Source organism: Streptomyces laurentii (assembly GCF_040635425.1).
GTDB classification, from domain to species: domain Bacteria; phylum Actinomycetota; class Actinomycetes; order Streptomycetales; family Streptomycetaceae; genus Streptomyces; species Streptomyces laurentii.
The window spans coordinates 1-56459 of sequence record NZ_JBEYHT010000004.1 but is presented as its reverse complement, the minus strand read 5'-3'; the positions used below and the strand labels follow the sequence as shown (position 1 = coordinate 56459).

The window sequence follows — 56459 nt, the reverse complement described above, 5'->3', positions numbered from 1 at the left end:
CGTCGGCGAGCAGAAGCTCGGCACCCGCCTCGCCCCGCTCGCCACCAAACCCGTCGAGGATCTGGAACCGCTCTCCGCGCACGCCCTGCGCAGTTTCATCCGCGCGTACGCGACCGTGCCCGGCCAGCCCATCGCCCTCTACCTGCGCGCCTGGTCGCGCATCCTCGTGCAAGGGGACGCGGACCGGGCCCGCGCTCTCACCCGTGCGATGCTCGCCCAACTCGCCGCGTTCCACGCCCCCGAGGAACTCGGCATCGCGCTCTGCGTGTCCGACGCCCGCCGTGCCGACTGGGAGTGGCTGAAGTGGCTGCCGCACGCCCAGCACGCCTACCAGCGGGACGGCGCCGGCCAGGCCCGTACCGTGGCGGCCGGCCTCGTCGAACTCGACGAACTGCTCGGCGCCGACTTCACCGAACGTCCGCCCTTCGACCCCGAGACCGCGCCCGGCCGCGACGAACCCTTCACCGTCATCGTCGTCGACGGCGGCACCGTCCCCGGTGGTCACCGCCTGGAGGGCGCCGGGTACCGCAACACCGTCGTCGTCGACCTGTCCGGTTCCTTCGCCTGGAAGCCCGGACGCGGCACCCTGCGGCTGCGGGTCGAGGACGACGGACTGCATCTGATCCGCACCGACCGCGAACGCAAGGAACAGTCCACCCTGCTCGGCGCACCCGACGCGCTCGGCCCGGTCGCCGCCCGCGCGCTGGCGTCCCGGCTCGCCCCGTACCGCCTCGGTGGGGGTGTGGCGGCCGCCGAACCCTTCGCCGCCGACACCGAACTCACCAGCCTGCTCGGCATATCCGACCTGCACCGCTACGAGGTCGCCCGGCTGTGGGACCGCCCGCTGGAGAGCCGTGAACGGCTGCGGGTGCCGATCGCCGTCGGGGAGGACGGCCGTCCCGTCGAGCTCGACATCAAGGAGTCGGCGCAGGGCGGCATGGGCCCGCACGGCATGCTCATCGGCGCCACCGGCTCCGGCAAGAGCGAACTCCTGCGCACCCTGGTCCTGGGCCTGGCCCTGACGCACTCGTCCGAGACCCTCAACTTCGTCCTCGTCGACTTCAAGGGCGGCGCGACCTTCCTCGGCATGGACTCCCTGCCGCACACCTCGGCCGTCATCACCAACCTCGCCGAGGAGCTCCCGCTCGTCGGCCGTATGCAGGACGCCGTGCACGGTGAGTTGATGCGGCGTCAGGAACTGCTGAGGAAGGCCGGAAACTACTCGTCCGTCCTCGAATACGAGAAGGCGCGCGCGGCCGGAACCCCGCTCGCCCCGCTGCCCTCGCTGTTCATCGTCGTCGACGAGTTCTCGGAACTGCTCGCGGCCCACCGGGACTTCATGGATCTGTTCGTGATGATCGGCCGCCTCGGCCGCTCCCTCGGCGTCCATCTCCTGCTGGCCTCCCAGCGGCTGGAGGAGGGGCGCATGCACCAGCTGGAGTCCCACCTCTCGTATCGCATCGGCCTGCGCACCTTCTCCGCGATCGAGAGCCGGGGCGTGCTCGGCGTTCCCGACGCCTACCATCTCCCGCCGACGCCCGGCAGCGGGTATCTCAAGAGCGGGGTCGAGGCGCTGACCCGGTTCCGCGCCGCGTACGTCTCGGGTTCGTACAAGCCCCGGCGCGGCAGTGTCCAGCAGGCGCAGATCGCCCGGCAGGTGGTGCCGTGGGGCACCGGCTGGGTGGTGCCGCGGACCCTGCCCGCCGCGCCCGAGCCCGACCCGGCGACGTACGAGCCCGACCCGGGCGAGACCCTGCTCGGACTCGCGCTCGCCCGGCTGCGGGACAGCGGGCCGCCCGCCCATCAGGTGTGGCTGCCGCCGCTCGACGTCCCGCCCACGCTCGACACGCTGCTGCCCCCGCTGGTCCCGGACCCCGACTTCGGTCTGACCACGGCGGGCTCCGCGGACCGGGGCAGGCTGCGCGTTCCCGTGGGCATCGTCGACAAGCCCTTCGACCAGGTACGCGACCTGCTCACGGTCGACTTCTCCGGCGCGGGCGGTCACTTCGCCGTCGCGGGAGGCCCCCAGAGCGGCAAGTCGACCGTGCTCCGCACCCTCATCACCGCCCTCGCCCTCACCCACACACCTCGCGAAGTCCAGTTCTACTGCCTGGACTTCGGCGGTGGTGCGCTGCTGGGTCTGGCCGGGCTCCCGCACGTCGGTTCGGTCGCCGGCCGCCTCGACCGCGAGCGCATCTCGCGCACCCTGGCGGAAGTGACGTCGCTGCTCAACCGCCGCGAAGCGTTCTTCCAGGAACAGGGCATCGACTCGATGGCCACCTACCGCAAGCGGCGCGCGGCCGGTCGGTACCCCGACGAGCCCCTGGGCGACGTCTTCCTCGTGGTCGACGGCTGGTCCACCGTCCGCAGCGACATGTTCGACGACATCGCCGTCTTCAACGGCCTGGCCACCCGGGGTCTCAACTACGGCGTCCACCTCATGGTCAGCACCTCCCGCTGGGTGGAGCTCTCCGCCGCCCTGCGCGACCAGATCGGCAACCGTCTCGAACTCCGCATGGGCGACCCGATGGACTCCGCCGTCGACATCCGCAAGGCGCAGACCGTGCCGGCGATCCCCGGACGCGGCCTGAGCCCCGACAAACTCCACTTCCTCATCGCGCTCCCGCGCATCGACGGCCGCGAGGGCACCGACGACCTCACCGAGGCGCTCACCGACCTCGTCGAAGCCGTCGCCGAGAACTGGGACGCCCCGCCCGCCCCGCCCGTCCGCATGCTCCCCACCGCCTTCGGCGTCGAGGAGCTCCCGCGGCCCGACCGGGCATCGCCGCTGCGGATCCCGCTCGGCCTGGACGAGGCCGAACTCGCCCCTGTCTGGCACGACTTCACCCAGAGTCCGCACCTGGTGCTGGTCGGCGACACCGAGAGCGGCAAGACCAGCGCCCTGCGCGTGATCGCCCAGCAGATCGTCGCCACGCACACCCCCCAGGAGGCCCGCATCCTGGTCGTGGACTACCGCCGCGAGCTGGTGGAGGCCGTGCCGGAGGCCTACCGCCTCGGCCACGCGGTCGCCGCCGACCCGCTGCGTGAACTCGTCGACGGGGTGGCGCGGGCGATGGTCGTCCGCGCCCCCGGCGAGGACATCTCCCCGGCGCGGATGCGCCGTGCGGACTGGTGGACGGGGCCGCGCCTGTTCATCCTGGTCGACGACTACGAGATGGTCGGCGGCGCCTTCAACGGCCCCTTCGAACCCCTGCTGCCGCACCTCCCGCTCGGCTTCGAGGTCGGGCTGCACCTGGTCGTCGCCCGGGCGGCGACGGGCGCGTCCCGTCCGGACCCCCTGATGCGCAAGCTCCAGGAGGTCAACTCCCCGGGTCTCCAGCTGTCGTGTCCGCCGTCGGAGGGATACGTCTTCGACAGCGTCAAGCCGAGGATCCTGCCGCCGGGACGGGCCCTGCGGGTGGCGCGGCGGAAGGCGGCGCTGGTGCAACTGGCACTGCCGCGAGAGGCGGAGCCGGCGGCGGAGTAGAGGGCGTGCCGACCGGGCGGGCGGCCGGCCTGGGGGAGGCCGGCCCGCGGCGGCCCGGTGCGCGGCCGGCCCGTGTTCCGCTCAGGCCGCCTTGCCGCCCGCCCGCTCGTCGTGCCCCTCCAGCCGCCCCGGTGCCCAGCGGCGTGCGCGGCCTCGCGGAAGGACGACGGCGAGGAGGGCCACCAGGGCCGCCGTGGCCGCCGCGCCCGCGGCGACCAGCAGGGCGGTGTTCCGGGAGGCCGACGTGTCCGGGGGCACGGGCAGGCGTACGGGGGCGGGGCGGGGCCCCGCGACGGTCGCGCCCGCCCGCGTCGCGGCGCCCGCCACCGCCCCGTACGGGTCCAGGGCCGGCAGGTCGGCCGGATAGGCGGTGCGGAGCAGGCGTGCGCGGACCTGCGCGGCGGTCAGTTCCGGGTGGTAGGAGCGGACGAGGGCCGCGGTGCCCGCCGTGACGGCGGCGGCGAGCGAGGCCCCCGATCCGGTCCACTTGCCGTCGCCCCGGGGACCCGGACCCACCAGCGACACGCCCGGGGCGGTGAGATCCGCGCGGGTGTACGGCGGGGCGGTGTCCGGGCGGGTGCCCTGCGGGCCCGTGTCGAGCACCGAGAGGACATCGGGCGGCGGGGCGGGCGCGGGTTTCGGGGCGCCGGCGCCGTCCGCTCCGGGCGGGGCGCTGTCGGCCGCCGCGGGGGCGACGACCAGGGCGTCCTCGCGGGAGGCGACCGCCAGGGCCGCCTTCACCGACGCGTCCGTGCCGCTGAGCGGGGCGGTAAGGGTGATGACCCCGGCGCCGGCCTTCGCCGCCTCCTCGATGCCCGCGGCCAGTCGGGCCGGGTCGTTCTCGCCGCGCACGCCCGTGCCCCGTACCGCCAGGATCCTCGCCTCGGGGGCCACCCCCGAGAAGCCCTGGCCAGGCGCCCGCGCCCCGGCGATCAGTCCCGCCTGGAACGTGCCGCGGCCCACGCAGTCCTCGTCCGCGTCGCCCAGCGCCCGCACCCGGCCCGCCAGCACGGCGGGAGCGTCGCTCACTCCTGTGCCGACGACCGCCACGGTCACGCCCCGGCCCTGGGACAGCGGCCACACCCGGTCCAGCCCGAGGGCGTGGCGGGTCCAGGGGGCTTCGGCGGTGGGGCGGCCGGTGAAGGTCGTGCACTTCTGCCGGGGGCTGAGGCGTTCGGGGATTCCCGGGAGGACCACCGTGCCGTCGCCCTTGCCGCCGCCGCTGCTGCCGCCGTCGCCGTCGACGGCATGGGCGAAGGAGCCGGGGAGAGCGGCTGCCAGGGCGCAGATCACCAGCAGGGTGGTCGTACGACGGTGCATGGGGGTTTCTCGTTCCTCGGGTCGTGAGGGGGAGCGGGAGCGCGGCGGCGAGCCCTCTCGCGTACGCCGCCGCAAGGGTTTCGTACGCCGCCGCAGGGCGTCTCGTACGCCGTCGGAGGGGCCGCTACGACGGCCGCACGCCCGGCAGGTCCTCCGGCAGCAGCAGCCGCAGATCGTCCAGGCTGGGCGCCGCCACCGTGCTCAGGCGCCCGGCCTGCCGCGTCATCATCTGCTCCAGCGTCTGCCGGGCCAGCCGCGCGTTGCCGAAGGTCCGGCCCCTCGGCACCCCGTCGAAATGGGTCCGCAGGGCGGTCGCCGCGCCCGGCGCGCACTCGTAGCCGTTGTCGGCCGCGTGCTGGCGCACGATCGTGACCAGTTCGTCGGAGGAGTAGTCCGGGAACTCGATGTGCCGGGTGAAGCGGGAGTCGAGGCCGGGGTTGGATCCGAGGAAGCGTTCCATCTCCTCGGTGTAGCCCGCGACGATCACCACGAGTTCGTCGCGGTGGTCCTCCATGAGCTTGAGCAGGGTGTCGACGGCTTCCTGGCCGAAGTCGGACGTGGCGCCGCCGCCCGCCGGAGTCAGGGCGTACGCCTCGTCGATGAACAGGACACCGCCGAGCGAGCGTTCGACGGCCTCCTTCGTGAGCTGCGCGGTATGGCCCACCCAGCGGCCCACCAGGTCCGCCCGCGAGACCTCCACCAACTGGCCGCGCGGCAGCACCCCGAGCGAGGCGAGCAGCTCGCCGTACAGACGGGCGACGGTGGTCTTGCCGGTGCCGGGCGGGCCCGCGAAGACCAGGTGGTTGCTGAGGCGCGGGGTCGGCAGACCGGCCTCGGCGCGGCGGCGGGCGGTGGCCAGCAGGTTGACCAGGTCGCCGACCTCGCGTTTGACGGCGGCCAGGCCCACGAGGGCGTCGAGACGCAGGAGGGGGTCGTCGTTCCCGGTGCCGGCGGAGGCGGCGGCCGTGACGCCGACGTCCTCGGCGGTCAGGACGGCCAGGTCGCGTTCGTTCGCGTCCAACAGGCCCGCCAGACGCGAGGCCTGGCGGTCCACCATGTCCTCGAAGACCTTGCGGGCGGTGCGCCCGTTGCCGAATCCGGCGTCGCGCGGGATCGCCTCGAAGTGGGTGTGCAGGGCGGTGCGGGCGGCCGGCTCCAGTTCGTAGTGGTGGCTCGTGCACATCCGCTCCACGATGGTGACCAGTTCGTCCGAGGTGTAGTCGGTGAACTCGACACTCCGGGTGAACCGGGAGGCCAGACCCGGGTTGGAGGCGAGGAAGTCCGTCATCTCCTTCGGGTAGCCGGCCGCCACGACCACGACGTCCTCGCGATGGTCCTCCATCAGCTTCACCAGCGTGTCGATGGCCTCACGGCCGAAGTCCGCGCCCGAACCGCCGCCGTCGGAGAGGAGGGTGTAGGCCTCGTCGACGAACAGCACACCCCCCAGCGCCTTGGTGAACGTCTCGGTCGTCTTGATGGCGGTGCCGCCCACGATCTGCGCCACCAGGTCCGCCCGCGACACCTCCACCAGATGTCCGGAGCGCAGCACCCCCAGCGAGGCCAGGATCGAACCGTACAGGCGGGCCACCGTCGTCTTGCCGGTGCCGGGCGGGCCCGCGAAGACCAGATGACGGCTCATCGGCGGGGCGGGCATGCCCAGGCTGGCGCGGCGCTGGGCCAGCCGGTTCAGGTTGATGAGGGTGAGGACCTGCTGCTTCACGTCGTCGAGGCCGATGAGGGATTCCAGCTCGGCGACCGGTCCGGTGCCCTGCCGGGGTTCGGCGGCGACCGGGACGGCGCCGCCGGGCAGCCGTCCGTCCCCGGCGGCCTCGGCGCCCGCGGCGGAACCCCACGCGTCGGGCACGCCGTTGTCGGCGCTGGTCAGGTTCTCGACGGCGAGGCGGTCGCCGGGCGCCGACTGGCGCAGGCCGCTGCCCCGGTTGTCCCGTACGGCGCAGCCGATCAGCGACACCGGGTCGGCGCCCTCGACCCGTACGCCGTCGCCGCCCGACCCGGTCACCTCGCACGTGTTGAGCGCGGCCCGCGCGCCCGGGGCCACCAGCACACCGTGGTCGCCCGCGCCGGTGACGCGGACCCGGGCGGCGGACAGTTCGCCCTCCGGCTCGACGTGGACACCGGCCCCGGCCGCCGCGTCGACGGTGGTGTCCCGCAGGGTGAGCGTGCCGAGCGCGCCGACCCGTACACCCGCCTCGGCGGTGGTGCGCAAGGTGCTGCCCCCGACGTACAGGTTGCCGTGCCCGGACACATGGACCGCCGAGCCGCCGGACTCCTCGACGGTGGCCTCCTCCAGGCGCCCCCGCCCGTCCTTGGCGACCTCCACCCCGTGCGCGGCGGACCGCACCACGGCGGCCCGGCGCAGCAGGGGATTGGCGCCGGCGCGGACGACGATGCCCGAGGCCCCGGAGTCGCGTACCTCCAGACGGTCGAACTCGGCCGCCGAGTCCTCGTCGAGCAGCACCCCGATCGCCTTCGCGTCGTGCACGACGGTGCCGGTCAGCACGGGCGAGGAGAACCCGGTCACCCGGACAGCGGAGTCCGAGGCCGCGCCGAACACACAGTCCGTGACCTTGCCCCGGCTCCGTTCGGTCACCAGCAGGCCGTGTCCGGCGGTCCGTTCGGTGCGGCAACGGGTGAGGGTGGCCGCGCTTCCGGAGCCGAGGACGAAGCCGTGCCCGGTGGTGTCGCAGGCCGTCACGTCCTCCAGGACGATCGGTCCGGTGGAGGCGACGTACACGCCGACGACCGCCTCGCGCACCGTGCCGCGCACCATGCGCACGGTGCTGTCCTCCTCGACGGCGACCCCCGGCTTGTCGGCGGCGGCGATCTCGCAGTCCTCCAGGAGGACGTGCGCCTGTCCGTTCGTCAGGACACCGTTGCCGCGGGTGTCCCGCAGCCTTCCCGTCCGTACGGTGATCCGTCCGCGTTCGCCCGCCACGACGGCGGATGTGCCGAGGTGTTCGACGACGCACTCCTCCAGGAAGCTCTCGGCGGCCGAGGTCGACACCACTCCGGCGCCCGCCGGATTGCTCACCCGGCACTGGCGCAGCGCCAGGGAGCCGCTGCCCCGGGCGAAGAGCGCGGCCCACGCCGAGCCGTGCACCTCGCACCGGTCCATCGCGAGCTGCCCGCGCGGCGCGTCGACCACCGGCAGGTCGTCGTCGTGGCCGCGCAGCACGAGGTCGCTGACCATGAGCGCGTCGCCGGTGAGGGTGAGGGCGGTGCCACGCCGGGGCGCCAGCTCGACGGAGCCGGGGCCGTCCGCGGCGGTCAGGGTGATCGCCGCGGACACGGTCAGGGCCTCCTCGTACCGCCCGGGGCCGATGCTGACGACGGCGCCGGTACGAGCCCGTGCGACGGCCTCGGCGACGGTACGGAAGTCCCCCGTACCGTCCGCTGCGACGGTGAGCATCTGGCGTGACACGTGACTGACCTCCTGGCGCCCGCCGGGCCACGCGGGCACGGCGGGGCACGCGGCATCTGGGCGTGGCTGAACTCCTGTGCTCATCATGCCTGTTACCGCAGGTGGATGGCCACGGTGGGCCGGTGCGGGTACGGAGCGGGTACGGAGCGCTTCGGGAACGGCGGCGTCGGGCCAGGGGCGGTGCGCGTCCGGAGGCGAGTCCGGGCGGGGTGGCGGGGCCCCTGTCCCGGTCGGGTCCGGTCGGGTCGGGGCGTCGGCGACCCAGGCGCCCGCCCCTGGGGACCCCGGCGCTCGCGGGCCACCCCGCCGGGGCCGCCGCGACGCGGAGCACCGCCGGCCGGCCCACCGCGGACCGCGGCCGGTCACGTACCCCACCGTTCCGAGGTGTGGCGTCAGAGCCACCCCGCGCGCTGTGCCTGGAGCGCCAGCTGGAAGCGGTTGGCCGCGCCGAGACGGGCCATCAGGACCTGGAGCCGGCGGAACAGGGTGCGCCGGCTGACGCCCAGCTCCCGCGCGATCACCTCGTCGCTCGCGCCGCCCGCGAGCAGCCGCAGCAGCCTTCGGTCGGCCGACGCGGGCCCACTCGTCCCGGCCGTCCCACCTGCCCCGTCCGTCCGCGCGGGCCGGCCGCCGGGCAGGGGCAGCGCGCTGTGCCACGACTGCTCGAAGAGGGCCACGAGCGCCGAGAACAGCCCGCACGGCTGCACCACCAGCATCGTGTGCACCGCGTCCGCCTCCCGGATCGACAGCGACACCAGGGCGTACGCGTCATCGATGATCAGGAGCTTCACCGGCACCGACGGCAGGACCCGCGCCTCCTCGCCCGCCGCGACGCACGGCTCGATCGAGTCCCTGAGGTGCCCTGGATGCTCCAGCGACTCCCGCGCGTACACGACCCGCTGGCGCACCCCGCGCGCCAGCGTGGCCAGCGCGTCCTCCGTCGCGCCGGTCAGCGGCGCGTACGGCGGCGACTCCAGCTGCCGGATCTGTTCCCGGGCGCTCGCCCAGAGCAGCCGCATCCGGGGTCCGATCGCCTCGCCCGCGACCACCTCCACCAACTGCTCGTCGTGCCCGGGCAGCCGGTTCCTGCGGTACGACTCGAACGCGCCGCCGACCGCGACACGCGACTCCTCCAGCTCCGCCGCCCGGTGCCGGGCCAGCACCTCCAGACCCGCCGCCGGGGGCACCGGCGCCACCGCGTCGGCGGTCTCGTCCGCGGCCCGTGCCAGCCCTGCGTCCACCAACTCCGTGTACGCGGAGTCGAGTTCCGCGTCCTTCAGGCCGGCCGCGGCGCCGACGGCCGCCAGCGGCGCGGGCGCCCGGTCGAGCAGGGCCAGATACACCTGGACCGCGTGGTCCCCGATCCCCAGGAGACCGAGGGCCCGGCCGAGCTTCGTACGTGTCATGGGCGCATTATCGCCATGCCCGCCGCACCCGCCGTGGCCGATCGGTGCCAGTGGCACTTTCTGGCCCCGCGGACCCGGTCCGGGGACTACCGTCGGGCTCACCGGCGCCAGGTTGTGGCGGCGGTGAGCCCACACTCACCCGGACGAAGGGGCACGACGTGGCGAAGGCCCGCAAGAACAGTCTGTACACCGAGCTCTCCGGCGAACTCTCCGCACTGATGCGTACCGGCTGGGCCGACACCGAGCGGCACGACCTCACCCCCGACCCGCAGGCGGAGCACGCGGCCCGCCGCCGGGCCGCGCTCTCCGCCCGTTTTCCCGGCGAGCGTCTGGTGATCCCCTCGGGCAACCTCAAGACCCGTTCCAACGACACCCCGTACCCCTTCCGGCCGTACTCGGGCTACGTCCACATGACCGGCGACACGGTCCGCGACGGCGCGCTCGTCCTCGAACCCCGCCCGGCCGGCGGCCACGACGCGTACTGCTACCAGCTCCCGCGCGACGAACGGAACTCCGACGAGTTCTGGATCGGCTACACCGCCGAACTGTGGATGGGCCGCCGCCGCTCGCTCGCCGAGTCCGAGCGCGTCCTCGGCCTGCCCTGCCGCGACGTCCGCACCGCCGCCGCGGACCTGGCCGCCGGCCCCGGCGTCCCCACCCGCGTCGTCCGCGGCATCGACCCGGCCCTGGAGGCCGCCGTCACCACCGACGAGGAGCGTGACGACGAACTCGAGGAGGCGCTCAGCGACCTCCGGCTCGTCAAGGACGACTGGGAGATCGGCGAGATGCGCCGGGCCGTCGACTCCACCGTCCGCGGCTTCACGGACGTCGTCGCCGAACTCTCCCGCGCCGTCGCCACCTCCGAACGCTGGATCGAGGGCACCTTCTTCCGCCGGGCCCGGCTGGAGGGCAACGACGTCGGCTACGGCTCCATCTGCGCCGCCGGCGAGCACGCCACGATCATGCACTGGACCGACAACGACGGCCCGGTCCGCCCCGGCGAGCTGCTCCTGCTCGACGCCGGCGTGGAGACCCGTACCCTCTACACCGCCGACGTCACCCGCACCCTCCCCGTCAGCGGCACCTTCACGCCCGTGCAGCGCCAGGTGTACGACGCGGTGTACGAGGCGCAGGAGGCCGGCATGGCGACCGTGAAGCCGGGCGCCGCGTACCGCGACTTCCACGAGGCCGCCCAGCGTCATCTGGCGGTCCGGCTCGTCGAGTGGGGCTTCATCGAGGGGCCCGCCGACCGGGCGTACGCGCTCGGTCTCCAGCGGCGCTTCACCATGGCGGGCACCGGCCACATGCTCGGCCTCGACGTCCACGACTGCGCGCAGGCGCGGCACGAGGAGTACGTGGACGGGGTCCTGGCCCCGGGCATGGTGCTCACCGTCGAGCCGGGCCTGTACTTCCAGCCCGACGACCTCACCGTCCCCGAGGAGTGGCGCGGCATCGGCGTCCGCATCGAGGACGACCTGCTCGTCACCGAGAGCGGTCACGAGAACCTGTCGGCGGCGCTGCCCCGGTCCGCCGACGAGGTCGAGGCGTGGCTGGCCCAGCACATGGGCTGAGCCGGGCCGCGCGCACGGGCCCGTGCGAACGGGCTCCACGCGCAGGCCTCGGGTACGGGTGGTGCGTACGGACCGCCGGGGCGGGTCCCCGGCGGCCCGTGTGCTCACGGGTTGTTGAACCTGACCTCCGGGTGGAGGGGGCTCGGCCCGTCGAGCAGCGGCTGCGCCTCGCCGCGCAGATGCCGGCCGAAGAACGCGGCGAGGTAGGCGCGGGTCACGGCCTGGGACCGGGCATCCGGTATGTCGCCCTCGTTCGGCAGGCCGAAGTGGCGCAGGATGGCCGGCGCGTCGGTGAACGAGAGGTGGTCGGTCCCGGCCACCGTCAGCCAGCGCTTCTCGCCGCCGAGTGCCTTCCAGGTGGTGTCCCAGGAGGTGTCGACGCCGCCCGGCCGGTGCATGGCGTCGGTGCCGAGGAAGAGGAACGGCCGTCCGCCGAGCCCGCCCGCCGGAAGGGTGTCCCAGAACGAGCCGTCCATGTTCACCCCGGCGTCGATCCGCCGGTCCGCGATCATGGCGGCGGCGGCGCTCGCCCCGCCGATCGAGTGCCCGGCCATGCCGATCCGGTTCCGGTCGATCATGCGCGCGTACGGCTGGACGGCGCGCGGTCCGGTCAGCCGGTCCAGCAGGAAGCGGACGTCCGCCGTCCGGACCGCCGTCACGTCGGCGCCCTCGATCCGGCCCGCCTCCAACTGATCGCAGGCCACACAGGGCGCGAGGACGCGCCCGCCCGGCACCGAGGTGCCCAGGGTCTCGTAGGCGTGGTCGACCGTGGCGACGACATAGCCGCGCGAGGCGAGGTCGACGGCGAGACCCGTGAGCGTGTACCGGGGCATGCCGAAGCCCGGTGACAGCACGACGAGGGGGTGGCGGCCCGGCGCGGGCCGTACGTCCTGCGCGCTGTACGTGTTCACGGAGGTGAGGTCGCGGACGCCGGCCGGGTCCGTCACGCCGGTGGCCTCCAGGAGGAGCCGGGCCTCCTCCTCGGTCGTGTACGGGGCGGGCGCGCCCTCGGTGCGGCGGGCCGCCGGGTAGCGCACCGTCACCATGAGTTCGCGGCCGTCCGCCGTGGGCACCCAGGGGTCGGGCCGGGACCGGTCGACGAGGTGGAGCTCGCCGGCTCCGACGGCGAACCGGCCGGTGGGGGCCGGGAGTTCGAGCGGAGTCGACGCGGTGGGAGAAGCGGCGGGCGAGGCGCCCGGAGCGAGAGCCGGCAGGGACCGCACCGCCACGGTGGAAGGCGCGGGCGGCGGGGCGGTCGTCGTGGCGGCGGCCGGGAGCGTGGCCGCGGGTAAGGCGAGCGCACAGGCCGTCAGGGCGATCGCGGTCACGCGAGTGAGTGTGTTCATGGGAAGGACGCTAGGGCGCCGCCCCTGCCGCGCGCGTCCGACCACGGGCGGAGCCGGCCCACCGTACGGGGGACCTCGGATGTAGGGGACGGGTGCGGCCTGGAGAGTGAAGATGACCCTCCGGTCGTGTCGGACCGGGCCCCGGACGGGCAGGGGATGTCCCGCCGCGCGCGCCGTGCGCGCGGCCTGGTGTTCCGATCGAGAGGCAGGTCCGATGGCGGGCAGAGCGTTGATCGTCGTGGATGTGCAGAACGACTTCTGCGAGGGCGGCAGTGTCGCGGTGAAGGGCGGTGCGGAACGGGCGCGCGCCATCGAGGAGCTGGTCCGGCGGCAGGCCGGCGGGGAGTACCGCGAGGTGGTGGCCACCCGGGACCATCACATCGACCCCGGCGACCACTTCTCGGACCACCCCGACTGGAACCACTCGTTCCCCGTGCACTGCCGGGTCGGGAGCGAAGGCGGCGAGTTCCACCCGGAGTTCGCGCCGGCCGTCGCCTCGGGCGCGGTCGGCGAGGTCTTCTTCAAGGGCGCCCACTCCGAGTCCAAGAGCGGCTTCGAAGGCGCGACCGGCGACGGGGTCGGGCTCGCCGAATGGCTGCGCGCCCGGGACGTGGACACGGTCGACGTGGTCGGCATCGCCACCGACCACTGTGTGAAGGCGACGGCCCTGGACGGGGTCCGGGCCGGCTTCGGGGTGCGGGTGCTGCTCGACTACACGGCGGGGGTCGCGCGCGAGACCACCGACCGGGCGATGGAGGAGCTGCGGGCGGCGGGCGTCGAGCTGACCGGAGATCCCGTCGTACGCGCCTGAGCCGGACGCAGCGGTCGGGGCCCGCGGGTGGACGCGAGGGTTACCGGCCGGTCACCTCCTCGGGTGATGCCGAAACGTCCGGCAGCGGGGCGGAGTTCCGCCTTCCGGGGTCGGCAGGGTCACATCAGGGCGCCCGGAAGTGACATGGATAGTTCAAGCGCCCCTTGGGCAGCATGCGGCACGTCCGCCTCCTCGACCTCAGAAGGAGAACCGCGTGCACCACAGAACCACCGGCAGGACACTCGCCGTCCCCCTGACCCTGGCCCTTCTGGCCCCGGTGTCCGCGCTGGCGCTCGGCCCGCCCGCCGCGGCCGTGACCCCGGCCGCCCCCGCGCCCCGCGCCGCCGCGGCGGCCGCGCCCGCCTCCCCGACCGCCCGCGAGGAGTCGTACGCCCGGCTCACCGCCGAGGCCCAGGGCCGCCGCATCGAGGTGGTCGGCGCCCGCACCGAGAGCACCACCCTGTGGGCCAACCCCGACGGCACCCTGTCCGTCGAGTCCCACGCCGGCCCCGTCCGCTACCGCGACCACGGCCGCTGGGTCGGCATCGACCTCACCCTCGTCCGGGACGCCGACGGCACCGTACGCCCCAAGGCCCACCCACGCGGCCTCCGCCTCGCCGGCCGCACCCCGGCCGCCGGCGGCGACCTCGTCACCCTCGGCCGGGGCGCCGACGAACTCGCCCTCGGCTGGCGCGGCGCCCTGCCGGAGCCCCGGCTCGACGGCACCAAGGCCACGTACGAGAACGTGCTGCCCGGCACCGACCTCGTCGTCCAGGCCACCCGTACCGGCTTCGAGCAGTACCTCGTCGTCGCCGACCGGCAGGCCGCCGAACGCGCCGCCACCCTCACCCTCCCGGTCCGCGCCAAGGGACTGACGTCACGTCAGGGTTCGGACCGGACCCTGGAGTTCACCGACGCCCGGACGGGCCGCGCGGTCGGCCGCGCCACCACCCCGTACATGTGGGACGCCTCCGGCGGCGGCGCCGACGTGCCCGGCGCCCGTACGGCCCGGGTCGGCCTCGGCGCCACCCCGCGCGCCGAGGGCTTCGACCTCACGGTCACCGCCGACCGCGGCTTCCTCGCCGACAAGGCCACCCGCTACCCGGTCACCATCGACCCGGCCGTCTACTTCGGCACCGACTTCGACACCTACGTCCGCAACGGCGACACCGCCGACGCGTCCGCCGGCGTCGACCTGCGCGTGGGCCGCGAATGGCAGAAGGGCGAGGCCCGCTCCTTCGTCAACTTCCCGCGCAACCCCGCCGTCACCGGCCAGGACATCCTCAACGCCGAACTCAACCTCTACGCCACCTGGTCCGACGTGTGCACCCCGCGCTCCTGGGAGATCTGGGACACCGGCACCGCGTCCGCCGCCACCCGCTGGGGCACCCAGCCCGCCTGGCGTACCAAGGTGACCACCTCCACCCAGACGCACGGCAACACCGACTGCGGCACCCGCTGGATATCCGAGGACATCACCCCGCTGGTCCAGCAGTGGTCGAAGACCGCCAACCCCGCCGGCAGTGTCGACACCATCGGCCTGCGCGCCACCGACGAGGCCGACACCACGGCGTTCAAGGTCTTCGCCTCCGCGCAGACCAGCACCGCGCCGTCGATCCTCGTCACGTACGAGACGCCCGCCGACCCCGTCAAGGACCACGTCGTCTACTGGAACGACGTCCTCCAGGAGACCTTCCGGCAGGCCGGCGGCGCTCCCGGCCCGCTCGCCCGGGCCGGCGCGATGATGCACGGCGCGATCTACGACGCCGCCAACTCCGCCCGCTGCGCCGAAGGCGCCACGAAGTGCCTCGGCGACCCCTACCTGGTGAAGGCCGGCGCCTCCAACGGGGCCCTGCCGGACGTCAACAGCGCCATCGACCACGCCGCGTTCGACGTCCTGCGCTCGCTCTACCCGGCGCTGAACTTCGACGACGAGATCGCCGCCGCCCGCGCCACCATCCCGGCCGCCGTCACCACCGCGCAGCGTGCCGCCGGCACCGAGGTCGGCCAGAAGGCCGCCGCCGCGATGACCGCCGCCCGGCAGAACGACGGCTCGGCACCCGGCGCCCCGTACACCGGTTCCACCCAGCCCGGCGCCTGGCGGCCCACCGGCACCGGCGACGGCGCCACCCCGCAGTGGGGCCTGGTCAAGCCGTTCGGCATGGCGAGCGGCAGCCAGTTCCGCACCCCCGGACCGGGCGGACAGAGCGTGATGAGCAGCCTGCTGGCCGGGCAGGCGTACGCCGACCAGGTCAACGAGGTGAAGACGGTCGGCTCGGCCGAGTCCACCGCGCGCACCGCCGACCAGACCACGGCGGCACTGTTCTGGGCCAACGACCTCGACGGCACCTACAAGCCGCCGGGCCAGCTCTTCGAGCAGACCCAGATCCTGTCGCGCCAGCAGGGGACCACGGTCGCCGGCAACGCCAAGCTGTTCGCCCTGACCGCCTTCGCGCTCGCCGACGCGGCGGTCGTCGCCTGGGACCAGAAGTACCAGACCGACATCGATCTGTGGCGGCCCGAGACCGCGATCCGGGTCGACGGCGACGGCAACGCGAACACCACCGCCGATCCGAACTGGCAGCCGCTCTCCCAGGACCGGACCGGCCGGCACTTCAGCCCGCCGTTCCCCGCCTACGTCTCCGGCCACGCCACCTTCGCGGGAGCCTGGGCGAAGGCCACCCAGGCGTGGTTCGGCACCGACCAGCTGACCTGGACCGCCACCACCGAGGACCCCAACGCCCCCGGCGCCACCCGGACGTTCACCTCGGTGTCGAGCGCGGCGACCGAGGACGCGCTCAGCCGGGTCTGGCTCGGCGTCCACTACCGCTGGGACGGCTCGGACGGACTCACCGCCGGAGCCGGCGCCGCCGCGTACGGCTCCGCCAACCGGCTGAAGCCGAACACGGCCGCCGACTGGACCGCGTACGAGACGCTGCACAACCTCGCCGGCTGCCAGGCGGCCGGAAAGCGTCTCGTCGCCGAGCACCGCTGGAGCGGCTACCGGTGCACCCAGGTGCAGGCGCCCGAACCCGACCACACGCTCTACGTGAAGTAGGCCGCCGATGAGGAGGAGAGACACCGACATGCGTGTGCCGACCCAGCCCCGCCGGGGCACCGGACAGCGCCCCGGGCAGGGCGGCGCGGAGCGACCGGGCGTCCGCCGCCGGGTGACGATCGCGCTCGTCGCGGCCTGCGCGCTCGGCGCCGTCGCCGTACCCATGGCCCTGGCCGGCCCGTCCACGGCCCCTGCCGCCGCGCCTGCCGCGCCCGCCGCTCCCGTCGCGGTGGCAGCGGCCGGTGACGGCCGGCTGCTGCCCACCCCCGAGGCGCCCCGGATCTCCGACGGCTCGTACGCCGGCTTCCAGCAGTGCGGCGACCCGTCCGGCGACCCGGTCGTCAGCGGCGAGACCCCGACGCTCGCCGCCACCCTGGAGTCGGTCGCCCCGCCCGGCAGCGCCGAGCCGGAGCACCCCGGCCCGCGCCGCAAGGTGGCCTTCGAGATCGACACCGCCGCCGGGAAGAACGTGCTGCGCCGTCAGCTCACCAGCGACACCAGCCATGACGCCGCCCTCCAGCTGCCCCGTGGCACGCTCGGCGACGGCGCCTACCGCTGGCGCGTGCGGGTACGGGACGCCTCCGCTTCCTCCGAGTGGACGGCTTGGTGCGCGTTCACCGTCGCGCGCGGCGGCGGCGCCACGCGCTGATTGACGCGGGACTCCCTGACCGGTGCCCCGGGCGTACGGAACGCCCGGGGTACCGGTGCGCGGTGAGAGACGGAGTCACTGGGCCGGCGTCGGGAGCGTCGTCGGCGCGCGCGGCTGCGGATGCGGCACAGGGGGGCGTCCGCGATCCTGTGAAGGACGGGGGAACCACTCAAGGAGGCTCTCCATGTCCATGCTGGACAAGCTCAAGCAGATGCTCAAGGGACACGAGGACCAAGCGGGGAAGGCCGTCGACAAGGGCGGCGACATGGCCGACAAGCGGACCCAGGGCAAGTACAGCGGCCAGGTCGACACCGCGCAGGAGCAGGCCAAGCGGCAGCTCGGCGCCGAGGGAAAGCCTCCGGAGCAGCCGCCTCGGCAGTGACGAGAGGCGGCAGCCCGCATACGAAGGGGGGCCGGGCGTCGGATTCCGGAGGGACCCTTCCGAGTGGACTGCCCTGAGCGGACCGTCCCGAGCGGACCGAGCGGACCGAGCCGGAGTTGACGCGATCCATGGCCCGAGAGTGCCGGATGCCGGCCGGACGGGTGATCCTGGAACCATGGACCACCAGGGGCAGCAGGACCACCAGGAACACACGAACCACGGACACGTACGGGTCGAGGTCCTCGTCGTACCCGACTGCCCCCACCAGGAACCGGCCGAGGAGCGGGTACGGGAGGCCCTCGCCGACGCGGGACTCGGCGGCCAGGCGTTCACCACCCGGGTGATCGCCGACGAGGCGGAAGCCGAGCGCACCGGATTCCTCGGTTCGCCGTCGATCCACGTCGACGGCCGCGACCCGTTCGCCCCGCCCGGCGGGGCGAAGCCCGCGCTGACCTGCCGTCTCTACCGCACCCCCGACGGCCTCGACGGCGTGCCCGACCGCGCCGCCCTGCGCCGCGCGATCGAGACGGCGGCGCGGAGCGGCGATTCGGCGGACTGAGGGCTGACCGGGGCCGACCGGGGCGGGGGGAGCGGTGAGGGCGGGGCCGTCAGCCCAGGAACTCGCCGTCCCGGGCGACCACCACGCCGCCGTGCACCACCAGGTCCCGCCGCGGCAGGTCCACGACGACCTGCGGCAGCCCCTCACCGCGTACGAGCACGAAGTCGGCGGGCGCGCCGGGCGTGAAGTCGGCGTGCGCGAGGCCCATGACATCGGCGCCGCCGTCGGCGGCGAGCCGGTGGCAGTCCGTCAGTTCCTCGTCGAGGCGGACGTCCGTCACCCAGCCCAGCAGATGGGCGCGGTGCAGCATGTCGGCGTTGCCGAACGGGCTCCACGAGTCACGCACCCCGTCCGAGCCGAGCCCGACCCGGACGCCGTGCTCGCGCAGCCGGGCCACCGGCAGCACCAGCGACTCGGACGGGGCCACCGTCGTCAGCGCGATGTCCTGATCGGCGAAATCGGCCGCGAGCGCGCCCAGTTCACGGTCGGACAGGGCCGGCAGACAGAACACGTGGCTGACGGTGACCCTGCCGGCCAGCGACAGCGCGCGGGTGCGCTCGACGATGCCGCGCAGCGCCTGGACGCCGTTGCCGCCGCGGTCGTGCAGATGCAGGTCGACCCCGATCCCGTACCGGTCCGCGAGGCCGAAGACCAGGTCCAGCTGCTCGTCGAGGGCGTGGTCGAAACCGATCGGGTCGATGCCGCCGATCATGTCGACCGCGCCGCCGCGTACGGCCTCCTCCAGGAGCCGCGCGGTGCCGGGCGCGCGGATCACGCCGTGCTGCGGGAAGGCCACGATCTGGACGTCGAGCGCGTGCCGCAGCCGCTCGCGCGCCTCCGCCACACCGTCCAGGCAGGCCGTCCCGTACGCCGGGGCGACGTCGGCGTGCGCCCGCATGGCCCGGGTGCCTCGGCTGACCGCGTGGGCCATCAGCCCGTACGCGCGCTCCCCGACCGGCCGGTCTTGCGCCTCGAACAGCTCCACGTCCTGGGCGACGTAGTCGGCGAGTCCGCCCGCCGGGCGGCGGGACACCCAGGAGCCGCCCCAGGAGGTCTTGTCCGGGTGGATGTGCGCGTCCACCAGGGACGGCAGGGCGACCCGGCCCCCGCCGTCGACGACCTCCGCGCTCCTGGGCGCGGGTCCCTCGGCGATCACGCCGTCCACGACCACGAGATCCACGGACTCCGCCGCGCCGAACGGGCGGACGTTCCGGAAGACCACGGCCCGATCCGGGGAGGCGGCGCCGACGCTCATGGGAGCTCCTAGGGGGAGAGGGATGACGACTCTGGGATAACGACCCCCTACTTTGTATACCAAGAGGTCGATCGCGAACAAGAATCCCGGCTGAAGAGGGTCTTCTCCGTGTGTTCTCTCGGCCCCTTTGCGTGCTTGGTATACAAGTCAGCTTTCGGTGCTGCCCGGGTGTCCGTCGCCGAACAGACTGCGCAGGGCCACCGTCCGGCTGTCGCGTACGTGCAGCAGCGTGCAGGCCGCGGCGGCCTCCGGGTCCCCGGCCGCGATGTGCCGGTACATCTCCGCGTGCTGGGACCGCATGTGCGCGGGCTCCGCGCGCAGCCCGAACAGCAGCCGCAGCTGCCAGCTCAGCTGCTCCAGGGTGCGGGCGAGCAGCGGGTTGCGCGCCATGGCCACGATCCGCTCGTGGAACGCGGTGTGCGCGGCCACCTCCCGGGCCCCCTCGCCGGCCGCCGCGGCCTCCTCCGCTCGGCGCAGCAGCCCCGCCAGCGCCGCCGGCCCCTCGGAGTCCCCGGCGGCCACCGCCCGGGCCGCGAGCCGGGACGCCTGGATCGCGAGCGGCTCCCACACCTCGTACAGATGCTCCACGTCGGCGTGCTCCAGCCGCCGGACGCGCACGCCGCTGTGCGGCAGCAGCTCCAGGAGCCCTTCGGCGACCAGCGCGCGCAGCGCCTCGCGTACGGGCACGCGGGACATGTGCAGTTCCTCGGCGACCTCGCGCTCCACGAGCCGGGCCCCCTGCGCGTACCGCCGGTCGACGATCCGGTGCAGCACCTCCTCGCGCGCCCGCGCGCTCAGCGGAACCGCCCCGGCCGCCGCCGGGGCCGCTTCCGGTGCCGTCGCCGCCGAGCCGGTCCTGTTCCGCTGCGCCACCTGGTCCCGACCTCTTCCCGTTCCTCGCCACGCGTGCCGCGCGGAGAAGCCGAGAATACGTCGCCCACCCCCGGCCTCCTCGTCGCCGGGCGCCGGGCGGGGCCGCCCGGAGGAGGGGGAAACTCCGGTGACGGGCCCGGCCCCGTCCACGATGATCGCCGGATGACCGACAGCCCTGGCACGGATCCACGACTCCGCCGACTGAACGCCTGGCGGGGCGCGACGAAGGTACTGTCCCGGCTCGCCGCCGAGCACCGGATCGGCGACCGGCTCGCCGGCCTCGTGGCCGACGCGGGCGGCGTGTACGACCTCGACGACTGGGTCGACATGTACGGCGACGGCGTCGTCGCGGAGTTGGAACGGCGCACCGCCCGCCTCCTGGGCAAGGAGGCCGCCGTCTTCTTCCCCACCGGCACCATGGCCCAGCAGATCGCGCTGCGCTGCTGGGCCGGGCGCACCGGGAACCGCACCGTGGCCCTGCATCCCCGGTCGCACCCCGAGACGGACGAGCGAGGCGCCTTCTCCGCGGTGAGCGGGCTGCGCACCGTACATCCGACGACCCGGCCCCGGCTGCCGACGGCCGGCGAAGCCCGGGCGCTGGACGAGCCCTTCGGCGCGCTGATGCTCGAACTGCCGCTGCGCGAGGCCGGTTTCGCCCTGCCGGCCTGGGGCGAGCTGACCGACGTGGTGGACGCCGCCCGGGAGCGGGGCGCGATCGTGCACGTCGACGGGGCGCGGATCCGGGAGTGCACCGCGCACTTCGGCCGCGGCGTGGAGGAGATCGCGGCACTCGCGGACAGCGTGTACGTGTCGTTCTACAAGTCGCTGGGCGGGATGTCGGGCGCGGCACTGGCGGGGCCGCGGTGGCTGGCCGACGAGGCGAGGGCCTGGCGGCATCGGTACGGGGGAGATCTGTTCCACCAGTACCCGGCGGTGCTGAGCGCGCTGCTGGGCCTGGAGAAGGAACTGCCCCGGCTGCCCGAGTACGTGGCGCACGCGAAGGTGGTCGCGGCGGCCCTGGCCCAGGGGTTCGAGGCGGCCGGGGTGCCGTGGTTCCGGGTGCATCCCGGGGTGCCGCACATCCACCGGTTCCAGGTCTGGCTGCCGTACGGACACGACGTGCTGACGGGGGCCGCGGTACGGCTGGCCGAGGAGACGGGCACGACGCGGTTCCACCGGTGGTTCCCGGCCCCGGGGGAACCACCGGGCCTCGCGTTCACCGAAGTGACGGTGGCGGCCGAGGGGTTGGAGTGGACGGCGGAGGACGTGAAGGCGGCGGTGACCGCGTTCACCGACCGGCTGCCCGGCCCGGCCTGACCGCGGTCGTCTCAATAAGACTCGACCGCCCCGAGTTCGAAGGTGCCCCCCGTGCCGTCCTGGGCAATGCCGAAGTGCGGGAATCCGTCGCGTCGGCCGTCCAGGAGCATCTGCTCATGTGGCTGACGGAGGACCCTCGGCTCGCGGCGGCCGCCGCCGACCGCATCACGGCGGACCCACGGCCGTCCGACGCCTGAGCCCCGCGGCGGCCCGGTTGATCTCGGTGGCGGAGATCCCGTGGGCGAGCCACGCGGCGCGGTCACGTCGGAGGTCCTGCCGGGGGAGACGAATGCCGTCGGCCTTCACCAAACTCCTGGCCCGGCGGCTCAGGCCGGCCGGTGCGAACGGGATCGGGGACATGGGAGTGCCGGAGCTCACCGCTGCCTGTCGCCGCCGGGGTGGAGCACGGCCGCCGCGATCTCCCGCACGCGGTCCACGCGACGGGGGCGGACACTGCCTCAGGAGCCGCCATGGCCCGGCGTTTCCGGGGCCCGACGCGACACGGCGTCTTCACTGCCGCGTCCGGCCCTGGGGCGCGTCGCGTGGCGGTGGCCTCGGGCGGGATTACGGTGGATCGATGCGAGCCGTTCCCCGCTGGGCGCTGATCTCGTCCGGGTCCGCCCCGTCCTGCTGATCGGCGGCTGGATCGGCGCGGGCGCACTGGAAGGCGCCGGTTACGACCCCGCCCGGGACACGATCAGCGCGCTCGCGGCCTCCGGCGCCGCCGGGTTCTGGGTGATGACGGGTGCGTTCCTGGGGCTCGGGGCCTGCCATCTGGTCACCGCCTGGGGGCTGCGCGCCGCGCGGCCCGCCGGGCGGCTCGCGCTGACCGGCGGCGTGGTGGCGCTGGTGGTGGCCCTGTTCCCGGTTCCGCTCAGCGGGGGATCGATGCGGCACGGCTCGGCGGCCGCCGCCGGGTTCGCCCTGCTCGCGGCGTGGCCCGTCCTCGCCGTCGTGCCCGACGGACCCGCGCCCTGGGCGCTGCGGCCCGTCCCGGCGGTCGCGGTGACCACCGCGATGACCCTCGGCGCCGGCTGGTTCCTCGTCGAGACGGAACGGCACGGCACCGCCGGGATCGCCGAACGCTCCGTCACCTTCCTGCAGGCCCTGTGGCCGCTGGTGGTCGTCGCCTCCTGTCTGCTGCACCGGCAACGCGCCGACGCCGCCGCGTGACGGGAAGACAGGAGGGCGGCTTCTCCTCCCGCGGCTTCCCGCCTCGTCGCCGCACGGGCCGGCCCGCTACCGCGCCGGCGGGGCGTCGACGAGCGGGGCGAGGCCGTCGAGGAGGCGCTGGAGGCCGAACTCGAAGAGGGCGTCGAGATCGAGGTCGTACCCCGCGCGGGCCACTCGCGCGAGGGCGGGGAAGCGGCCGTCGGCGAGGATGCCCAGGAGCGCGGGCTCCTGGGTGTCCATCCACTCCTCGCCGTCGAGGCCGCTGTCCGCCTCGGCCTCCCGCTCGGTCTCCAGGTTCATGGCGATGGCGCGCGCGTGGTTGAACAGCGTCAGCTGCGCGGTGAAGGCGGTGTCGAGGTCGAGGCCGTGTGCGTGCAGGGCGGTGAGGACCCATTCGCTGAACGGCAGGGCCGACACGATCAGCTGCGGCCGGGTCATCGACAGGGCGGGAGCGAGCCAGGGGTGGCGGCGGAAGTGCTCCCAGAGCAGCCGGGACGAGAGTTCGAGGGGCGCGCGCCAGCCCGGCGGCTGCTCGGCGGGCAGCGGACGCTCCGCGAAGGCCGCGTCCAGCATGTGCGTCAGCAGGTCGTCCTTGTCGGCCACATGACGGTAGAGCGACATCGTCGCCACCCCCAGATCGGCCGCCACGCGGCGCATCGACAGCGCCGCCAGTCCCTCCGTGTCGGCGACCGCTACGGCGGCGGTGACGATCCGTTCGAGGGTGAGCGCGGTGGGCTGCGGAGGAGTGCCGGTGGCACGCGGGGGGCGTACAGGGCGGGTCTGCGGCGGTTCGGGGCAGGACGCGGGCCGGGGCTCGACGACCGTACCGACGCCGGGCACGGCGCGGACCAGTCCCGCCCGGCGCAGTTCGGTGAGCACCTTGGTCGCGGTCGCCATCGCGACCCCCCACCGCCGGGTGATCTCGCGGGTCGACGGTACCCGGTCGCCCGGCGCCAGCTCGCCCGTCTCGATCCGCCGCCGCAGCTCGTCGACGATCCCTTCGGAGCGCGGTGCCGCCGGCCTGCCCGACTGCCCGCCGGCATGTCCCTCGGTTGCTCGCTCCATCGGTACGCCGCCACCCCTCCGCACTAGTGCACCTACTGCCGCGCATCCTAGCCGCCGGTGACGGCCGACAGCCCTGAACCGACGCGGATTCCTGCTCCCTGTACTAGTGCACTCGTCTCCAACTCGCCTTGGTGTACCGGACTTTCCCGCTTGTGTACTGCCGAGCGTACGGCGTACATTCGCGGCATGGCGAACAACGGGATTCTTATCAGCGGCGCCGGCATCGCAGGGCCGGCACTGGCGTACTGGCTACGCGAACAGGGCTTCGCGGTCACGATCGTCGAACGCGCCCCGGCCCCCCGCCCCGGCGGGCAGACCGTGGATCTGCGCGGCGCGGGCCGCACCGTGATCGAGCGCATGGGTCTGATGGAGCGGGCCCGGGCCGAGAGCGTCGACCAGCGCGGTCTCGCGCTCGTCGACGGGGCCGGCCGCACCACCGCCCGCATGCCCGCCGACAGCTTCGGCGGCGAGGGCATCGTGTCCGAGATCGAGATCCTCCGCGGCGACCTCGCGAGGCTGCTGTACGAGGCCACGCTCCCCGACACGGAGTACCTGTACGACGACACCATCACCCACCTCGACCAGGACGCCGACGGGGTCACCGTCACCTTCGAGAAGGCCGCGCCCCGCCGCTTCGGCCTCGTCGTCGGCGCCGACGGGCCGCACTCCGTGGTGCGCGCGCTGGCCTTCGGCCCGGAGTCGGAGTGCGTCCGGCCGCTCGGCCTCTACACCGCCTGGTTCACCGCCACCGGCCTCGATCTCGACCTCGACGGCTGGTACCTCATGCACAACGCTCCTGGCGGCCTCGTCGCCTCCGCCCGCCCCGGCCGCCTCCCTGGCGAGCTCAAGGCCGGCTTCAGCTTCCGTACGGCCGAGCCGCTCGTCTACGACCGCCGCGACACCGCCGCCCAACGGGCGCTGGTGGCCGAACGGTTCGCCCGCGTCGGCTGGGAGACCCCGCGCCTGCTGCGGGCGATGCACACCGCGACCGACTTCTTCTTCGACTCCATGGGGCAGGTCCGGCTCGACCGCTGGTCGCGCGGCCGGGTCGTCCTGCTCGGCGACGCCGGCTACTGCGCCACCCCGCTGACCGGCCTCGGCACCAGCCTGGCCCTGGTCGGCGCGTACGTCCTGGCCGGTGAACTCGGCGCCGCCGGCGGCGACCACCGCCGCGCCCTCGGCCGCTACGACACGGTGCTGCGCCCGTTCGTGGACCAGGCCCAGGAACTCCCCCCGGGCGGCGCCTCGGGGTACGCGCCCTCCGGCCGGCTCGGCATCCGGCTGCGGGACCTCTCGATGCGTTCGATGACCCGGTGGCCGCTGCGGAACCTGCTCGCCGCGCAGTTCGCGAAGGCCGGCGGCATCGCCCTGCCCGAGTACGCCCTCGCCGAGGGTGCGGCGACCGCGTCCGTACGGTGACGGGGCGGGCCGATCGCCGACCGACCGACCGACCGCACCCCGCCCCGCCCCGCACATGCCGCCGGGGCCGGTACGGGGGTGTTCTCCCGTACCGGCCCCGGTCGGAGACCCGCGTGGTGACGCGCGTCGTACCGCCGGATCAGCGGGCTCAGCAGGCGCCGAGGTCCTGCCAGACGCCCCACTCGCCGGTGGTGCCGGGCTCCTCGCCCGTCGTCCACCACTTGGCCTTCCAGTTGTGCCCCTTGTGCGAGACCTGCTGGCCGCCGGTGTAGACGGTGGCCGAGGCCCACGGCGCGGCCGTGCACGGGTTGCCGTTGCCGCCGGTGATCGTCAGCGTGTACGTCGCGGTGTGCGCGGCGGACGGGCCGCTGCCGGTGACGGTGATCTGGTACGTCCCCGACACCGCGTTCGCGGTCGTCGCCAGGGTGAGCTTCGAGGTCCCGCCGGCCGTGACCGAGACCGGGCTGAACGAGGCGGTGACACCGGTCGGTACGCCGCTCGCCGCCAGGCTCACCGACTGGGCCGCGCCCTGGGTGACCGCGGTGCCGATCGTGGTGGTCCCCGAGGCGCCCGCCGTGACGGAGCCCGAGGACGGGGTGGCCGTCAGCGAGAAGTCGTCACCCGGGACGGTCGGCCCGCCGTTCGTGAACGGGCTGAAGATGTGGCTGAAGTCCCAGGTGTTCTGCGCGATGCCCGAGCAGTCGTCGGCCGCCGGGCCGCCCGGACAGCCGCCGTTGTCCCGCTGGAGCGCCCAGAACGACAGGGTGTTGACGCCCTTGGAGACGGCCCAGTCGTACACGGTGCGGGCGTTGTCCAGGGTGAAGGTCTCGGCCGGGCCGAAGTCGTCGACGCCGGGCATCTCGATGATGCCGGTCATGCCCCACAGCTGCGCCGGGGTCTTGCTCGGGTAGAGCTTGGCGAGCTGGTTGTACAGCCCCTGGATCGCGGTCTGGGTATCCTTGGCCATGTCGTGCGCGGCGTTGTCGTAGTAGTCGAACGTCATCAGGTTGACGACGTCGACGCGCGCGCCGTTGGTCACGGCGTTCTTCAGGACGGCGAGCCCGCTGGGCGCCAGGCCGGCGGTCGTGGTGGGCAGCGTGTACGAGATCTCCAGGGTGCGCCCGGAGGCGGCGGCCCGGTCCTGGAGGATCTTGATGGCCTTGTTGCGGCGGTCGACGCCCGCGCTGTCGTCGAGCGAGTCGACCTCGATGTCCATGTCGAGGCGGCTCACCTCGTACGTCGTGAGGACCTTCTCGTACGCGTCGGCGATCTTGTTGACATCGGTACAGCTGTCGGCGATCTCGGTGCCGGTGGTGTCCGCGGTGTAGCCGCCGAAGGAGGGGATCACGTCCCCGCCGCGGGCCTGCATCGTCTTGATGTCGTTGCCGAAGACGGCCGAGGAGATCGGCATCCCGGTGTCGCCGTTCCAGTACGGCGTGCACGAGCCCTTCGTGGCGGTCTGGAGGAACGCCATGGTCAGGTGCTTGGTGCCGGAGGCGGCGGCCAGGGCGGCCGGGCTCTCGCCGGTCCACGACTCGAAGTACGGGGCGAAGACCCGCGACGGCAGCGGGGTCGCGGCCTGGGCGGTGCCGCCCGCGAGCGCGGTCAGGCCGGCCGCGGCGACGGTGGTGGTGACGGCCGCGAGCATCGCGCGCAGGGAACGCATGCGTCTCATGTCAGTCCCAGGGTGTGAGGGGGTGGTCGAGGGGCGGGCGCCCGCGGCGGTGCGGAGGGTACGGGGTGGTGCGGAGGTGCCGGATGGTGCGGGGTGGTACCGGGTGGTGCGGTCCGCGGGGGATGACGCGGAGTCGAACGGGTGCGGGCGCTGAGTAAGGGGATAGCCGCGGCCCCCGAACCGGGTCAATGGTCTGGACCAAAGTGCGACTAGACCGGACCGGGTCGCCCGTCGCCGTTTCCCCTGCCCATCGTGGCGATGATTGGCATAGACCAATTCCCTGGAGTTTTACTCCTCTTGACCCGCCGTCAGGTCGTGTCGTCTCGCCTCCGGCCGGCCCGTGCGCCGCCCCCGTTCCGGACGTCCGACGGAGAAGTGGAAAAATCCCCGGCGCTTTCCGTTATCCGGGGCCCGCCCCGTGATCTCCCAGATACAGGGCACCGGCAACAGGCAGGACGGACAGGATGAAGCAGGGCATGGCAGCGATGAACGGTACGGAGCTGGTCAGGGCCGCACAAAGCGGCGACCCGGACGCGCGCGACCGGCTCGTCGGCACGCATCTGCCACTCGTCTACAACATCGTGGGCCGGGCACTGAACGGACACCACGACGTCGACGACGTCGTCCAGGAGACGATGCTGCGGGCGCTCGACGGACTCGGATCCCTGCGCTCCCCGGACAGCTTCCGCTCCTGGCTCGTCGCCATCACCATGAACACCCTGCGCGCCCACTGGCACCGCCAGAAGGCCGGCCAGGCCACCGACGCCCTCGACGACGCCCGCGACCTCGCCCACCCCGGCGCCGACTTCGTGGAGCTGACCGTCGCCCGGCTGCACCTGTCCGGCCAGCGGCGCGAGACCGCCCAGGCGACCCGCTGGCTGGCGCCCGAGGATAGCGCGCTGCTCTCGCTCTGGTGGCTGGAATGCGCCGGCGAGGTCACCCGCCACGAGGTCGCGGCCGCCCTGGAACTGACGCCGGAGCACACCGCCGTACGCGTCCAGCGCATGAAGGAACAGCTGGAGACCGCCCGGATCGTCGTCCGCGCCCTGGGCACCCGGCCGCTCTGCCCGGACCTGCGGACCGGCCTCGCCGGCTGGGACGGCCACCCCTCCGCGCTCTGGCGCAAGCGCATCGCCCGGCACGCCCGTACCTGCCCGCACTGCGCCGGCCTCTGGAACGGCCTCGTGCCCGCCGAGGGCCTGCTCGCCGGACTGCTCCTCGTCCCCCCGGCCGCGGCGCTCCTCGCCGGCGTCCGCGAGCGCGCGGGCCTCGAACTCGTCGCCTCCGCCGGGACCGGGGCGGGGGCCGAGGCGGCCGGATACGAGACGACGGGATACGGCAGGGAGCAGGGGAACGAGATGACGCGGGGCCACGAGACGATATCCGGCGCGCGGGCGGGTGCCCGTGAGGAGGGCGGCGCCCGGCACGCCGCCGGGTCGGGGCCGCGCGGTTCCCGCCGCAAGGAGCGCGAGCGCAAGCGCGGCCGCCGCCGTGCCGTCGCCGCCGCGGGCATAGCCGTGGTCGCGGTCGCCGGTGGCTCCCTCTACCTCACCACCACCCCCGAGGACGGCGACGGCGACCCGGCCGACGCGACCCGCGCCGCGGCCCCCGACATCGCCACGGCCGCGACCGCCGGCCCGACCGCGACCCCGTCCCCGAGTGCGACCGCGACGGCGTCCCCGACCCCCTCCGCGTCGGCCAAGCCCAAGAAGACCGCCTCGCCCAAGCCCACCCCGAGCCGGACGACGCACAAGGCCACCCCGCCCCCGAGCAAGGCGCCCGCGTCGCGCCCCCAGGCCACGAAGCCCGCCGCCGGCCAGAGCGGCTCCTCGTCCGCCGCCCAGCAGGTCGTCTCCCTTGTCAATGCCGAACGCGCCCGGGCCGGCTGCGGACCGCTCACCGAGAACTCCCTGCTGACCCGTGCCGCGCAGGGGCAGTCCGACGACATGGCCGCCCGTGACTTCTTCGACCACACCAACCCGGACGGCGACGGCCCCGGCGAGCGCGTCACCGCCACCGGCTACCAGTGGTCCACGTACGGCGAGAACATCGCCAAGGGCCAGGCCACCGCGGCCGAGGTGATGGAGGGCTGGATGAACAGCCCCGGCCACCGCGCCAACATCCTCAACTGCGACTTCCGCGAGATCGGCATCGGGCTGCACACCTCCGGAGGCCCCTACTGGACGCAGGTCTTCGGCGCCCGCTGACCGGGCGACGGACGCCCGACGCGGCAATGGCCGGTCAGGACAGCGGCAGCCGCAGCAGCGCCAGATCGAGCCAGCGGCCGAACTTCGTGCCGACCTCCGGCACCGTGCCGACGTGCTCGAACCCGAAGCGCTGGTGCAGCCGGATCGACGAGGTGTTCTCCGCCTCGATGCCCGCGATCACCACATGATGGCCGGCCGCGCGGGCGGACTCGATGAGGGCGGCGAGGAGCGCGGAGCCGATGCCCAGGCCGTGCCGGCCCTCCCGTACGTACACCGAGTCCTCCACCGTGTGCCGGAAACCGTCCAGTTCGCGCCACGGGCCGTAGACCGCGAAACCCGCCACCTCGCCGTCCGCCTCGGCCACGAGCGCCGAACCGCGCCGCAGGTGGACGGCGAGCCAGGCGGCCCCCTCCGCGGGGGACTGCGGGGTCCGCGTCCACAGGGCCGTCGAGTGCTCGATCGCGTGGTTGCGGATCGCCCGGATCGCCTCCGCGTCCTCCAGGCGGGCCGGGCGCACGACCGGCGCGGCGGGCTGCGTCTCGTATATTGGATTCATGTCCAACATAGTAGATCCCCTGGTGGGGCGGATCGCTGCCCGCGTCCGCGTCGAACGGGAACGGCGCGGCTGGACCCTGGCCCGGCTCGCGGACGCCTCCGGTGTCTCCCAGGCCATGATCAGCAGGATCGAACGCGGCGAGAGCAGCCCCACGGCCGTGGTCCTCGGCAAGCTCTCGGCGGCGTTCGAACTCACCGTCGCGTCCCTGCTCGCCCTCGCCGAAGGTGCCGAAGGCGCCGAGGGGCACGACGGACCGGCCGGCGGGGGAGCCGTCGACGCGGGAGGGGGAGTACGCCGCCGGGACGACGCCGACGAGTGGTGCGACCCGGACACCGGCTACCGGCGCCGCCAGATCACCGGCCCGCGCTTCCCCGCCGAGGTCGCCGAGATCCGGCTGCCGGCCGGCGCCCGCGTGCCGTACCCGGCCGCCGCCTTCGCCTTCGTACGCCAGCTCGTCTGGGTCCTCGACGGCCGGCTGACCTTCCACGACGGCGACACGGTCCACGAACTCGGCCCCGGCGACACCGTCGAACTCGGCGCGCCCACCGCGCGCGTCTTCGCCAACACCACCGACACCCCCTGCCGCTACGCCGTCGTCCTCACCCGCGGCGTGCGCCCGTGACCCGGCCCCTGCCCCGGGGCGGGACGCTCCTCCTCGCGCTCATAGCCGGGACGGCGATCGCGAACAACTACGCCCTCCAGCCCGCGCTCACCGCCGTCGCCGCCGACCTGGACGTCCCGCTGTCGGTGATCGGCCTCGTCCCGACGGCCGCGCTCGCCGGCTCGATGACCGGCTTCGCCCTCCTGCTGCCCCTCACCGACCACCTCGCCCCCCACCGCCTGGTCGCCGCGCAGCTCACCGCCCTGGCCGCCGGCCTCGCCCTCGCCGCGACCGCGCACGGCCCGCTCCCGCTGCTGGCCGCGTACCTGCTCATCGGCGCCGCCGCGAGCGTCGCGGCCCAGGCCGGCAACATCGCCGGACGTCACGCCCCGCCCGGCCGCCGGGGGACCGGCGTCGCCACCGTCGCCGCCGGCATGTCGGCCGGCATCCTGCTCAGCCGGCTGGTCGGCGGCGCCCTCACCGACGCGTTCGGCTGGCGGCGGATGCTCCTCGTCTTCGCCGGTCTCGTCCTGCTCGGCGCGCTCGCGGCGGCGGTGCTGCTGCCCCGGCAGCGGCCGCCGGAGCGGCGCGGTTACGGGGCCACGCTGGCCGCCCTGCCGCCGCTGCTGCGCGACCGGCCCGGACTGCGCGGCGCCGTGATCACCGGGGGGCTGTGGTACTTCGCGTTCAACATCGTCTGGGTCACCCTCGCCCTCGCCCTCGCGCAGCCGCCGTACGCGCTGGAACCCACCGCCATCGGCCTGTACAGCCTGGCCGGCCTGCTCGGCTTCGCCGCCCTCCCGTTCACCGGCCGCCTCGCCGACCGGTACGCGCCGCGCACGGTGATCACCGGCTCGCTGCTCACCGCCGCGGCCGGCGCCGTCCTCCTGGCCACCGGCCTGCGCACCCCCGCGGTCACCGCGCTCGGCCTCGCGCTCCTCGACGCCGGCTGCTTCGCCGCGCAGGCCGCCAACCAGAGCCGGATCATCGCGCTCGACCCCGCCCGTTCCGGCAGTCTGAGCAGCGTCTATCTCGTCCTCTACTTCACGACCGGCGCGCTCGGCACCTCGGTGTCGGCTCCGCTGCTCGACGCCTTCGGCTGGCCGGGCACGGCCCTGACCGCTCTCGCCGCCCTGCTCCTGGCGGCGCTCCTCACCCGCGTCCTGGCGCCGGGTGAGACCGCTCACCGTACGGCCGGCTGAAGCCCGCCGCGGGGTCTGCCTCGCCAGGCCCGCGGCTACCGGATCCGCGATTTGCCGATTTTCGCAATTTACGGTTCCGCTCGTAGAATCGCGCGGTGAACGAGAATCTGCCCCCGTGCCCCGAATGCTCCAGCGCCTACACCTACGAGATGGGTGCGCTGCTGGTCTGCCCCGAGTGCGCCCATGAGTGGACCCCGTCCGCCGCTGCCGGTCAGAGTGCCGAGGACGACGGCGAGAAGGTGATCCGGGACTCCGTCGGCAACATCCTCGCCGACGGCGACACGGTGACCGTCGTCAAGACCCTCAAGGTCAAGGGCAGCCCGAGCGGCATCAAGGCCGGCACCAAGGTCCGCAACATCCGGCTCGTCGACGGCGTCGACGGCCACGACATCGACTGCAAGGTGGACGGCTTCGGCCCCATGCAGCTCAAGTCCAGCGTGGTCAAGAAGGCCTGACGGGCGGAGGGCCGTACGGTGCTCGTCACCGGCGGTTCGCCATCTGCGTGAATTGCAGAAATTGGCAATTCGCTACATGATGATGTGGTTGTGCCCGCAGGTAGCCGCGGGCACAACCCCAGTCGAGGCCCCGCCCGCGCGGGGCGTGAGGAGTGCCGAGGCCGTGCAGGTTCCGCTGTACCAGGCGAAGGCCGAGTTCTTCCGGATGCTGGGCCACCCGGTCCGTATCCGCGTGCTCGAACTGCTGCAGAACGGACCCATGGCCGTCCGTGACCTGCTCGCGAGGATCGAGGTGGAACCCTCGGCGCTGTCCCAGCAGCTGTCGGTGCTGCGCCGGTCCGGGATCGTGACCTCCACCCGGGAGGGATCCACCGTGGTCTACACGCTCGCCGGCGGCGACGTCGCCGAACTGATGCAGGCCGCCCGGCGCATCCTCACCGAGATGCTCGCCGGCCGCAGCGAGCTCCTGGAGGAGCTGCGCGAGACCGGGAGCGTGGCCCGATGAGCCCGCTGCTCCGCCGGCTGCGGGCCCTCCTGCCCGTCCGCGCCGACTTCATCGCCATGGCCCGCAACCCGCGCCGTGACCTGCTCGCCGGTCTGACCGTCGCCGTCGTCGCGCTGCCGCTCGCGCTCGGCTTCGGCGTCTCCTCGGGGCTCGGCGCCGAGGCCGGCCTCGCGACCGCCGTGGTGGCGGGCGCGCTCGCCGCGCTGTTCGGCGGCTCGAACCTCCAGGTGTCCGGACCGACCGGCGCGATGACCGTCGTCCTCGTCCCGATCGTGGCGCAGTACGGCCCCGGCGGCGTCCTCACCGTCGGCATGATCGCCGGCGTCATAGTGATCGGCCTCGCCGTGCTCCGCGCCGGCCGGTACATGGCCTACATCCCCGCCTCCGTCGTGGAGGGCTTCACCCTGGGGATCGCGCTCGTCATCGGCCTCCAGCAGGTCCCGAACGCCCTCGGCGTCCCCAAGCCCGAGGGCGACCGCGTCCTCGAAGTGACCTGGAACGCCGTCGAGGCCTTCGTCCAGAACCCGAACTGGACCGCCGTCGCGATCGCCCTCGGCGTCGCCGCCCTCATGCTGGGCGGCGCCCGGTGGCGGCCCGGCATCCCGTTCTCCCTGGTCGCGGTGGTCGCCGCCACCGTCGTCGCCCAGGCCCTCCACCTGGACGCCGCCGCCCCGATCGGCGACCTGCCCGCCGGACTGCCCGCGCCGTCCCTGGACTTCCTCGACCTCTCCGCGTTCGGCTCGCTGCTCGCGCCGGCCGTGGCGGTCGCCGCGCTCGCCGCCCTGGAATCCCTGCTCTCGGCGCAGGTCGCCGACCAGATGACCGTGGGCCAGAAGCACGACCCGGACCGGGAGCTGTTCGGCCAGGGCCTCGCCAACCTCGTCGCCCCGCTGTTCGGCGGCGTCCCCGCCACCGGCGCCATCGCCCGTACGGCGGTCAACGTCCGCACCGGCGCCTCGTCCCGGCTCGCCGCCCTCACCCACGCGGCCGTCCTCGCCGCGATCGTCTTCGCGGCCGCCCCGCTCGTCTCGAAGATCCCGCTCGCCGCGCTCGCCGGTGTCCTCATCGCCACCGCCGTCCGCATGGTGGAGGTCGGCTCGCTGCGCGCCATGGCCAAGGCCACCCGCTCCGACGCCGTCGTCCTCGTCCTCACCGCCGTCGCCACCCTGGCGCTCGACCTCGTGTACGCGGTGATCATCGGCTTCCTGGTGGCCGGCGCCCTCGCGCTGCGCGCCGTGGCCAAGCAGGCCCGGCTCGCCGAGGTCGACTTCCGCGCCGACCTGCCGGGCGAGCACAGTGCCGAGGAGCACGCCCTGCTCGCCGAGCACATCGTCGCGTACCGCATCGACGGCCCGCTGTTCTTCGCCGCGGCCCACCGCTTCCTCCTCGAACTGGCCGAGGTGGCGGACGTCCGCGTGGTGATCCTGCGGATGTCCCGCGTCACCACCATCGACGCCACCGGCGCGCTCGTCCTCAAGGACGTGGTGGAGAAACTGAACCGGCGCGGCATCGTCGTGCTCGCCTCCGGGATCCGGCCGGGGCAGCGCCGGGCGCTCGACTCCGTCGGCGCGCTGGAACTGCTGCGGCTCGACGGACGGGAGTTCGCCACCACCCCGGAGGCGATCGCCGGCGCCCGCGCCCACCTCCAGGGCGCCGGGGTCCTGCCCGCGCCGACCCACCTGTCCGGACAGAGCGCCGCCGCGACCCCCGCGCCGACCGCCGCGTCCGTGCCCGTACAGCCGACGGGACGCCCGGGCGGCCGGACCGCGAAGGCGGGGAAGACGCTCCGATGACCAATCCGAAGACACCGACCCCACCGACCACACCGACACCACCGACGCCGGCGAACCCGCGCCGGATGACCGAGGTCACCGGGGCCGAGGCCCTGTGGCTCCTCGAAGGCGCGGCCCAGGGCCGCCTCGTGCACGCCCGCCGCGAACAGACCCTCGTACGCCCCGCCGTCCACGTCATGGAGTACGGCCGGCTCGTCGTCCGGGCCCCCGTCCAGGCCGACGTGCTCAGCGGGCGGCCCGCCCTCACATACCACGCCGACGAGATCGGTACGGGCGCGGGCGGCGGCTGGAGCGTGACCGTCACCGGCCCGGCCGAACCGGTCGGCGACGCCGAGGCCGCGCACTACCGGCGCACCCTGCCCGGCTGGACGTACGGACCGCACGACACGCTGCTGCGGATCACCCCGCAGAGTGTCACCGGCTACCGGCTCGGCACGGCGGCGGCGCGGTGACCACGACCACCCGGGCGGAGCCCCTGCCGCTGCGCCACGTCCTGACGGTGCCGACGCTGCCGGCGGCGGTACGGGTGGTGCGCGAGACGGCGGAGATGACCTTCGCCGAGTGGGGGATCGGACGCACCGACCCCGTCATGGGCCCGGCGCTGCTGATCCTCAGCGAACTGGTCACCAACAGCGTCCGGCACGCCGCGCCCCGCTCGCCCAGCCTCACGGTCACCTTCGCCGCGGGCGCGACGACACTCGCCTTCGCGGTGCACGACCGGCACCCCGACCATCCGGGGGTCCTCGCCGGCGCGGGGGGCGGTGGCGGGCTCGCGGTCATCGCCGAGGTGATGGCCGGATCCGGCGGTACGAGCGTGGTCCGCCGGGACCCGGACGGCGAGGGGAAGAGCGTATGGGTCACCCTGCCCCGGTGAGGGACGCCGGAGCGGGCGTACGACGGGTGCCCGGCGGGCGGCGCCCCGCGCCCCGTCGCGGGACTCGGTCGGGGGCCGACGCGGTGCGGCGGCCCCGGAGACGCGAAAATGGCCCCATGACGATGAGTGCGGGATGGACGCGAGAGCCGCGGCGGTCGCGAGGGACACGGGGGACGCGATGGACACGGTGGCAGTGCGGGCGAACGGCCGGCGCACCGGCGGCGGCGTTTCCCGGCGAGCGGGGGTGGAGCCGTTGAGCGCGCCCCTCTACCAACTGAAGGCGGAGTTCTTCAAGACGCTCGGCCATCCCGTGCGCATCCGGGTGCTGGAACTGCTCAGCCGGCGCGAACACGCCGTGTCCGAGATGCTCGCCGAGGTCGGGGTCGAGCCCGCGCACCTCTCGCAGCAGCTGGCGGTGCTCCGACGGTCGAACCTGGTCGTCGCCCGCCGCGAGGGCTCGGCCGTCTACTACACCCTGACCGACCCGCAGGTGGCGGAACTGCTTGCCGTCGCGCGGTCCATCCTCTCCGGCGTTCTCGCGGGCCAGGCGGAACTGCTCGCCGACCTGCGCGCGACCACCCCGGAGGCGGCGCCGCCGGAGTAGCACCACCGGAGGAGCCCTCCCCAGAGACGGGTGGCCGCCTCTCGCCGCACACGGATGGACAGCCTGGTGCGGCGGGGGCGGCCACCTCTTTTTCCGGGGCCGGGGAGCATCCGCACGGCCGGCGCGCGACGTACGGCGGCTCCGCTCGGGACCGACGGCCCGACGCGTCGATCAGGCCCCGCCGCCGACCCCGCCGCCGGGGCCGCCGCCGGGAACCGGGGTCCGCGGGCGGGGGCGTTCCCCCTGAGGCCCGAACATGATCAGGTATTCGACCGGTCCGCCGGGGCCGGCGTTCGCGACTCCGTGCGCGGTGCGGCCGTCGAACTCGGCCACGTCCCCGGCGTCCAGGACCACGTCCCGGTCGCCGAGCGCCAGCCACAGCCGTCCGTACAGGACGCACAGCCACGCGTGCCCCTCGTGGGAGGCCTGCCGCGGTCGGGCCGGCGGCGCGTCGATCGCGGGCAGGACGTGCTTGTGGGCGTGCAGGCCGCCCACGTACCGGGTCAGCGGCAGCACCGCCTTCCCGTCGGCGGCCCGCCGCGGCGCCGCGGCGCGCGGTCCGGGCGCGGGGGCGGGGGCGGGCGCGGTGCCGGCCAGTTCGTCCAGGGAGACGCCGTACGCCTTGGCGAGACGCAGCAGTACGTCCAGGGTCGGCCTGCGCCGGCCGGTCTCCATCCGCGAGAGCGTGCTCGGCGCGATACCGGTCGCCTCGCCGACACCCGTGAGCGTGACGCCCCGTCGCTCGCGCGCGGCCCGCAGCCGGGGACCCATGCCCGCCAGCGCGTCGGCCACCTCGTCGTCCGTCATCTCGCCCCGCCCTCTCGGCCGTGCCGCCTCCGCCGGCCCTGTCCTGCCAGTTTGCCAGGACGGCAAGGCTGCTCGCGTCGGGCGGCCACGGCGCCGCATGATCAGCGGGTACCCGCGGCCACCCCGTGAACCGAGGAGAAACGATGCACCCGTCCGCGCCGTCAGCCGGCCCGCGCCACCACACCATCGAGGCACCCGCCGGGCGCCTGCACCTGGTCGAGCAGGGCACCGGACCGCTGGTCCTGCTCGTCCACGGCTTCCCCGAGTCCTGGTACTCCTGGCGCCGCCAGCTCCCGGCCCTCGCGGCGGCGGGGTACCGGGCCGTCGTGCTCGATGTCCGCGGCTACGGCCGTTCCTCCCGGCCGGCCGCGACGGACGCCTACCGGATGCTCGACCCGGTGGCGGACAACGCCGCCGTGGTGCGCGCCCTCGGCGAGGACGGCGCGGTGGTCGTCGGACACGACTGGGGGGCGAACATCGCGGCGGCCTCCGCGCTCCTGCACCCGGGGATCTTCCGCGCCGTCGGGCTGCTGAGCGTCCCGTACGCGCCGCCCGGCGGGCCCCGCCCCTCCGAGATCTTCGGCCGGATCGGCGGTCCCGAGCAGGAGTTCTACGTCTCGTACTTCCAGGAGCCCGGCCGCGCCGAGGCGGAGATCGAGCCCGACGTCCGGGGCTGGATCGCGGGCTTCTACGCGGCCCTGTCCGCCGACACCATGCCGGCCGAGGGAGCGCCCGACCCGCACTTCGTGGCCCGTGCCGGCGGCCGGCTGCGCGACCGTTTCCCCGGCGGCGCGCTGCCCGGCTGGCTGACCGAGGAGGACCTCGACGTGTACGCCGGGGAGTTCGAGCGCACCGGCCTGACCGGAGCCCTCAACCGCTACCGGAACATGGACCGCGACTGGGAAGACCTCGCCGAATACGCCGGTGCCCCGATCACGCAGCCGGCCCTGTTCGCCGGCGGCGCCCTGGACGCCTCCACCGCCTGGATGGCCGACGCGATCGACGCCTTCCCGGCCACCCTCCCGGGCCTGGCCTCCTGTCACGTCCTGGACGGCTGCGGGCACTGGATCCAGCAGGAACGCCCCGACGAGGTCAACCGCCTGCTCGTCGACTGGCTCGGCTCCCTCCCGGGCTGAGTCGTCGGGTACGCCGGTGCGTGCCCGACGACGGGCCCCTGGCCGCACCGGCCCCCGCTCACGCCGCGTTCAGCGCCGCCGCCCGCTCGCGCAGCGCCTCGACGAGCGTCGCGACCGGGGGATGGTCGTGGCCGCGGTCGATCGTCGCGACGCCGATGTGCCGAGTGGGCGTCGGCGGGTTGACGGGAACCGCGCGCAGCCCCGGCATCGGGGGATCCAAGGCGATGGACGGGATCAGGGAGACGCCCATGCCCGCCGCGACGAGTGAGCGGGCGAAGAAGTAGTCGCTGGTCGTGCCGCGTACCTCCACGTCGAAACCGGCCCGCTCCGCGTAACGGCGCAGATACGCCTCGGTCTTGAGGCAGCCGAGCACCCACGGCTCGGCCGCCAGCTCGGCGAGGTCGAGCGCGGCGCGGTCCGCGAGCGGATGGGACTCCGGCAGGACGACCCGCAGCGGGTCCTCCAGGAGCCGGGTCCACCGCACGTTGCGGCTCCGCCCCGGCCGGCCGGGCAGCGGGCCGTCGAAGCGGTAGGCGAGCGCGAGGTCCACGGTGCCCTCGCGGACCAGGGGCAGACTGTCCTCGGGCTCGTGTTCCCGTACGTGGAGCACCGTGCCGGGATGCGCGGCGGTGAGCCGGCCGAGCGCGCCGGGGAGCAGCAGCCTGCCGCCGCTGGTGAAGGTGGCGAGCGTGAGCTGGGTGCGTCCGGTGCCCAGCCGGTCGACCTGCCGCCGCGCGTGGGCGAGTTCGGCGGCGACCGACTCGGCGGCACCGACCATGATCCGGCCGGGCGGGGTGAGGACGACGCCGCGTGTGCTGCGGGTGACGACCGGAGTGCCGAGACTGCGTTCCAGGGCGGCCACGTGCTGAGAGACCGCGGAAGGGGTGAGGCGCAGGGCATGGGCCGCCCGGTTGAAGCTGCCGTGTTCCGCCACCGCCCGCAGGACGCGGAGCCGCTGCACGTCGATCAACAGTTTTCCTTCATACGTATCCAGCGAATCACTACTTCCACTGGTGACCCTAGGTGTCCAGGATGGAGCCACGCAACGGGTCCGGGACACCGCCGAAGCCTCGCCGTGTCCGCCGTCTTCCCCTCCGAGGAACGAGGAACAAGGTCGCCATGCAGCTCCGCAGCATCGGGAACACCGCCGTCGGCGCCGTCGGCCTGGGCGCCATGCCGCTCTCCATCGAGCACCGCCCGGACGAACGGCGCGCCCTCGCCACCGTGCACGCCGCCCTCGACGCCGGGGTCACGCTCATCGACACCGCCGACAGCTACCACTGGCACGCGGGGGAGGAAGGGCACAACGAACTCCTCATCGCCCGCGCCCTGGCCCGCTACGGCGGCGACACCTCGCAGGTCCTCGTCGCGACCAAGGGCGGGCGCGGCCGCCCCGGTGACGGCAGCTGGACCGTCACCGGGACCCCGGACCACCTCAAGCGCGCGGCCGAGGCATCCGCCCGGCGCCTCGGCGTCGAGGCCATCGGCCTCTACCAGCTGCACAAGCCGGACCCCGACGTGCCGTGGGCGGACTCCGTCGGTGCCCTGCGCGAGCTGCTCGACGCGGGGACGATCCGCGCCGCGGGCCTCTCCAACGTGACCACCGCCCAGATCCGCGAGGCGCACGCGATCCTCGGGGCCGGGCTCGTCTCCGTACAGAACCAGTACTCGCCGGCGGTCCGCGACAGCGAACCCGAGCTGCGGCTCAGCACCGAACTCGGCCTGGCCTTCCTGCCGTGGAGCCCGCTCGGCGGCATCTCCCGCAGCTCCCTCGACGGTCCCTCCGGCGCGACCTCGGCCGGCACCGCCTTCCACGACCTCGCCGCCGCGCACGGCGTCAGTCCCCAGCAGATCGCCCTGGCTTGGCTACTGGCCCGCTCCCCGGCCGTGATCCCGGTGCCGGGCGCCAGCCGGCCGGCCTCCATCACGGCCTCGGCCGAGGCCACGCGGGTCACGCTGACCGCGGCCGAACTGGCGCTCCTCGAAGCGGAACTGCCCGGCTGACCCAGGCCTCGGCGGCCCCCCGCACACCTGCCGGAAGAGGGGCTTCGGACCGCGCTTGTGAGAGTCGTGCCCGCTCCGAGGGCCACCGGCCCCGGCCGCACGGCCGCCGGGACCCGCCGACGGCAGAGGCCGGCCCCAGGTCACGCGTCGGCCGGCCGCAGTACGACGGGAAGTTCCACGTGCCCGTTGCTGATGAGGGTCGGCAGGGGCCGCAGGGAGTCGGCGGGTGCGGCGAGCCGGGCCTCCGGGAAGCGGGCGAAGAATTCCCGCAGCACGGTGACGAGTTCGAGGCGGGCCAGCGGCGCGCCCAGGCAGAAGTGGACGCCGTGCCCGAACGCCAGGTGCTCCTTCGAGGCCCGGGTCGCGTCGAAGAGGTCGGCGTCCTCACCGTGCCAGTCCGGGTGCCGGTTGGCGGCGGAGTACGAGGAGAGGATCGCCTCCCCGGCCCGGATCGTCCGCCCGTCGGGCAACGGGATGTCCTGGAGCGCGAAGCGCATCGGCAGGTGCTTGATGGACGGCTCGTGGCGCAGCGTCTCCTCGACGACGTCGCCCCAGTCGCACCGCCCCGCGCGGACGTGGGCCAGTTGCGCCGGGTCGGTCAGCAGGGAGGCGACCGCCTGGTCGATGACGTTCACGGTCGTCTCGTACCCGGCGCTGAGCATCAGGACGAGAGTGCCGCGCAGTTCGGCGGCGGTCAGCGTGCCGCCGTCGCCCTCCTCGTCACGGGTCGCGATGAGGAAGGACGTCATGTCGTCGCCGGGGGAGACCCGCTTCTCCGCGATCAGCGCGTCCAGCAGCCGGTACAGGGTGGCCGTGTTCTCGGCGGCCTCCGCCGCGGAGAGGGTGGTGGCGAAGACACGGTCGACCACCGTGCGCAGCCCGGCCAGCCGGGCGGAGGACAGGCCCAGCATCCGGCCGATGACCGCGATCGGCAGCGGGTACGCCAGCCGCTCCCGCAGGTCGACCACGTCCCCGGCGGGCAGCGCGTCCAGCTCGTCGAGGAGGTCCGTGACCAGGCCCTCGACGACCGGTGTCAGGTCCGCTATCCGGCGGGGGGAGAAGGCCGGGGCGATCAGACGGCGCAGCCTGCGGTGGTCGCCTCCGTAGGCGGTGAACATGTTGTCGACCGCCACCCAGAGCGCGAGCGGCCAGGTGGCGACCGTCTCGGCGAAGGCCGGCCAGTGCGCCCGGGCGTCCTTGGAGACGTACGGGCGGGTCGCCAGGTGCTTCAGGAGGGCGGGATCCGAGACGGACCACGCGGTCACGCCGAGAATGTCCACACGGGTGGCCGCGCCGCGGGCGCGCAGCGCCCGGTCCTCGGCGTGATGGTCGGCACTGGCGGGGTCGAGGACGAAGGGCTGCTCGTCGCGCATGGGGCGGGGCTCCTGATTCGCGGGGTGGCGGTTCTCCGGCGAGGGGGACGGTACGGGCGGGCGTGGGGTCAGGGGTGCCCGTACCGCCCCTTCGTACGACTGACCGGATGGCCGGCGGATCTGTGACACACGTCTGGGGACCCGGGTCCCCGGGCCCCGTACCCCGGCGGCTCAGCTCTGCCGGGCGAGCCAGTCGGCGAACCGGGTCTGGCGAGCCGCGCGTCGGGGCCGGGCAGCAGGGTGGTCTCCTGGAGCCGGGCGCCGAAGTACGGGGCCCGCGGATCCCCCACGACGGCGCGCGGGTCGTCCTGGGCGGCGAGGCCGATGCGGACGAGCTCGTCGAGGGCGAAGGTCTCCGGGCCGGCCACCTCCACGATGCCGCCGACCGGGGCGCCGACCGCCGTACGGCCCACGGCGGCCGCGACGTCGCCGGAGAACAGGGGCTGGATCTTCGCGGAGGGCAGCCGTACGACGTCACCGTCCGCCGCCGACGCGGCGATGCCCCGCACGAACTCGAAGAACTGCGTGGCGTGGACGATCGAGTACGGCAGGCCCGAGGCCCTGATCAGCTCCTCCTGTGCCTGCTTGGCCCGGAAATAGCCGCTCTCCTGGAGCCGGTCGGTGCCGACCACGGAGAGCGAGACCAGGTGCGCCACGCCGGCGTCCGCCGCGGCCTTGAGGATATGAGTGGTCGAGGTGCGGAAGAAGTCCATGACGGCGTCGTCCGCGAACGAGGGGGAGTTCGACACGTCGACCACGACCGACGCGCCCTCCAGGGCCTCGGTCAGGCCCTCACCCGTCAGGGTGTCGACGCCGGTCCGGGGAGCGGCGGCCACCGCCTCGTGGCCCCGCTCTTCGAGCCTGGCGACCAGCTGCGAGCCGATGAGTCCGGTACCGCCGATCACGAGGACCTTCATAGGGGAATCCTCTCTGAGGGGGGAGTGACGCCGATTGTCCGGCGCCCGCGCGAGGGCGGCCGGTCCGTTCGGCCGCGCGGGCGTACCGGCTGTGCCGGTGTACCGCGCGCGCAAGGGTGCATCAGGTGAGACAGCGCAGCCCCGCGATCTGTGACAGGCGCGCGGGGGCGAGGTCCGGTGTCACAGAACCACCGGACCCCCGGTCAACACGTCGAACGGCCGGGCGGCGCGACCGCGCACCCGGCGCACGACGTCCGCCCTCGACGACGCGGGGCGGACCCGGCGGAAGGTGTGACACGGTGACGGACGACGCCAACGGCGCGGCCCAGGCGCATGGACACGGGGACGGTCACGGACACGGGCGGCACGAGGGCCCCTCGGTGAGCTGGATGACGGCGGCGACAGTGCTGCAGGACGCCTCGCCGGTCACCGTCCCCGAGGGCGCCTCGGCGATGACCGTGTACGTGGAGTGGGAGCCCGGCGACCCGGGCACCCCGCCCCACCGCCACTCGGGCCCGGCGTTCGGATACGTCATCGAGGGTGCCGTCCGCTTCGAGCTGGAAGGGGAGCCCGAGCGGGTGATCGAGGCCGGCGGCACGTTCTGGGAGCCGGGCGGTGACGTCATCCACTACCAGGACGGCAACGCGCTGCCGGACGCGCGGACCCGGTTCGTGGTGACCATGATGTGCGCCCCGGGCAAGCCCATGCTCGAACTGGTCGGCGAGGAAGAACTGGAACGGCGGGCCCGGCTGCGCGCTCCCCGCCCGGCCGCCGGCTGACCGGCCGTGCCCACCCGCGAGGCGGCCTGGTCCGTCCGGGCACGCGGGCCCGAAAAGGCCGCGTCCGGCACCCTTCCGGGTACCGGCCGCGGCCCCTGCGGCTCGGGTCGCTCAGCCGAACATGCCGGGCTGGTAGCCCCCGGCGGGCTGACGGTTGATGACGTTGATCCGGTTGTAGGCGTTGATGACGGCGATGAGGGAGATCAGCGCGGCCAGCTGGTCCTCGTCGTAGTACTTGGCGGCGTTCGCCCAGGCCTCGTCGCTGACGCCGCCCGCGGCGTCGGCGATCCGGGTGCCCTCCTCCGCCAGCTGCAGCGCGGCGCGCTCGGCGTCGGTGAAGACCGTGGCCTCGCGCCAGGCCGCCACCATGTGGAGCCGCTGGACCGTCTCACCCGCGTGGGTGGCGTCCTTGGTGTGCATGTCGGTGCAGAAGCCGCAGCCGTTGATCTGGCTGGCACGGATCTTCACCAGCTCCTGGGTGGCCTGCGGCAGGGGCGAGTCCGACAGCACCTTGGTGGCCGAATTGATGTGCCGGAGGACCTTGGCGGCGAGCGGGTGGCCGAAGTAGTCGAGACGCGCGTCCATGGGGTGATCTCCTCGGTTTCGTCGTGCGGTTTCACCTTGTTGACCGGGGTCCCCCGGTCAACCGTGACAGGGCGGAGGGGGCGAGGGCTATGTCGTACGTCACATTCGTTACGTTATGCCGTTCCGCCGTGCCCGAGACGGCACGGCCGGGGTGAGCGCGTTCTCCAGGGAGGCGATGTCCCCGTCGCGGGCCGCCGCGACGAAGGCCGCCCGCAGCCGCCGGTGTTCCCGCGTGGCCACGGTCTCCCGCGGCGCGGCCCGGAGGCGCATGCGGGCGCGGCTCGCGATCTTGCGGACGTTGACGGGGCTGAGCCGCAGCCTCTCGGCGATGTCCGCGTACGTGTAGTCGAACGCCTCGCGCAGGATGTACACGGCCTGTTCGGCCGGAGTGAGGTTCCCGAGGACGAGCAGCAGCGCGTGGTCGAGCTCCTCCGCCCGCTGGACCCGGGCCTCGGGGTCGGCGCCCGGGTCGACGGGCTCGGGCAGCAGGGGGTCGAGGTGCTGCCGCCGGCGGGACCAGGCGGACTGCGTCACGTTGATGGAGAGCCGGGTGGTCGCGCGGGACAGGAAGGCGGCGGGGCTGACCACCGCCGAGCGGTCGGTCCTCTGCCAGCGCATCCACACGTCCTGGACGACGTCCTCGGCCTCGGCCGCGCTGCCCAGCATCCGGTAGGCGATGGCGAACAGGCGGGGGCGCAATGCCACGAAGACGGAGACGGCCTCGTCCAGGGAGACCGCCGAGGCGGGCGGCGCCGGGCGGTCCGTGGACGACTCCGGCGACTCGAGCAGGTGCAAGGACACGGTCACAGCTCCGTTTCGCGTGCGGGCATCCGGCGATGCCCGTACGCCCACGCTCGCTTCCCGCACGGTCGCGTCGCGCCCGGGGAATCCCCGGTCGACCCCCTGGTGTCCCGGGCGGCCCCTGCCCGGGTACGCGTCAGGCCCGGGTGCGCGTCAGGCCGGGGTACCCGTCAGGCTCACCTTCGCGTCTGGCTCGGATGCCTGTTTGGCCCGGGTACGCGTCAGGCCCGGGTCAGCGCCGTGTGGAGCTTGTTCCGCGAGTTGACGTCGAGTTTGGTGAACACCTTGCGCAGATGCCACTCGACGGTGCGGGGGCTGATGAACAGCTCGGCGCCGATCTCGGAGTTCGTCATCCCGCCGGCGGCCAGCCGGGCGATCTGCGCCTCCTGCGCGGTCAGCGCCTCCCGCGGATCCCGTACCTCGACCGTCCTGCGCCGCAGCGTCTCGCCGGTGGCCAGGAGTTCGCGGTGGGCCCGCTCGGCGTAGGCCACCGCACCGAAGCCCCGCAGCATCTCGTAGGCGGTACGCAGGTGTCGGCGCGCGTCCACGCGGCGGTTCTCGCGGCGGAGCCACTCGCCGTACACCAGGTGTGTACGGGCGAGGTGCACGGCGACCCGGCTGCGGCCGAGGTGGTCGAGGGCCTCGCGGTACAGCCGGTCGGCGGCCGGGCCCTCGGCCAGCAGCGCCGCCGACCGGGCCAGCACGCCGAGCGCCCAGTCGGTGCCCGCGGCGCGCGCCCGCACCTCCAGCCGGCTCAGGGCCGCCGCCGCGGCCTCGGCCGCCTCGGGGGTGTCGCCGCGCGCGCCCGCCTCGACGAGTTCGGCGAGGGCGAAGCCGGTGACCGCCAGGTCCTCGTGCTCCACCGCGTGGCCGGCCCGGGCCAGGGCGTCCTGGTACCGGCCGAGGCCGTTGTACAGGACCGCGAGCAGATAGTCCTTCTGGCCGATGGCCCGCCCCTCGCCCCAGGTGGTCGCCCACGCGGCGGCGCTCTCGAGCAGTTCCGCCGCCCGGTCGTCGTCGCCGCGCCAGGCGATGAGCAGCAGCGAGGGGTACGCCATGGGGGACTGGCCGGTCGCCTCGGTCAGCGCCGCGGACTCGTCGACCAGCGCCGAGGCCAGCGCGAATTCACCCGCGTGCGCATGCGCCGCCGCCCGGTAACCAAGGGCCAGCGGAAGGAAGTTGAGCGCGCCCTTCGCGCGGGCCGACCGGACCGCGCGGGTCGTCAGGACGTCCCACGTCTCGTCGTCCCACAGATCGCCGGCGACCAGCCACGTCAGCCACAGCCAGCGCATGACGTGCTCGTCCCCGCTTCTCCCGGCGGCGCGCCGGAATTCCAGGAGGGCGGGCTTCACCAGGGGCGCGCCCTCGGTACAGCCCTCGGTGAACCACGTCGCCAGGCCGTGGAGCAGGAGGTCCGCGGGCCGCGGGGGGCTCGGCGCGCACGGCGCCGAGCGCGCGGCCTCGGCTATCTCCCGTATCGGAATGTCGTACATACGGCCGGCGAAGACCGCGGCACCGATCGCGTCCAAGTACGCCGCCCGCGCCTCCCCGTCGCCCACCCGGGTCAGCCGCCCGGCGGCGTCGAGCAGCAGCGGCAACGCCTCACCGCCGCGCCGGCGCGCGAAGACGATCCGGGCGCGCAGCCGGGCGAGCCGCGCCCGCAGAGCCTCGTCCAGCGGGCCCAGTTCGGCGGCGGCCAGCAGGGCGAGCGCCGGATTCGGAGCCCCCGCCTCGAACATCGCCTGAGCCGCGGCCGCCGCCCGCGCGCCCCGTACCGTCGCATCGGGCGTCAGCTCGGTCGCACGGCGCAGAAAGGCGGCCGCCGCCGCGAGACCGCCGCGCGCCTCGGCCCGGCCGGCCGAACGCTCCAGCTCACCCGCCAGGGCCTCGTCGGGTGCGACCGCCGCGTGGGCCCGGTGCCAGACGCGGCGGTCCGGGCCGGCCTCGGGATCGGTCGCCTCGGCCAGCGCCCGGTGCACCTCCCGGCGTACTGCCGGATCGGCCGCCCGGTAGGCCGCCGAACGCACCAGCGGATGACGGAACCGCACCCGCGGGCCGAACTCGATCAGCCCCGCGGCCTCGGCCGCCACCGTGGCATCCGCGCGGATGCCGAGCCGTTCGGCGGCCCGCAGCAGCAACGGCACGTCACCCACCGGCTCGGCGGCCGCCACCAGGAGCAGCCGCCGCGCCTCGTCCGGGAGCGCCCCGATCCGCCGCGGGTAGCTCTGCTCGATCCGGCTCACCAGCGGCAGCGCGTCCGGCAGACCGAACCCGCCTGCCAGCTCCCCCGAGTTCAGGCCCCGCGTCAGCTCCAGGAGGGCCAGCGGGTTGCCGTGGGTCTCGGCGACGATCCGGTCCCGGACCCGTGCGTCCAGCCGTCCGGGAACCAGCGAGTCGAGCAGCGCGCCCGCGTCGTCGTCTCGTAGCCCCTGGACCGTGATCTCCCGCAGCCCCCGCCACGGGTCGCCGCCCGCGGCCGGCTCCGACGTCCGTACCGCGCACACCAGCGCCACCCGCTCCGCGAGCAGCCGGCGTGCGGCGAACGCCAGGGTCTGCGCGGAGACCCGGTCGAGCCACTGGGCGTCGTCGACCACACAGACGAGCGGCCGCTCCTCGGCCACCTCCGCCAGCAGGCTGAGCACCGCGAGCCCGACCAGGAACCGGTCCGGCGCACCTCCGGCGCGCAGGCCGAACGCCACGGACAGCGCGTCGCGTTGGGGATCGGGCAGACGGTCGAGCTGCCCCAGCAGGGGTGCGCACAGCTGATGCAGACCGGCGAACGGCAGCTCCATCTCGGACTCGACGCCGACCGCCCGCAGGACCCGGCACCCGGCCGCGTTCTCCGCGAGGTACTCCAGCAGCGCGGACTTGCCGACCCCCGCCTCGCCCCGCAGGACGAGCACCTGACTCCGGCCCGCCCGCGTATCGGCGACCACCTCGTCCAGCGCCATGCACTCGTCACGCCGGCCCCGCAGCCGACCCCGGGGAGCGCCGCCCGTCATCTGTCACCACCGTGCCGGTCGACGGCCGGCCCGTGGTCGACGAGCCCGGGTCATCATACGTAGGGCCTGCGCGTCCATCAGATGACGGGGCGCTCCCGCCCGGCTTGTCCAAAGGGGCGTCACGTACGACCGGAGGGCGGGACTCCGCGGGTAGGTGCGGGGGAGGCCGGGTGGCGCCGGCAGGAGGCGCCGAGGGGGGCGTCACAGCCCCCGCAGGGCCTCTTCCAAGGCGCAGCCGTACGACGCCCAGCACACGATCGACCCGTCGGCGCCGAGCTGTCCCATGTACCACTCGTCGTCGGCGCGCACGAGACACAGCTCGTGGAAGGAGAGGACGATCTCGGGTCGGAGAGGGGTGTGTCCCCCCACGCCGCCGTGGTCCTCCACGACGACGCGCCGGTCGGGGGACAGCACGGCGGCTTCGGGGTCTCCGGAGACGGAGCGCAGCCGCTCGATCGTCCATCCGTCAGGCAGTCCGGCGTTCATCCCCGCATGATCGCAGGCGCTACCGCCACCCTGCCGCGTCCGTGCACTCGGCGTCAGACCGTGAGCCGGTGCGGATCGGCCGGCACGGGGCCGGGGGTGAGCCGGGTGAAGTGTTCGAGGCGGATGATCTCGTCGCGGTCGGCTTCGGGAAGCCGGGTGAGGAGGCCGGGCAGGGCGCGCGCGGAGGCGACCTCCCCGCGGTGGGCACTGATCGCGCGCCACTTCGTCCGTACCCACGGGCCGACGTCGACCGTCGTGGTCACCTGCGCGTCGGGTACGGCGAGCACGCTCTTCCCGACCGTCCGGAGCAGGTCGCCGAGCGGCCCGGCCCCGGTGACGGAGTGGGTGGCGGCGTACAGAGCCGCGGGCCGCCAGGGCTCGCCGGCCTCCGGGTACAGCGCCGCGACGGGGGCGGCCTCGACGGCGAGGAGCGCGAGCTGATGGGTGCGCCGGTGGTCGGGGTGCCCGGTGAGCTGGCCGACGCAGTCGTGCGTGAGCACGAGGTCGGGCCGGAAGGCGCGGATGTGGGCCACCAGCCGGCCGATCGCCTCGTCGAGGGGCGCGTCGACGAGACGCGTGGCGCCGTCCGGTGTCGACGCGGGATTACGGGCGTCGCCGTAGCCGAGCAGGAGCGGAGCGCCCGCGCCCAAGGCGGTGAGCGCGTCGGCGAGTTCGGGGATCCGGCGGCTGCCCGCGGTCCACGTGGCGGTGACGACGGCGGTGCGGGCGCCCGCGGCGGCGTGCTGCGCGAGGACGCCGCCGGCCAGGAGGGATTCGTCGTCGGGGTGGGCGAAGACGCCCAGCAGGCTCGGCACATGGGCAGTCGTCATGGTGATCCTCCCGGTGGTGGCCCGCGGTGCGGGACCAGGGATGCTGATACCCATGTCCTCGGTGGTGCGGTACGTGGCGATCGACTGTGCGGATGTCCACGGCCGGCCCTCTTCCGGAGCGGTGTGACGGGCTGTCCGGTGGATTTGAAGACCAGGCCGGGGACCGCGAGACGCAGGTGCCGCTGGAAGGGGACCACGCGCGCCCTTCCCTCTCGCGTAGTGCGTCGATGGTCCGGGCCGGGGCCTGTGTCGAATGCCCGTGCGGTTCGGCCACAAGTTGCCGACCGAGGGGAGCCCGGGGCAGGATCTCCCGCATGGTTTCGGTGGTGCAGAACGTGGCGGTCGACTGTGTGGATGCCTATGAGCTGGCTCGGTTCTGGAGCGAGGCGCTCGGTTGTCCACCGCATCCGGAGAACAAGCCGGGTGACGCGGAGACCGCGGTGAACCTGCCGGAGGGCCCGCTGCTGTACTTCAATCAGGTGCCGGAGCGGAAGACGATCAAGAACCGGATTCACCTGTGCCTGCGCCCCGATACCTCGCGTGAAGAGGAGGTTGAGCGACTGCTGGGCCTCGGTGCCACCTTCGTCGCCGATCGCCGGGAACCCGATGGTGCCGGCTGGGCCGTCCTCGCCGACCCTGAAGGCAATGAATTCTGCGTTCTGCGCAGCGCGGCCGAGCGCGCGGCAATGTCTTCCTGAGGCTCACCCGTGCGCCGTCCGACGGGCTGAGCAGAGCCACTCGTCGATGGCCCGGCACGGGATCGGGACGTTGGGCGGTGTTTACGGGACGCCCGTAACGCTGATGATTCTGGCATCAGTGGAGTTGTACTGGACGTAGTGGTCCCGCGAGGTCACGAAGACATCGCACCTGTAGCAGTCATTGCTCGCGTCGGAGAAGTAGTAGTCGTAGGTCTTCTCGGTGGTGAAGCAAAGGATGTACTGCCAGACACTGGGCCTCTCGGGAGGGCGCCACTTGTTGCTTTGGTCGTACAGCTTGTAACGCGTAATCCCCGTCGTCTTCTTTACATCGGCGCTCGTGTAGACCCATTCGTCGCCATTCGGAGGCCAGTCCACGGTCTCGGTGAACGCGATTTTATCTCCCTCGCCGACGATCGCCCGACTCTGCTCCGTGGTGCCGTCATCTTGCGCATGACCGATCCGGAGTTCCGCTCCCCGCTCGCTGACGGCGTCCTCCCACTGGATCGCATCCTCGTCTCGATTCATGGGGAATTCCTTACTCGTCGCAAGCTGTTCTCGCGTCACGGAAAATATTCCTTCATTTCAGGATGGACACCGTCCGCCTCCCACGCAAGCGGTGGCCTCGCCACGCTTCCGACCGGGCCGCCATGGGCTCCTGACACCGACACGGCCGGTCCGGCTCCGGACCGTGGCCGCCGGCACCGGCGGTGAGCGGGGACACTGGGCGCATGGACACCATGGTGCGGGTCGACGGCGGTCAGGTCTGGGCGGACGACAGCGGAGGGGACGGGCTGCCACTGGTCCTGGTCCATCCCGGGGTCGGCGACTCCACGATCTGGGACCCGGTGCTCGCCTCGCTCGCCGGACGGCGGCGGGTGATCCGGTACGACGCCCGGGGGTACGGCCGTTCCCCCGCGCCGGTCACCTCGTACACCCCTTCCGCCGATCTGGCCGCGGTGGTCGAGTACTTCGGCCTGGACCGCGCGGTGCTCGTCGGCTCCAGCATGGGCGGCGCCGCCGCGCTCAGCTACACGCTCGCCGCGCCGGAGCGGGTGTCGGGCCTCGCGCTGTTCGTCCCCGGGGTCAGCGGATACGACCTCGACGAGTCCGAGATGTACCAGGAGGTCGGACGTCTCGCCGAGGCGGGCGACCTGGAGGGAATCGTCCGGCTCGGCCTCGGACTGTGGGGCCGGGCGGCGGGCGGCACACCCGAGACGGACCCGGTCGCGGCGGCGCACCTGCGGGCCGCGCTCCCCGCCTGGTTCGCCAACGTGGGCCACCAGCAGGCCGATCCGCCCGCCTTCGACCGGCTGGGCGAGATCGCCGTTCCGACCGTGCTCGCGCTGGGCGAGCTGGACCGTCCGCAGATCGTGCGCTGCGACGAGGAGGCGGCCGCCCGCATCCCCGGCTGCCGTCTGGTCCGCCTGGCGGACTCGGACCACTACCCGACGCTGCGCGTACCGGAGACCGTGGCCCGCTTGGTCGAGGAGCTGTACGCGGAGGCGAGCTAGAGGTAGAGGTCATCTCACGTGCCATATCGACGTGAGCTGACATCGACGCTTGTGTCAGACTCCACGCGTGACCATGCCGATCGGCCCCCTGATCATCTTCGATGACGACTACCACATGTACGTCCTCCGGGACCCGGTGTCCGCCGAGGCGTGGTGGGAGATGCCCGACGAGTACGCCTGTGGGTTCGACGCCCTGGCCAGGCCCTTGCACATGACGGGTGATCCGCATCAGGTCGCTCTTGAGCTCAGTGGTGATGAACCGGCCGAGGCGGACCTGCGTCGTCTTGTCGCCGACCACTACCAGCGGTTCCTGCCCGGGCAGGAACCGCCCCGAGCGTCCGATCTCTCACATTTCGTGGCGGGGCTTCCTGCCGAGGGCTCGTAGCACGAATCCGTTCGTCCGGTAGCACGTGAGCCCCTTCCTGGGGCTGCGAAGGAGTCTCCGGTCCCGCTAGCCGGAGCAGCTCCTACGAATCGCTCGGCAGTGTCAACCTCGAACATTCCAGGAAGCCCCCGCCGCGGAGTGCTCCTACCGTCGTAACTGCTCGACCGGCGGGCAGATGTCCCGCCGGACCCGACGGGGAGGGATGACCCACCATGCAGATGCGCCGTACCGCCGGCCTCATGGCCACAAGCGCCACGCTCGCACTGTTCGCCACGCTCGGTTCCACCACCGGTGCCTCGGCCGCCATCTATCCGTCCGCCGACGGGTGTGTGCCCGGCGACGTGTGCCTGTACCTCAACGCCACGTCTTCCCCCTCCTTCTCCAGGTCGGTCAACTGGAGCGGCACGTACTGGAGCGAGAAGATCGTCAACAACGGGACAGCGCAGGCAGGTTACGACCACATCCGCTTCACCGCCGAGAAGTACTCGCCCCTGGCGGGCGGGGTGGTCAAGTACAAGGGGTGCCTGCACTATGCCACCTCGGACGGGTCGGGCGGCCAGTACAAGGTCGACCTCCCGTCGACCAACAGCTACGGGTTCTCGGTGAAGTCCCTGACGTGGGGCCCCGAGTGCGGATCCGGTGAGAAGCCGCTCCAGTACGCGTGATGCGCCGATCGCCCCAGGGCAGGAGAGTCTTTGCTCGATGAGCCGGGGGAAAGCGCCGGGCCGATGGCCTGAACAGCGCGGACTTCGCGCCCCGCTGATCCGGCTCGTGGACCGCTGACGAGCCGCCGAGCGATCACGACGACACACGGATACCGGCTGCGGGCGGCCAGGAAGGATCCGATTCTTCACCTCACCGGCCGCTCCCCGCGCTGCTCCTCATGACGAAGTCCCCTCGCGGTGCGCGTCGCGAGGGGACTTCGGTATGAGGGGCCGTCAGGCCGGTGGCCGGGGTGTCATCCGGGGCGGTTCTCGTCGGATCCGGAGCGTGGGGGGAGCGGTGGTGCGGGGCGGTGGAGCAGGGCCCGGGTGGCCAGGCCGCAGACCGCGCCGACGGTCACCGCGAGGACCGCCGACCACCAGGGCCAGGGCGGCAGATCCAGGACCCGGTCCACGGAGTAGCGGCCCGGGCCGGTGAACGACAGGGCGGCCGCGAGGGCGATCAGGACCAGCGGATAGTCGTATCCGTCGTGCTGTACCCACAGGCCGTTGCGCCATTTCACGGTGAGGGCGACGGTCGTCACCCCGATCGCGCCCTTGGCGGCGAGCGGCGTCAGCGCGCCGGCGGCCGGCAGCAGGCCGGAGCCGATCTGGCCGGCCCCCGCGGCGAGCGCCGTGAGCGCCCCGCCGCGGAAGCCGTCGTGCCGGAACTCCTCGGTCCCCCCGGCCAGACCGCCGCCGCCCAGCCGGAAACTGACCTTCTGTACACCGTGCCCGGCGATCAGCAGGCCCGCCACCAGACGGAGGATCAGCAGACCGGTGTCCCTGGGGTGCCGGTCAGCCCGCGGCGTGCGGGTCGATCATGGACTGGGCGTAGAACACCCCGAGTCCGTACGCGCCGCCGTGCTCCTTGACCACGGTCGTCGTCGCCTCGTACGTGTCGGTGCGCGCCCAGTCGCGCTGGAGCTCCAGGAGGACCTGGAGCCAGGTGACGGGCACGGCGCCGGCGGCGGTCATCCGCTGCATGGCGTGCTCGTGGGCGGCCGGGGTGACGCCGGCGGAGGCGTCGGCGACGACGTAGACCTCGTACCCCTGGTTGAGAGCGGAGAGCGCCGGCAGGACCAGACAGACCTCGGTCCACAGACCGGACAGGATGATCTTGGTGCGGCCGGTCGCCTTCACCGCGTCGACCAGCGCGGTGTCCTCCCACGCGTTCATGCTGGTGCGGTCGACTATCTCGTGCGCGGGGAAGACCTCGCGCAGCTGCGGCAGGATCGGACCGGAGAAGGACTCGGCGGCGACGGTGGACAGGACCACCGGGACGTCGAAGGCCTTGGCGGCCTTGGCCAGGCCGACGGTGGCGTTGATGACGGCCACGCGGTCGCCGCTGCCGGCGCCGAAGAACATCTGCGGCTGGTGGTCGACGAACAGCATCATCGAGTTGTCGGGGGTGAGCAGGTCCGGGCTGGGCGCGGCCTGTACGGAGGCGAAGTCGAACGCGAATTCGGTCATGACGGGTTCCTTTCGGTGGACAACGGAAGTACGGAGGAAGGGAAGGAAGAGAGGGCGGGAGCGCGCGGGGGAGTGCCGCGGCGCGTCACGGCGCCAGGCAGGGGTCGAAGACCGTCGACGCGCGCGCGGCGGGGACCGCCCCGCGGGCGTCGCGCCACCGGCGGTGCTCCTCGGACTCGGCGGCGGCCTCGGCCACCAGGCCGGCCTGCCGGGCGCCGCCCGCCGACGGCGGGACGCTCGCCTGATAGCCGCCGAAGTGCGCGACCGGGCTCCATTCCGGGCTGAGGGCGGGGACGGCCTCGTCCATGCCCTCGTAGGTGTCCGTCGCGTACACGATCCGGCCGCCGACCACCGTCAGCACGGCCTCGATGTGCGGGATGTCCTCGGCCGGCACGGTGAGGTAGTCGTGGGAGAGGACGGCGAAGTCCGCGAACCGGCCCTCCGCGAGGACGCCCTTGTCGGCCTCCTCGCCGGTGATCCGGGCCCCGCCCAGCGTGTACAGCTCCAGCGCCTTCTCGCGGGACACGAGCCGGTCGGCCGAGCGCAGCGAAAGCCCGCCGAGGATGCGGCCGGTGACCAGCCAGTGCAGGGCGACCCAGGGGTTGTACGAGGAGACCCGGGTGGCGTCGGTGCCGGCCGCGACCGGGATCCCGAGGCGCAGCATGTCCGTGACGGGCGCCGCGTGGGAGGCGGCCTCGGCCCCGTACCGCTCGGCGAACGCGCGGCCCTGGAAGGACATCCGGTTCTGTACGCCGATGGAACCGCCGAGCGCGGCGATCCGCTCCAGGCTGTCCGGCGAGACGGTCTCGGCGTGGTCGAAGAGCCAGCGGTTGCCGTCCGGGAACAGGCCCTCGGCGGCGAGCTTCTCGAAGACGGCGAGGTCACGGCGGATGGTCTCGTCGTACGTGGCGTGCAGCCGGAAGCCCCAGCCGTTCTCCATGAGCAGCCGGACCGCGTCCTCGAACTCGGTCTCGTAGCCGGCGGCCAGTTCGGGCCGGGGCTCGGAGAAGTTCTCGAAGTCGGCGGCGGCCCAGGTCAGGTTCTCCCCGGCGCCGTTGAGCCGCAGCCACGCGTCGCCGTCACCCGGCCGTACGGTCTCGGTCCAGCGGCGCAGGTCCGCCAGCTCCTGGCCGGGGGTCTGCGGGAAGAGGTGGTAGCCGATCCGCACGCTGAGTTCGCCGGCCCGGGCCAGCTCGGTGACCGTGGCGTAGTTCTCGGGGAAGTTCTGGAAACCGCCCGCGGCGTCGACCGCCGAGGTCAGACCGAAACGGTTCAGCTCGCGCAGGAAGTGGCGGGTGGAGATCTTCTTGTCGGCCTCGTCGAGGGCGGGCGCCTTGGCGAGGGTCGAGTAGAGGATCAGCGCGCTGGGGGCCGCGAGCAGCAGGCCGTTGGGATCACCGGCGCGATCCCGGACGATCTGCCCGCCCTTCGGGTCGGGAGTGTCCCGGGTGAACCCGGCGGCGCGCACGGCGGCCCGGTTGAGGATCGCCGACTGGTAGAGATGCAGCACGAAGACGGGGGTGTCGGGCGCGGCGGCGGTGAGTTCCGCGGGGGTCGGCAGCCGGCGCTCGGCGAACTGGTCGGCGGTCCAGCCGCCGACGACGCGTATCCACTGGCCCTTGGGCGTACGTCCGGCCTGCTCGCGCAGCATGGCCAGGGCCTGCCGAAGCGAGCGGACGCCGTCCCAGCGGAGCTCCAGGACGTAGTTCAGGCCGCCGCGGATGACGTGCAGATGGGAGTCGTTCAGTCCGGGGACGACCCGGCGGCCGAGCGCGTCGACGACCCGGGTCCCGGGGCCGACGAGCGCGGCGATGTCGCGGTCGTCGCCCACGGCGGCGATCCGGCCGTCGCGGATCGCGAGGGCGGTGGCGGTGGGCCGCGCCGGATCCTGGGTGTGGATCTTCCCGTTGCGCAGGACGAGGTCGGCGGGTCCTTCGTCCGGAGAGCCGTGGGCGGGGACGATCCCGCCGACGGGCATGCTGGTCATGGCACTCGCTTTCGGTGGTGATGAGAGGGTGGGGCGGCGTCCCCGGGCCGGGCGGGGCCGGGGAACGGCTTCGGGCCTGGGCTCGGGCTCGTGCTCGGGCTCAGAGCGTGCGGCGCACGCCGGCCTGGCGTTCGAGATCGCGCAACTGGACGGACAGGCTGCCCTCGACGGCGTGGTGCGCGGGACCGCTGCGGCCGATGGGGAGGACCTCCTCGCCGCGCATGTCCTCCAGCATCAGCGCGAACGCCGTGTACATGGCGACGGCGGCCAGCAGCAGCCCGAGGGCGCCCGACAGAAGGCCCAGCCACTCCACGCCGGAGAGGTTGGCGACCGCGGCCACGGTGAACCGGGGCACCGCCGTGCACAGCACCAGCCACAGGGCCCGCTTGCGTCCGGCGACGACGGCCATCAGCAGGGCGAACAGCGCGAAGACGGCGTTGAGGACGCCGAGGACGCGTGTCCCGTCCGGCGGGGCGAGCACCATGTTCAGCGCACTCGCCAGCCACAGGCCCGAGAAACAGGTCATCAGCGTGGCCGCGAGCACGTCGCGGGCGCCGAATGCGAGGACACCCACCAGGAACTGGAGGACGAACGCGGGCAGGATCGCCAGGCCGACGGCCCGCCGCGCGCCGTCCTCGAAGACGCCCAGCTGGAAGCAGCCGACGATCACCGAGGCGATGGCGACGGTGTAGAAGCCGACGGGCATCGGGGAGGCGATCGGCCGCAGGTTGACGCGGGTCATCGCGCGCAGGTCCGGCTCGAAGCGCCGTCCGCCGCGCAGCGGATCGTCGCCCGCCGCCGTCTGCTCCTCGGGCTCGTCCGTGGTGGCGTGCATGGTGAGGGGGGTGGAGTCGGTCGTCGGCTCGGTCGTCGGCTCAGGCATGGGTCAGCGCCTGACGCAGCGTCCGGATGGTGAGCTCGATGGCCGAGTTTGCCGCGTGGGTGTCGCGGAGGGCGTTGAGCATGACGAAGTCGTGGATGATGCCTTGGTAGCGGACGGCGGTGACGGGGACGCCGGCGGTGCGGAGTTTGGCGGCGTAGGCCTCGCCTTCGTCGCGCAGGACGTCGGCTTCGCCGGTGATGATGAGGGCGGGTGGCAGTCCGGTCAGTTGTTCGGTGGTGGCGCGCAGGGGGCTGGCGGTGATCTCGGCGCGCTGTGCGGGGTCGGTGGTGTACTGGTCCCAGAACCATTGCATGCCGTCGCGGCGCAGGAAGTAGCCCTCGGCGAACTGGTGGTACGAGCCGGTGTCGAAGTTCGCGTCGGTGACGGGGTAGAACAGCACTTGCTGGACCAGGGGCACGTCTGCGCGTTCCTTGGCCATGAGCGTGAGTGCGGCGCTCATGTTGCCGCCGACCGAGTCGCCGGCGACGGCGATCCG

At 73.8% G+C, this 56459-nt stretch carries 50 protein-coding genes and 1 pseudogene (1 of these 51 running past the window's edge); 27 read left to right on the top strand and 24 right to left on the bottom strand.

Annotated features, from left to right (window positions below):
• On the top strand, window positions 1–3487 hold the 3' portion of the coding sequence (gene eccCa, locus ABZ693_RS03895) for a type VII secretion protein EccCa (protein ID WP_359873009.1). 482 nt of this gene lie to the left of the window's left edge; only the last 3487 of its 3969 coding nucleotides appear in the window; the start codon falls outside the window, past its left edge; it ends in the stop codon at window positions 3485–3487.
• 81 nt (window positions 3488–3568) lie between these two features.
• On the opposite strand, the gene ABZ693_RS03890 is transcribed toward eccCa, so the two are convergent.
• The 3 genes from ABZ693_RS03890 to ABZ693_RS03880 form a co-directional block, all read right to left on the bottom strand.
• Window positions 3569–4807, bottom strand: coding sequence for a S8 family serine peptidase (locus ABZ693_RS03890; RefSeq protein ID WP_359873007.1), 1239 nt, complete (start codon window positions 4805–4807; stop codon window positions 3569–3571).
• Between the two features lie 124 nt (window positions 4808–4931).
• Window positions 4932–8237, bottom strand: coding sequence for a right-handed parallel beta-helix repeat-containing protein (locus ABZ693_RS03885; RefSeq protein ID WP_359873273.1), 3306 nt, complete (start codon window positions 8235–8237; stop codon window positions 4932–4934).
• A 404-nt stretch (window positions 8238–8641) separates the two neighbouring features.
• Window positions 8642–9655 carry a helix-turn-helix transcriptional regulator gene (locus ABZ693_RS03880; RefSeq protein ID WP_359873005.1) on the bottom strand — a complete coding sequence of 338 codons (1014 nt, stop codon included), beginning with the start codon at window positions 9653–9655 and terminating at the stop codon, window positions 8642–8644.
• Window positions 9656–9813: 158 nt separating this feature from the next.
• Here ABZ693_RS03880 and ABZ693_RS03875 point away from each other — a divergent pair, with 158 nt between their 5' ends.
• Window positions 9814–11226 (top strand): aminopeptidase P family protein, encoded by a 1413-nt coding sequence (locus ABZ693_RS03875; RefSeq protein WP_359873003.1) that lies wholly within the window; start codon window positions 9814–9816, stop codon window positions 11224–11226.
• 104 nt (window positions 11227–11330) lie between these two features.
• Here ABZ693_RS03875 and ABZ693_RS03870 read toward each other — a convergent pair whose 3' ends face one another.
• Complete coding sequence (locus ABZ693_RS03870) at window positions 11331–12572, bottom strand: alpha/beta hydrolase family protein (RefSeq protein WP_359873001.1); 1242 nt, start codon at window positions 12570–12572, stop codon at window positions 11331–11333.
• A 214-nt stretch (window positions 12573–12786) separates the two neighbouring features.
• On the opposite strand from ABZ693_RS03870, the gene ABZ693_RS03865 reads away from it, so the two are divergent.
• The 5 genes from ABZ693_RS03865 (at window position 12787) to ABZ693_RS03845 (ending at window position 18031) form a co-directional block, all read left to right on the top strand.
• A complete protein-coding gene (locus ABZ693_RS03865) occupies window positions 12787–13383 on the top strand; it encodes an isochorismatase family protein (protein ID WP_359872999.1) in 597 nt (198 codons plus the stop codon).
• A gap of 214 nt (window positions 13384–13597) precedes the next feature.
• Window positions 13598–16441 (top strand): DNRLRE domain-containing protein, encoded by a 2844-nt coding sequence (locus ABZ693_RS03860; RefSeq protein WP_359872997.1) that lies wholly within the window; start codon window positions 13598–13600, stop codon window positions 16439–16441.
• Window positions 16442–16469: 28 nt separating this feature from the next.
• Window positions 16470–17090 carry a hypothetical protein gene (locus ABZ693_RS03855; protein WP_359872995.1) on the top strand — a complete coding sequence of 207 codons (621 nt, stop codon included), beginning with the start codon at window positions 16470–16472 and terminating at the stop codon, window positions 17088–17090.
• A 184-nt stretch (window positions 17091–17274) separates the two neighbouring features.
• The gene (locus ABZ693_RS03850; protein WP_359872992.1) at window positions 17275–17472 is read left to right on the top strand and encodes an antitoxin; all 198 of its coding nucleotides are present in this window, start codon (window positions 17275–17277) and stop codon (window positions 17470–17472) included.
• Between the two features lie 175 nt (window positions 17473–17647).
• Window positions 17648–18031: a hypothetical protein gene (locus tag ABZ693_RS03845; RefSeq protein ID WP_359872990.1), complete on the top strand. Its 384-nt coding sequence runs from the start codon at window positions 17648–17650 to the stop codon at window positions 18029–18031.
• 49 nt (window positions 18032–18080) lie between these two features.
• On the opposite strand, the gene ABZ693_RS03840 is transcribed toward ABZ693_RS03845, so the two are convergent.
• Window positions 18081–19286, bottom strand: a complete 1206-nt coding sequence (locus tag ABZ693_RS03840; protein ID WP_359872988.1) for an amidohydrolase — start codon at window positions 19284–19286, stop codon at window positions 18081–18083.
• A gap of 147 nt (window positions 19287–19433) precedes the next feature.
• Window positions 19434–20159: a GntR family transcriptional regulator gene (locus ABZ693_RS03835; RefSeq protein WP_435842335.1), complete on the bottom strand. Its 726-nt coding sequence runs from the start codon at window positions 20157–20159 to the stop codon at window positions 19434–19436.
• A 162-nt stretch (window positions 20160–20321) separates the two neighbouring features.
• On the opposite strand from ABZ693_RS03835, the gene ABZ693_RS03830 reads away from it, so the two are divergent.
• The 3 genes from ABZ693_RS03830 (at window position 20322) to ABZ693_RS03820 (ending at window position 22649) form a co-directional block, all read left to right on the top strand.
• Entirely contained in the window at window positions 20322–21476 is a 1155-nt protein-coding gene (locus ABZ693_RS03830; protein ID WP_359872986.1) for a threonine aldolase family protein, read from the top strand.
• Window positions 21410–21673 carry a hypothetical protein gene (locus ABZ693_RS03825; protein ID WP_359872984.1) on the top strand — a complete coding sequence of 88 codons (264 nt, stop codon included), beginning with the start codon at window positions 21410–21412 and terminating at the stop codon, window positions 21671–21673. Before ABZ693_RS03830 ends, ABZ693_RS03825 begins: the two co-directional genes overlap by 67 nt.
• 376 nt (window positions 21674–22049) lie before the next feature.
• Window positions 22050–22649 carry a DUF998 domain-containing protein gene (locus ABZ693_RS03820; RefSeq protein ID WP_359873269.1) on the top strand — a complete coding sequence of 200 codons (600 nt, stop codon included), beginning with the start codon at window positions 22050–22052 and terminating at the stop codon, window positions 22647–22649.
• Between the two features lie 66 nt (window positions 22650–22715).
• On the opposite strand, the gene ABZ693_RS03815 is transcribed toward ABZ693_RS03820, so the two are convergent.
• Window positions 22716–23714, bottom strand: a complete 999-nt coding sequence (locus ABZ693_RS03815; protein ID WP_359872982.1) for a TetR/AcrR family transcriptional regulator C-terminal domain-containing protein — start codon at window positions 23712–23714, stop codon at window positions 22716–22718.
• A gap of 186 nt (window positions 23715–23900) precedes the next feature.
• On the opposite strand from ABZ693_RS03815, the gene ABZ693_RS03810 reads away from it, so the two are divergent.
• Complete coding sequence (locus tag ABZ693_RS03810; RefSeq protein ID WP_359872980.1) at window positions 23901–25133, top strand: FAD-dependent monooxygenase; 1233 nt, start codon at window positions 23901–23903, stop codon at window positions 25131–25133.
• A gap of 148 nt (window positions 25134–25281) precedes the next feature.
• On the opposite strand, the gene ABZ693_RS03805 is transcribed toward ABZ693_RS03810, so the two are convergent.
• On the bottom strand, window positions 25282–26808 hold the full coding sequence (locus tag ABZ693_RS03805; RefSeq protein ID WP_359872978.1) for a glycosyl hydrolase family 18 protein: 1527 nt from the start codon (window positions 26806–26808) through the stop codon (window positions 25282–25284).
• 476 nt (window positions 26809–27284) lie between these two features.
• Here ABZ693_RS03805 and ABZ693_RS03800 point away from each other — a divergent pair, with 476 nt between their 5' ends.
• Window positions 27285–29015 carry a sigma-70 family RNA polymerase sigma factor gene (locus ABZ693_RS03800; RefSeq protein ID WP_359872976.1) on the top strand — a complete coding sequence of 577 codons (1731 nt, stop codon included), beginning with the start codon at window positions 27285–27287 and terminating at the stop codon, window positions 29013–29015.
• Window positions 29016–29049: 34 nt separating this feature from the next.
• Here the strand turns inward: ABZ693_RS03800 and ABZ693_RS03795 are convergent, their stop codons facing one another.
• Entirely contained in the window at window positions 29050–29571 is a 522-nt protein-coding gene (locus tag ABZ693_RS03795; protein WP_359872973.1) for a GNAT family N-acetyltransferase, read from the bottom strand.
• On the opposite strand from ABZ693_RS03795, the gene ABZ693_RS03790 reads away from it, so the two are divergent.
• From ABZ693_RS03790 to ABZ693_RS03755, 8 genes are all read left to right on the top strand, one after another.
• A complete protein-coding gene (locus ABZ693_RS03790) occupies window positions 29570–30193 on the top strand; it encodes a helix-turn-helix domain-containing protein (protein ID WP_359872971.1) in 624 nt (207 codons plus the stop codon). The genes ABZ693_RS03795 and ABZ693_RS03790 overlap by 2 nt on opposite strands.
• On the top strand, window positions 30190–31374 hold the full coding sequence (locus ABZ693_RS03785) for an MFS transporter (protein WP_359872969.1): 1185 nt from the start codon (window positions 30190–30192) through the stop codon (window positions 31372–31374). The genes ABZ693_RS03790 and ABZ693_RS03785 overlap by 4 nt, the downstream gene beginning before the upstream one ends.
• A 95-nt stretch (window positions 31375–31469) precedes the next feature.
• Window positions 31470–31829, top strand: coding sequence for a zinc ribbon domain-containing protein YjdM (locus tag ABZ693_RS03780; protein ID WP_359872967.1), 360 nt, complete (start codon window positions 31470–31472; stop codon window positions 31827–31829).
• Window positions 31830–31992: 163 nt separating this feature from the next.
• Window positions 31993–32334: an ArsR/SmtB family transcription factor gene (locus ABZ693_RS03775; protein WP_359872965.1), complete on the top strand. Its 342-nt coding sequence runs from the start codon at window positions 31993–31995 to the stop codon at window positions 32332–32334.
• Window positions 32331–34127 carry a SulP family inorganic anion transporter gene (locus tag ABZ693_RS03770; protein WP_359872963.1) on the top strand — a complete coding sequence of 599 codons (1797 nt, stop codon included), beginning with the start codon at window positions 32331–32333 and terminating at the stop codon, window positions 34125–34127. Before ABZ693_RS03775 ends, ABZ693_RS03770 begins: the two co-directional genes overlap by 4 nt.
• Window positions 34128–34192: 65 nt before the next feature.
• Window positions 34193–34579: a pyridoxamine 5'-phosphate oxidase family protein gene (locus ABZ693_RS03765; protein WP_359872961.1), complete on the top strand. Its 387-nt coding sequence runs from the start codon at window positions 34193–34195 to the stop codon at window positions 34577–34579.
• A complete protein-coding gene (locus ABZ693_RS03760; protein ID WP_359872959.1) occupies window positions 34576–35001 on the top strand; it encodes an ATP-binding protein in 426 nt (141 codons plus the stop codon). Before ABZ693_RS03765 ends, ABZ693_RS03760 begins: the two co-directional genes overlap by 4 nt.
• Before the next feature lie 253 nt (window positions 35002–35254).
• Window positions 35255–35605, top strand: a complete 351-nt coding sequence (locus ABZ693_RS03755; protein WP_359873267.1) for an ArsR/SmtB family transcription factor — start codon at window positions 35255–35257, stop codon at window positions 35603–35605.
• A 171-nt stretch (window positions 35606–35776) separates the two neighbouring features.
• On the opposite strand, the gene ABZ693_RS03750 is transcribed toward ABZ693_RS03755, so the two are convergent.
• A complete protein-coding gene (locus ABZ693_RS03750) occupies window positions 35777–36412 on the bottom strand; it encodes a helix-turn-helix domain-containing protein (protein ID WP_359872957.1) in 636 nt (211 codons plus the stop codon).
• A 143-nt stretch (window positions 36413–36555) separates the two neighbouring features.
• Between ABZ693_RS03750 and ABZ693_RS03745 the strand changes: the two genes are divergently transcribed.
• Window positions 36556–37548: an alpha/beta fold hydrolase gene (locus tag ABZ693_RS03745; RefSeq protein ID WP_359872955.1), complete on the top strand. Its 993-nt coding sequence runs from the start codon at window positions 36556–36558 to the stop codon at window positions 37546–37548.
• 58 nt (window positions 37549–37606) lie between these two features.
• Here the strand turns inward: ABZ693_RS03745 and ABZ693_RS03740 are convergent, their stop codons facing one another.
• Window positions 37607–38518 carry a LysR family transcriptional regulator gene (locus ABZ693_RS03740; protein WP_359872953.1) on the bottom strand — a complete coding sequence of 304 codons (912 nt, stop codon included), beginning with the start codon at window positions 38516–38518 and terminating at the stop codon, window positions 37607–37609.
• A gap of 149 nt (window positions 38519–38667) precedes the next feature.
• On the opposite strand from ABZ693_RS03740, the gene ABZ693_RS03735 reads away from it, so the two are divergent.
• Window positions 38668–39552, top strand: coding sequence for an aldo/keto reductase (locus ABZ693_RS03735; protein WP_359872951.1), 885 nt, complete (start codon window positions 38668–38670; stop codon window positions 39550–39552).
• A 140-nt stretch (window positions 39553–39692) separates the two neighbouring features.
• Here the strand turns inward: ABZ693_RS03735 and ABZ693_RS03730 are convergent, their stop codons facing one another.
• Together ABZ693_RS03730 and ABZ693_RS03725 are read right to left on the bottom strand one after the other, a co-directional pair.
• Window positions 39693–40925, bottom strand: coding sequence for a cytochrome P450 family protein (locus ABZ693_RS03730; protein WP_359872949.1), 1233 nt, complete (start codon window positions 40923–40925; stop codon window positions 39693–39695).
• Window positions 40926–41096: 171 nt separating this feature from the next.
• A pseudogene (locus ABZ693_RS03725) lies at window positions 41097–41842 on the bottom strand (SDR family oxidoreductase).
• 389 nt (window positions 41843–42231) lie between these two features.
• On the opposite strand from ABZ693_RS03725, the gene ABZ693_RS03720 reads away from it, so the two are divergent.
• Window positions 42232–42621: a cupin domain-containing protein gene (locus ABZ693_RS03720; protein ID WP_359873265.1), complete on the top strand. Its 390-nt coding sequence runs from the start codon at window positions 42232–42234 to the stop codon at window positions 42619–42621.
• 111 nt (window positions 42622–42732) lie between these two features.
• Here the strand turns inward: ABZ693_RS03720 and ABZ693_RS03715 are convergent, their stop codons facing one another.
• The 5 genes from ABZ693_RS03715 to ABZ693_RS03695 form a co-directional block, all read right to left on the bottom strand.
• Window positions 42733–43206, bottom strand: coding sequence for a carboxymuconolactone decarboxylase family protein (locus ABZ693_RS03715; RefSeq protein WP_359872947.1), 474 nt, complete (start codon window positions 43204–43206; stop codon window positions 42733–42735).
• A gap of 108 nt (window positions 43207–43314) precedes the next feature.
• The gene (locus tag ABZ693_RS03710) at window positions 43315–44007 is read right to left on the bottom strand and encodes a sigma-70 family RNA polymerase sigma factor (protein WP_359872945.1); all 693 of its coding nucleotides are present in this window, start codon (window positions 44005–44007) and stop codon (window positions 43315–43317) included.
• Window positions 44008–44228: 221 nt separating this feature from the next.
• A complete protein-coding gene (locus tag ABZ693_RS03705) occupies window positions 44229–47009 on the bottom strand; it encodes a helix-turn-helix transcriptional regulator (protein ID WP_359872943.1) in 2781 nt (926 codons plus the stop codon).
• Between the two features lie 201 nt (window positions 47010–47210).
• Window positions 47211–47495, bottom strand: a complete 285-nt coding sequence (locus tag ABZ693_RS03700; protein ID WP_359872941.1) for a hypothetical protein — start codon at window positions 47493–47495, stop codon at window positions 47211–47213.
• A gap of 53 nt (window positions 47496–47548) precedes the next feature.
• Window positions 47549–48325 carry a PIG-L deacetylase family protein gene (locus tag ABZ693_RS03695; protein WP_359872939.1) on the bottom strand — a complete coding sequence of 259 codons (777 nt, stop codon included), beginning with the start codon at window positions 48323–48325 and terminating at the stop codon, window positions 47549–47551.
• A gap of 314 nt (window positions 48326–48639) precedes the next feature.
• Here ABZ693_RS03695 and ABZ693_RS03690 point away from each other — a divergent pair, with 314 nt between their 5' ends.
• Complete coding sequence (locus ABZ693_RS03690) at window positions 48640–49023, top strand: VOC family protein (protein ID WP_359872937.1); 384 nt, start codon at window positions 48640–48642, stop codon at window positions 49021–49023.
• Window positions 49024–49104: 81 nt separating this feature from the next.
• Here the strand turns inward: ABZ693_RS03690 and ABZ693_RS03685 are convergent, their stop codons facing one another.
• On the bottom strand, window positions 49105–49548 hold the full coding sequence (locus tag ABZ693_RS03685; RefSeq protein ID WP_359872935.1) for a hypothetical protein: 444 nt from the start codon (window positions 49546–49548) through the stop codon (window positions 49105–49107).
• A 203-nt stretch (window positions 49549–49751) separates the two neighbouring features.
• Here ABZ693_RS03685 and ABZ693_RS03680 point away from each other — a divergent pair, with 203 nt between their 5' ends.
• The 3 genes from ABZ693_RS03680 (at window position 49752) to ABZ693_RS03670 (ending at window position 51584) form a co-directional block, all read left to right on the top strand.
• Complete coding sequence (locus ABZ693_RS03680; protein ID WP_359872933.1) at window positions 49752–50534, top strand: alpha/beta fold hydrolase; 783 nt, start codon at window positions 49752–49754, stop codon at window positions 50532–50534.
• 73 nt (window positions 50535–50607) lie between these two features.
• Window positions 50608–50919 (top strand): hypothetical protein, encoded by a 312-nt coding sequence (locus tag ABZ693_RS03675; protein ID WP_359873263.1) that lies wholly within the window; start codon window positions 50608–50610, stop codon window positions 50917–50919.
• A gap of 212 nt (window positions 50920–51131) precedes the next feature.
• A complete protein-coding gene (locus ABZ693_RS03670) occupies window positions 51132–51584 on the top strand; it encodes a hypothetical protein (protein WP_359872931.1) in 453 nt (150 codons plus the stop codon).
• Between the two features lie 293 nt (window positions 51585–51877).
• Here the strand turns inward: ABZ693_RS03670 and ABZ693_RS03665 are convergent, their stop codons facing one another.
• From ABZ693_RS03665 to ABZ693_RS03645, 5 genes are all read right to left on the bottom strand, one after another.
• Window positions 51878–52378, bottom strand: coding sequence for a DoxX family protein (locus ABZ693_RS03665; RefSeq protein ID WP_435842334.1), 501 nt, complete (start codon window positions 52376–52378; stop codon window positions 51878–51880).
• 40 nt (window positions 52379–52418) lie between these two features.
• Complete coding sequence (locus ABZ693_RS03660) at window positions 52419–53093, bottom strand: hydrolase (RefSeq protein ID WP_359872929.1); 675 nt, start codon at window positions 53091–53093, stop codon at window positions 52419–52421.
• Window positions 53094–53178: 85 nt separating this feature from the next.
• A complete protein-coding gene (locus tag ABZ693_RS03655; protein WP_359872927.1) occupies window positions 53179–55080 on the bottom strand; it encodes an amidohydrolase in 1902 nt (633 codons plus the stop codon).
• Between the two features lie 100 nt (window positions 55081–55180).
• Window positions 55181–55963 carry a GPR1/FUN34/YaaH family transporter gene (locus ABZ693_RS03650; RefSeq protein ID WP_359872925.1) on the bottom strand — a complete coding sequence of 261 codons (783 nt, stop codon included), beginning with the start codon at window positions 55961–55963 and terminating at the stop codon, window positions 55181–55183.
• Window positions 55956–56459 (bottom strand): alpha/beta hydrolase (locus ABZ693_RS03645; protein WP_359872923.1); only part of this gene is annotated, 504 nt, incomplete at its 5' end. The genes ABZ693_RS03645 and ABZ693_RS03650, both read right to left, overlap by 8 nt.

Excerpts from the sequence above, each read along its gene's own strand:
- ABZ693_RS03890 (WP_359873007.1), bottom strand. The coding sequence starts at position 4,807 with ATGCACCGTCGTACGACCACCCTGCTGGTGATCTGCGCCCTGGCAGCC.
- ABZ693_RS03885 (WP_359873273.1), bottom strand. The coding sequence starts at position 8,237 with ATGCTCACCGTCGCAGCGGACGGTACGGGGGACTTCCGTACCGTCGCC.
- ABZ693_RS03880 (WP_359873005.1), bottom strand. The coding sequence starts at position 9,655 with ATGACACGTACGAAGCTCGGCCGGGCCCTCGGTCTCCTGGGGATCGGG.
- ABZ693_RS03870 (WP_359873001.1), bottom strand. The coding sequence starts at position 12,572 with ATGAACACACTCACTCGCGTGACCGCGATCGCCCTGACGGCCTGTGCG.
- ABZ693_RS03865 (WP_359872999.1), top strand. The coding sequence starts at position 12,787 with ATGGCGGGCAGAGCGTTGATCGTCGTGGATGTGCAGAACGACTTCTGC.
- ABZ693_RS03855 (WP_359872995.1), top strand. The coding sequence starts at position 16,470 with ATGCGTGTGCCGACCCAGCCCCGCCGGGGCACCGGACAGCGCCCCGGG.
- ABZ693_RS03850 (WP_359872992.1), top strand. The coding sequence starts at position 17,275 with ATGTCCATGCTGGACAAGCTCAAGCAGATGCTCAAGGGACACGAGGAC.
- ABZ693_RS03845 (WP_359872990.1), top strand. The coding sequence starts at position 17,648 with ATGGACCACCAGGGGCAGCAGGACCACCAGGAACACACGAACCACGGA.
- ABZ693_RS03840 (WP_359872988.1), bottom strand. The coding sequence starts at position 19,286 with ATGAGCGTCGGCGCCGCCTCCCCGGATCGGGCCGTGGTCTTCCGGAAC.
- ABZ693_RS03830 (WP_359872986.1), top strand. The coding sequence starts at position 20,322 with ATGACCGACAGCCCTGGCACGGATCCACGACTCCGCCGACTGAACGCC.
- ABZ693_RS03815 (WP_359872982.1), bottom strand. The coding sequence starts at position 23,714 with ATGGAGCGAGCAACCGAGGGACATGCCGGCGGGCAGTCGGGCAGGCCG.
- ABZ693_RS03810 (WP_359872980.1), top strand. The coding sequence starts at position 23,901 with ATGGCGAACAACGGGATTCTTATCAGCGGCGCCGGCATCGCAGGGCCG.
- ABZ693_RS03805 (WP_359872978.1), bottom strand. The coding sequence starts at position 26,808 with ATGAGACGCATGCGTTCCCTGCGCGCGATGCTCGCGGCCGTCACCACC.
- ABZ693_RS03800 (WP_359872976.1), top strand. The coding sequence starts at position 27,285 with ATGGCAGCGATGAACGGTACGGAGCTGGTCAGGGCCGCACAAAGCGGC.
- ABZ693_RS03790 (WP_359872971.1), top strand. The coding sequence starts at position 29,570 with ATGTCCAACATAGTAGATCCCCTGGTGGGGCGGATCGCTGCCCGCGTC.
- ABZ693_RS03795 (WP_359872973.1), bottom strand. The coding sequence starts at position 29,571 with ATGAATCCAATATACGAGACGCAGCCCGCCGCGCCGGTCGTGCGCCCG.
- ABZ693_RS03770 (WP_359872963.1), top strand. The coding sequence starts at position 32,331 with ATGAGCCCGCTGCTCCGCCGGCTGCGGGCCCTCCTGCCCGTCCGCGCC.
- ABZ693_RS03765 (WP_359872961.1), top strand. The coding sequence starts at position 34,193 with ATGACCGAGGTCACCGGGGCCGAGGCCCTGTGGCTCCTCGAAGGCGCG.
- ABZ693_RS03750 (WP_359872957.1), bottom strand. The coding sequence starts at position 36,412 with ATGACGGACGACGAGGTGGCCGACGCGCTGGCGGGCATGGGTCCCCGG.
- ABZ693_RS03745 (WP_359872955.1), top strand. The coding sequence starts at position 36,556 with ATGCACCCGTCCGCGCCGTCAGCCGGCCCGCGCCACCACACCATCGAG.
- ABZ693_RS03735 (WP_359872951.1), top strand. The coding sequence starts at position 38,668 with ATGCAGCTCCGCAGCATCGGGAACACCGCCGTCGGCGCCGTCGGCCTG.
- ABZ693_RS03730 (WP_359872949.1), bottom strand. The coding sequence starts at position 40,925 with ATGCGCGACGAGCAGCCCTTCGTCCTCGACCCCGCCAGTGCCGACCAT.
- ABZ693_RS03720 (WP_359873265.1), top strand. The coding sequence starts at position 42,232 with ATGACGGCGGCGACAGTGCTGCAGGACGCCTCGCCGGTCACCGTCCCC.
- ABZ693_RS03715 (WP_359872947.1), bottom strand. The coding sequence starts at position 43,206 with ATGGACGCGCGTCTCGACTACTTCGGCCACCCGCTCGCCGCCAAGGTC.
- ABZ693_RS03705 (WP_359872943.1), bottom strand. The coding sequence starts at position 47,009 with ATGACGGGCGGCGCTCCCCGGGGTCGGCTGCGGGGCCGGCGTGACGAG.
- ABZ693_RS03700 (WP_359872941.1), bottom strand. The coding sequence starts at position 47,495 with ATGAACGCCGGACTGCCTGACGGATGGACGATCGAGCGGCTGCGCTCC.
- ABZ693_RS03695 (WP_359872939.1), bottom strand. The coding sequence starts at position 48,325 with ATGACGACTGCCCATGTGCCGAGCCTGCTGGGCGTCTTCGCCCACCCC.
- ABZ693_RS03690 (WP_359872937.1), top strand. The coding sequence starts at position 48,640 with ATGGTTTCGGTGGTGCAGAACGTGGCGGTCGACTGTGTGGATGCCTAT.
- ABZ693_RS03685 (WP_359872935.1), bottom strand. The coding sequence starts at position 49,548 with ATGAATCGAGACGAGGATGCGATCCAGTGGGAGGACGCCGTCAGCGAG.
- ABZ693_RS03680 (WP_359872933.1), top strand. The coding sequence starts at position 49,752 with ATGGACACCATGGTGCGGGTCGACGGCGGTCAGGTCTGGGCGGACGAC.
- ABZ693_RS03675 (WP_359873263.1), top strand. The coding sequence starts at position 50,608 with ATGCCGATCGGCCCCCTGATCATCTTCGATGACGACTACCACATGTAC.
- ABZ693_RS03670 (WP_359872931.1), top strand. The coding sequence starts at position 51,132 with ATGCAGATGCGCCGTACCGCCGGCCTCATGGCCACAAGCGCCACGCTC.
- ABZ693_RS03660 (WP_359872929.1), bottom strand. The coding sequence starts at position 53,093 with ATGACCGAATTCGCGTTCGACTTCGCCTCCGTACAGGCCGCGCCCAGC.
- ABZ693_RS03655 (WP_359872927.1), bottom strand. The coding sequence starts at position 55,080 with ATGACCAGCATGCCCGTCGGCGGGATCGTCCCCGCCCACGGCTCTCCG.
- ABZ693_RS03650 (WP_359872925.1), bottom strand. The coding sequence starts at position 55,963 with ATGCCTGAGCCGACGACCGAGCCGACGACCGACTCCACCCCCCTCACC.